General features: G+C 54.4%; 45 protein-coding genes (2 of these 45 only partly in view). 23 read left to right on the top strand and 22 right to left on the bottom strand.

What is annotated here, in order from left to right; genetic code table 11:
- The 4 genes in view from maiA to HBA55_RS01575 are tightly spaced (at most 28 nt apart) and all read right to left on the bottom strand, a layout consistent with a single transcriptional unit that may run on beyond the window.
- Positions 1-356, bottom strand: partial view of a maleylacetoacetate isomerase gene (gene maiA, locus HBA55_RS01590; protein WP_166986077.1) — the 5' portion only. The gene continues 292 nt to the left of window position 1, outside the view; only the first 356 of its 648 coding nucleotides appear in the window; it begins with the start codon at positions 354-356; its stop codon lies beyond the left edge, outside the window.
- Between the two features lie 22 nt (positions 357-378).
- Complete coding sequence (locus HBA55_RS01585) at positions 379-1068, bottom strand: fumarylacetoacetate hydrolase family protein (protein WP_166986073.1); 690 nt, start codon at positions 1066-1068, stop codon at positions 379-381.
- A 28-nt stretch (positions 1069-1096) separates the two neighbouring features.
- Positions 1097-2137, bottom strand: a complete 1041-nt coding sequence (locus HBA55_RS01580) for a cupin domain-containing protein (RefSeq protein WP_166986070.1) — start codon at positions 2135-2137, stop codon at positions 1097-1099.
- A gap of 14 nt (positions 2138-2151) precedes the next feature.
- Complete coding sequence (locus HBA55_RS01575; RefSeq protein WP_166986067.1) at positions 2152-3339, bottom strand: FAD-dependent monooxygenase; 1188 nt, start codon at positions 3337-3339, stop codon at positions 2152-2154.
- A 141-nt stretch (positions 3340-3480) separates the two neighbouring features.
- Here HBA55_RS01575 and HBA55_RS01570 point away from each other — a divergent pair, with 141 nt between their 5' ends.
- From HBA55_RS01570 to HBA55_RS01545, 6 genes are all read left to right on the top strand, one after another.
- On the top strand, positions 3481-4374 hold the full coding sequence (locus HBA55_RS01570; RefSeq protein ID WP_166986064.1) for a helix-turn-helix domain-containing protein: 894 nt from the start codon (positions 3481-3483) through the stop codon (positions 4372-4374).
- A gap of 242 nt (positions 4375-4616) precedes the next feature.
- Positions 4617-6005, top strand: coding sequence for an aminotransferase class III-fold pyridoxal phosphate-dependent enzyme (locus HBA55_RS01565; RefSeq protein WP_166986061.1), 1389 nt, complete (start codon positions 4617-4619; stop codon positions 6003-6005).
- Positions 6006-6164: 159 nt separating this feature from the next.
- The gene (locus HBA55_RS37975; protein ID WP_166986058.1) at positions 6165-7607 is read left to right on the top strand and encodes a 2-oxo acid dehydrogenase subunit E2; all 1443 of its coding nucleotides are present in this window, start codon (positions 6165-6167) and stop codon (positions 7605-7607) included.
- A gap of 10 nt (positions 7608-7617) precedes the next feature.
- Positions 7618-9015, top strand: coding sequence for a dihydrolipoyl dehydrogenase (lpdA, locus tag HBA55_RS01555; RefSeq protein ID WP_166986055.1), 1398 nt, complete (start codon positions 7618-7620; stop codon positions 9013-9015).
- Positions 9016-9060: 45 nt separating this feature from the next.
- Positions 9061-10026, top strand: coding sequence for a thiamine pyrophosphate-dependent dehydrogenase E1 component subunit alpha (locus tag HBA55_RS01550; RefSeq protein ID WP_338109345.1), 966 nt, complete (start codon positions 9061-9063; stop codon positions 10024-10026).
- Positions 10027-10052: 26 nt separating this feature from the next.
- Positions 10053-11057, top strand: a complete 1005-nt coding sequence (locus HBA55_RS01545; protein ID WP_166986052.1) for an alpha-ketoacid dehydrogenase subunit beta — start codon at positions 10053-10055, stop codon at positions 11055-11057.
- 22 nt (positions 11058-11079) lie between these two features.
- On the opposite strand, the gene HBA55_RS01540 is transcribed toward HBA55_RS01545, so the two are convergent.
- From HBA55_RS01540 to HBA55_RS01510, 7 genes are all read right to left on the bottom strand, one after another.
- Complete coding sequence (locus HBA55_RS01540; RefSeq protein WP_240945851.1) at positions 11080-12336, bottom strand: MFS transporter; 1257 nt, start codon at positions 12334-12336, stop codon at positions 11080-11082.
- A 100-nt stretch (positions 12337-12436) separates the two neighbouring features.
- Positions 12437-13345, bottom strand: a complete 909-nt coding sequence (locus HBA55_RS01535) for a sialate O-acetylesterase (protein WP_166986046.1) — start codon at positions 13343-13345, stop codon at positions 12437-12439.
- 9 nt (positions 13346-13354) lie between these two features.
- On the bottom strand, positions 13355-13978 hold the full coding sequence (locus tag HBA55_RS01530) for a GDSL-type esterase/lipase family protein (protein ID WP_166986043.1): 624 nt from the start codon (positions 13976-13978) through the stop codon (positions 13355-13357).
- 85 nt (positions 13979-14063) lie between these two features.
- Positions 14064-16808 carry an MGH1-like glycoside hydrolase domain-containing protein gene (locus HBA55_RS01525; protein WP_166986040.1) on the bottom strand — a complete coding sequence of 915 codons (2745 nt, stop codon included), beginning with the start codon at positions 16806-16808 and terminating at the stop codon, positions 14064-14066.
- Between the two features lie 57 nt (positions 16809-16865).
- Positions 16866-17792: an SMP-30/gluconolactonase/LRE family protein gene (locus HBA55_RS01520; RefSeq protein ID WP_166986037.1), complete on the bottom strand. Its 927-nt coding sequence runs from the start codon at positions 17790-17792 to the stop codon at positions 16866-16868.
- Positions 17793-17802: 10 nt separating this feature from the next.
- Positions 17803-19002, bottom strand: coding sequence for a mandelate racemase/muconate lactonizing enzyme family protein (locus tag HBA55_RS01515; protein ID WP_166986034.1), 1200 nt, complete (start codon positions 19000-19002; stop codon positions 17803-17805).
- Positions 19003-19028: 26 nt separating this feature from the next.
- Positions 19029-19769, bottom strand: coding sequence for an SDR family NAD(P)-dependent oxidoreductase (locus HBA55_RS01510; RefSeq protein ID WP_166986031.1), 741 nt, complete (start codon positions 19767-19769; stop codon positions 19029-19031).
- A 301-nt stretch (positions 19770-20070) separates the two neighbouring features.
- Here HBA55_RS01510 and HBA55_RS01505 point away from each other — a divergent pair, with 301 nt between their 5' ends.
- The 4 genes from HBA55_RS01505 (at position 20071) to HBA55_RS01490 (ending at position 28205) form a co-directional block, all read left to right on the top strand.
- Positions 20071-20919 (top strand): helix-turn-helix domain-containing protein, encoded by an 849-nt coding sequence (locus tag HBA55_RS01505; RefSeq protein ID WP_166986028.1) that lies wholly within the window; start codon positions 20071-20073, stop codon positions 20917-20919.
- Positions 20920-21029: 110 nt separating this feature from the next.
- The gene (locus HBA55_RS01500; RefSeq protein ID WP_166986025.1) at positions 21030-22649 is read left to right on the top strand and encodes an alpha-glucosidase family protein; all 1620 of its coding nucleotides are present in this window, start codon (positions 21030-21032) and stop codon (positions 22647-22649) included.
- A gap of 14 nt (positions 22650-22663) precedes the next feature.
- Positions 22664-25354: an alpha-amylase family glycosyl hydrolase gene (locus tag HBA55_RS01495; protein WP_166986022.1), complete on the top strand. Its 2691-nt coding sequence runs from the start codon at positions 22664-22666 to the stop codon at positions 25352-25354.
- A gap of 190 nt (positions 25355-25544) precedes the next feature.
- The gene (locus tag HBA55_RS01490; protein WP_166986019.1) at positions 25545-28205 is read left to right on the top strand and encodes a TonB-dependent receptor; all 2661 of its coding nucleotides are present in this window, start codon (positions 25545-25547) and stop codon (positions 28203-28205) included.
- Positions 28206-28285: 80 nt separating this feature from the next.
- On the opposite strand, the gene HBA55_RS01485 is transcribed toward HBA55_RS01490, so the two are convergent.
- The 11 genes from HBA55_RS01485 to HBA55_RS01435 all read right to left on the bottom strand — a co-directional run bounded on the left by HBA55_RS01485 (position 28286) and on the right by HBA55_RS01435 (position 43103).
- On the bottom strand, positions 28286-30985 hold the full coding sequence (locus tag HBA55_RS01485) for an MGH1-like glycoside hydrolase domain-containing protein (protein WP_166986016.1): 2700 nt from the start codon (positions 30983-30985) through the stop codon (positions 28286-28288).
- 160 nt (positions 30986-31145) lie between these two features.
- A complete protein-coding gene (locus HBA55_RS01480) occupies positions 31146-32213 on the bottom strand; it encodes an ABC transporter ATP-binding protein (protein WP_166986013.1) in 1068 nt (355 codons plus the stop codon).
- A 4-nt stretch (positions 32214-32217) separates the two neighbouring features.
- Complete coding sequence (locus HBA55_RS01475; protein WP_166986010.1) at positions 32218-33498, bottom strand: sugar ABC transporter permease; 1281 nt, start codon at positions 33496-33498, stop codon at positions 32218-32220.
- Entirely contained in the window at positions 33495-34982 is a 1488-nt protein-coding gene (locus HBA55_RS37970; RefSeq protein ID WP_166986007.1) for an ABC transporter permease subunit, read from the bottom strand. Before HBA55_RS37970 ends, HBA55_RS01475 begins: the two co-directional genes overlap by 4 nt.
- A gap of 2 nt (positions 34983-34984) precedes the next feature.
- Positions 34985-36226: a sugar ABC transporter substrate-binding protein gene (locus HBA55_RS01465; RefSeq protein ID WP_166986004.1), complete on the bottom strand. Its 1242-nt coding sequence runs from the start codon at positions 36224-36226 to the stop codon at positions 34985-34987.
- A 187-nt stretch (positions 36227-36413) separates the two neighbouring features.
- Positions 36414-37523 (bottom strand): Gfo/Idh/MocA family protein, encoded by a 1110-nt coding sequence (locus tag HBA55_RS01460; RefSeq protein ID WP_166986001.1) that lies wholly within the window; start codon positions 37521-37523, stop codon positions 36414-36416.
- Between the two features lie 36 nt (positions 37524-37559).
- A complete protein-coding gene (locus HBA55_RS01455; RefSeq protein WP_166985998.1) occupies positions 37560-38621 on the bottom strand; it encodes a Gfo/Idh/MocA family protein in 1062 nt (353 codons plus the stop codon).
- Between the two features lie 214 nt (positions 38622-38835).
- Positions 38836-39666, bottom strand: coding sequence for a substrate-binding periplasmic protein (locus HBA55_RS01450; protein ID WP_166985995.1), 831 nt, complete (start codon positions 39664-39666; stop codon positions 38836-38838).
- Positions 39667-39800: 134 nt separating this feature from the next.
- Positions 39801-40550, bottom strand: a complete 750-nt coding sequence (locus tag HBA55_RS01445; RefSeq protein WP_166985992.1) for an SDR family NAD(P)-dependent oxidoreductase — start codon at positions 40548-40550, stop codon at positions 39801-39803.
- A 5-nt stretch (positions 40551-40555) separates the two neighbouring features.
- Complete coding sequence (gene hisD / locus HBA55_RS01440) at positions 40556-41833, bottom strand: histidinol dehydrogenase (RefSeq protein WP_166985989.1); 1278 nt, start codon at positions 41831-41833, stop codon at positions 40556-40558.
- A gap of 43 nt (positions 41834-41876) precedes the next feature.
- Positions 41877-43103 carry a nucleoside permease gene (locus HBA55_RS01435; protein WP_166985986.1) on the bottom strand — a complete coding sequence of 409 codons (1227 nt, stop codon included), beginning with the start codon at positions 43101-43103 and terminating at the stop codon, positions 41877-41879.
- 228 nt (positions 43104-43331) lie between these two features.
- Between HBA55_RS01435 and HBA55_RS01430 the strand changes: the two genes are divergently transcribed.
- The 13 genes from HBA55_RS01430 to HBA55_RS01370 all read left to right on the top strand — a co-directional run.
- Complete coding sequence (locus HBA55_RS01430; protein ID WP_166985983.1) at positions 43332-43739, top strand: VOC family protein; 408 nt, start codon at positions 43332-43334, stop codon at positions 43737-43739.
- Positions 43740-43975: 236 nt separating this feature from the next.
- Positions 43976-46555, top strand: a complete 2580-nt coding sequence (locus tag HBA55_RS01425; protein ID WP_166985979.1) for a TonB-dependent receptor — start codon at positions 43976-43978, stop codon at positions 46553-46555.
- 96 nt (positions 46556-46651) lie between these two features.
- Positions 46652-47446, top strand: a complete 795-nt coding sequence (locus HBA55_RS01420; RefSeq protein WP_166985976.1) for an HpcH/HpaI aldolase family protein — start codon at positions 46652-46654, stop codon at positions 47444-47446.
- Between the two features lie 6 nt (positions 47447-47452).
- Positions 47453-48472, top strand: a complete 1020-nt coding sequence (locus tag HBA55_RS01415; RefSeq protein ID WP_166985973.1) for a TRAP transporter substrate-binding protein — start codon at positions 47453-47455, stop codon at positions 48470-48472.
- Positions 48473-48488: 16 nt separating this feature from the next.
- Complete coding sequence (locus HBA55_RS01410) at positions 48489-48992, top strand: TRAP transporter small permease (RefSeq protein ID WP_166985970.1); 504 nt, start codon at positions 48489-48491, stop codon at positions 48990-48992.
- Positions 48989-50263, top strand: a complete 1275-nt coding sequence (locus HBA55_RS01405; RefSeq protein WP_166985967.1) for a TRAP transporter large permease — start codon at positions 48989-48991, stop codon at positions 50261-50263. Before HBA55_RS01410 ends, HBA55_RS01405 begins: the two co-directional genes overlap by 4 nt.
- Before the next feature lie 230 nt (positions 50264-50493).
- Positions 50494-52182 carry a GMC family oxidoreductase gene (locus tag HBA55_RS01400; protein WP_166985964.1) on the top strand — a complete coding sequence of 563 codons (1689 nt, stop codon included), beginning with the start codon at positions 50494-50496 and terminating at the stop codon, positions 52180-52182.
- Entirely contained in the window at positions 52179-52880 is a 702-nt protein-coding gene (locus tag HBA55_RS01395; RefSeq protein ID WP_166985961.1) for a gluconate 2-dehydrogenase subunit 3 family protein, read from the top strand. Before HBA55_RS01400 ends, HBA55_RS01395 begins: the two co-directional genes overlap by 4 nt.
- A 6-nt stretch (positions 52881-52886) precedes the next feature.
- Positions 52887-53588, top strand: coding sequence for a 3-keto-disaccharide hydrolase (locus HBA55_RS01390; RefSeq protein ID WP_166985958.1), 702 nt, complete (start codon positions 52887-52889; stop codon positions 53586-53588).
- A gap of 12 nt (positions 53589-53600) precedes the next feature.
- Positions 53601-54689, top strand: a complete 1089-nt coding sequence (locus tag HBA55_RS01385; RefSeq protein ID WP_166985955.1) for a Gfo/Idh/MocA family protein — start codon at positions 53601-53603, stop codon at positions 54687-54689.
- Positions 54686-55807, top strand: a complete 1122-nt coding sequence (locus HBA55_RS01380; RefSeq protein ID WP_166985952.1) for a Gfo/Idh/MocA family protein — start codon at positions 54686-54688, stop codon at positions 55805-55807. The genes HBA55_RS01385 and HBA55_RS01380 overlap by 4 nt, the downstream gene beginning before the upstream one ends.
- A 54-nt stretch (positions 55808-55861) precedes the next feature.
- Positions 55862-56884 carry a LacI family DNA-binding transcriptional regulator gene (locus HBA55_RS01375; RefSeq protein ID WP_166985949.1) on the top strand — a complete coding sequence of 341 codons (1023 nt, stop codon included), beginning with the start codon at positions 55862-55864 and terminating at the stop codon, positions 56882-56884.
- 155 nt (positions 56885-57039) lie between these two features.
- Positions 57040-57671: the 5' portion of a DUF4432 family protein gene (locus HBA55_RS01370; protein ID WP_166985946.1), read on the top strand. 562 nt of this gene lie beyond the right edge of the window; the window shows 632 of its 1194 coding nt (coding positions 1-632); the start codon lies at positions 57040-57042; the stop codon falls past the right edge of the window.

Below are 57671 nucleotides of genomic sequence, written 5' to 3'. Positions count from 1 at the left end.
CGCAGGTATTGCAAAACTCGCAGGTTATTGACGGGATGAATCTCGCAGGCAATCAGTTGCGCCATGGCATTGACCCTGGCTCTGGCCAGAGGGGCCCGCGGAATCAATGGGACATCGGGATGCGTTTCATCCAGATACTGGATGATGGCCAGCGACTGCAGCAGATGCTCTCCATCCGTTTGCAAAACCGGTAACAGCCCCTGTGGGTTCTTGACGAGAAAGTCGGGCTGTTTGTGTTGTCCGCCATCCTTGCGAAAGTGAATGGGGATTGACTCGTAGTCCAGTCCTTTCAGGTTTAACGCAATCCGCACCCGGTAGGATGCGGAGCTGCGCCAGAAGGTATAGAGTTTGTGCATGGGAAGGCCTCCTGGCGTCGACTTACTCGCTGACGCGTGTGGTCAGGGTGCCGAGTCCGGCGATATAGCCTTCCATCAGATCACCGCGCTCTACCGCACCAACACCCGCGGGGGTGCCGGTGTAGATCAGGTCGCCGGGCTGCAATTCAAACAAGGTAGACAACTCGGCAACAATTTCCGGCACATTCCAGATAAGGTCTTTGATATCCGCCTGCTGGCGAATTTCGCCGTTGACCTTGATGGAGATCTCGCCTTCGCGAATATGACCGTTGTCCGCCACAGGATAGATGGCGGTGATGGGTGCGGACAGGTCAAAGGCTTTGCCGGTGTCCCAGGGGCGGCCCTGTTCGCGAGCGGCCAGTTGCAGGTCACGACGGGTGAGATCGTTGCCCACTGCATAGCCGTAGATATGGTCTTCGGCATCTTCCACGTTAATATCTCGACCGCCTTTGCCGATAGCGATGACCAGTTCGATTTCGTGATGGAAGTTTTCCGTTCGTGGCGGGTAGGGCACATCAACACCATTGGCTACCAGGGAGTCAGCGGGTTTGGTAAAGAAAAACGGCGGGTCACGCTGGGGGTCTTTACCCATTTCTCGCGCATGGGCTTCGTAGTTACGACCGACACAGTAAATGCGACGTACGGGGTAAACATCGTCGCTGTTGTGAATGGCGACGGCAGGGCGTTCGCCCAGATCAAAAATGGCAGACATGTGAGACCTCTTTGGTTATCCAATTCAATTAATATTCTTCGTAGATGCCGAGCTTGCGGTGCAGGGGGGCGTCGTCAACGATAAACAAATACGCCGGTTGGCTGTTGGAGCGATTGGCGAGCTTGACCGGGCTGTGGGTGGGCACGGCCATCATATCGTGCTGCTCCCAGTCAAAGCACTGGCCATCGATATCCGCTTGCCCCCGACCCTCAACCACTTTCAGCAGGCCCGATGCGGAACGCCGCGGCAGCAGTACTTCTTCGCCAGGGCGCAGCATCAGTGCCGAGAATCCCAGTACAGGCATGCATTCTTGTCCGGTCTGTGGATTCACATAGGCCAGACGTACCGGTTGACCAAGACTAACCCCGCGACTCATATCGTTTAGGGCTGTTTTGACCTCCTGCCAGGGAAAACGCAACAGTGGGAACTTCGGGTCGCGATTGTCGAGCGCACTGTAGGGCAAAACACCACTGCGACGATACAGTGTCTGAGAACTGTCCGGTCCCGGTCGTACTTCCTGGCTGTCTCCCTCAATGGAGTAGGACGCTTCCAGGTTGTAGATCAGCGGCAGATCCAGCGCGTCCATCCAGACGATGGGGCCGTCGCCTTCGTGGCCGTGTTCGTGCCACAGATGCGGCGGCGTCAGGATCAGGTCGCCGGGCTCCATCGGCAGTTTTTCACCGCGTACTGTGGTAAAACCTCCGTTGCCTTCCACCACCAATCGTACCGCAGAGGGACTGTGTTTATGGTTAGGAGCGGTTTCGCCGGGTTTGATCAATTGCAGGCCCGCGTAGATGGAAGGCGTGACCAGTGCATCTTCGGGATCGTGCCCCGGGTTGCAGAGTACCAGCACCCGGCGCTCGGCTTTTTCAATGGGGGTCAGCTCACCGGCTTCCATCAGTAGTGGCCGAATGGTCTCATAGCTCCAGTGGGCGGGTTGCGTCTTGCGTTCGGGTTTGCCGTAAGGCAAAAAGCCGCGCAAAAAAGGCCACAGGGGGACTAGATCCAGATCACTCAGTTCCTGGATATAACGCTGCGGCAATTCGTCCAGGGTTCCCAGTTCAGTCATGGCGGATTCCTCCGTTACACCAGTTCAACATTCAGGGCATCGTAGGAGTACAGCCAGTGGGTGCGTTCCTTATCGATATTGCGTGCCGCAAATGCCGCCTTCAGTTCATCCTCGCTGGAATGCTGGAATAACTCGGCGTTGGCGGTGGACTCGTTCACGATGCGAGTGGTTCGCTCGATGCGATTGCGTTGATACAAATCCAGTGCATCGCCAATGTTGTCGCACTGGTCCAGGCAACGGGTCAATACGCAGCTGTCCTCAATGGCCATGACTGCACCCTGGGCCAGGTAGGGCAGAGTCGGGTGAGCCGAATCACCTAACAGGGTGACGCGTTTGGTGCTCCAGAAGGGCAGGGCGGCGCGATTATTCAGTGCCCAGCGGTAGCACTGATCTTTATCGGCAGCATCGATGATGGTCTGGATGGTGGGATGCCATCCCTCGTAGTCGGCCTTCAGCTCTTCCCACGGACACTTGATTGTCCAGCCTTCTTCGGTCCAACCCTCATGTGCCACCAGCCCCACGAAATTCAATACTTCGCCGCCGCGCAGGTAATAAATGACGGCGTGGTTGCCAGGGCCGCACCAGACATCAACATTGGCCTCCAGAAAGTTTTCCGGTAGATTTTCGACGGGAATCAGCGCGCGCCAGGCTACCTGACCGGTATAATTTGCGGGCTGATCTCCATGGATTTGTTTGCGAATATTGGACTTGATGCCATCGGCGCCCACCAATACATCGCCGCTGATACGACGACCGTCCGCCAGCAATAAAGTGACTCCGTTTTCGTCTTCCTCAAAACCGGTCGCCTGCGCGTTGAGTTCTATACAATTGGGATCCAGTTCGCGCACCTTGTCCACGAGTATGCTGTGAATATCGGCGCGATGAATCTGCACGTAGGGTGCGCCGAAACGCTGTTCGTGGCTTTCACCCAGTGGCATGCTCTGGATCACCTCGCCGGTGCTGTGTACGCGGAAGTTGTAGGCCTTGGGACGGACAACAACCTTGTCCAACGCCTCTTTTAACCCCAGGTGATACAAAACCTTGACGGCGTTGGCGCTGTTCTGGATGCCTGCACCCACCTCGCCCAGTTCGGGAGCGGCTTCGAAAACTTTAACGGTATAACCGGCGTTGAGCAGGCTGGCGGCGGCGGTCAGACCGCCGATTCCGGCGCCTGCAATCAGAACTTGAGGTTTTGTGGACATGTGATTCTCCCGGGGCGATGAATGGGTTTTAGGTATCTCTGGAGCAAATGATCGAAGATTGGAGCGACGAAAGTAATTCACTAATTTGGCAAAAACTTGTACTTTTAAAGCAGGCTTCAATCGCTGAACCGAGGTTGAACGATGACGCAGACAACAGAAACCACCATTCCCAAGTTCGGACTCTATGGCGAGTCCAGTTTCCGGCCTGATCCCGGCTACGTCCATATCAAGGATTTGCCGGTGGAAGAGCACCGCGAGGGTTGGGACATTCGCCCCCACAGACACGGGGCTATGTTTCAGCTGGTGGCAGTTTACTGTGGCGATTTCGATGTGTTACTGGAAGAGCAGCGTCATTCCCTTCAGGGGCGCTGGGTGGTGTGTGTTCCACCGGGTATTGTTCACGGTTTTCGCTTTCACGCCAATGTGACGGGAGTGGTGTTGACTGTGGCGGAAGCTTTACTGCGGGAGGAGGGTTACCAGTCTGTCAGTCATTTTGATCGGCTGTCATCGGTACCGAGACTGGTACATTTTGAGAACCATGATCTCTTGTTCGACGAGTGGAAGCAGTACCTGCAGCTGATGCAAAAGGAATTTTCCCGTGGTTATCAGGACCACGAGTTAATGTTGAAATGGCTGCTGCGCATGTCGCTCATGACCCTCAAACGCCAATCGCAACATCGCCATGCGGAGGACGCCGCGAGCGGCTCAACTGTGCAGACAGTCAGTCGATTCAAAGACCTGTTGGAAGAGCATTACCTCGAACATTGGTCTGTACAACAATATGCTGAGGCTTTGCACACGTCGGTTTCCAGTCTCAATCGCTTGTGTCAGACGACATTGGGTTCAACCACCAAAAATGTAATTCAGGATCGTCTGTTGTTGGAGGCCAAGCGTCTGCTGCTTTATACCGGCGATTCTCTGGAGACCATCGCCTACCATCTCGGGTTTAAGGACCCGGCCTATTTTTCCCGCTTTTTCAAACGACTGGAGTCGGTTGGCCCCAGAGATTATCGCAAGCAGAATCACTTTTCCTGACGTTAACCTGCCGCCCCGGATTCCTGTCTGTGGCTCTCCTGTTGGGGGAGGGGCACCAGTGTCTGTACGACACCCAATTCCACCACCTTGCTGAACGTGTCCAATCAAGTCACATTGGGCCAAAAGACATTATTGTTCTACAATAATAGTCATAATAAGCCCAAATCATTGTTTTTATGGATTTATTGTAGTACATTAATGGGTATCTTGAACCATGGCCCATAGCAACAGGAATACAAGGCATGAATCTGAGCCACTCTTCTCTCTATCAGCAGGACCAGGACTATCTGGTCCACCCCTGGTCTGTCTGGAGCCAAAATGGCCAGAGCAACAACCTGATCATCGAAAGCGCGGACGGCGCCTATGTCACGGATGTTGAGGGTAATCGCTACCTGGATGCCACCGGCGGCTTGTGGACCGCCAATATCGGCTATGGCCGCGAAGACATGGCTGAGGCCATAGCCGCCCAGGTCAGGAAGCTCAATCACTTTCCGATTTTTGGTGATGTCTCTACGGTACCGTCAGTGGAGTTGTCTCAGCGGCTTGCGGAGTTGGCGCCGGCGTCGGTCAACAAAGTGTTCTACACCACCACCGGTACCGCCTCCAACGACAGCGCCGTGCGTATGGCCCACCACTATTTTGTGATGCGCGGTATGCCGGAGAAAAAGCACATAATTACCCGCGGCGACGGTTACCACGGCATGAGCTACCTGACCGCCTCCATGAGCGGACAACAGCCGGTTCGCGATGGCGCTTTTCAGTATGTTCGTGACACCATTCACTGCGTGACCTCTCCCGATGCTTACCGCCGGCCTGAAGGCCTGAGTCTGGAACAATTCAGCGATTATCTGGTGGAAGAGTTTGAACAGAAAGTTCTTGCAGTGGGCCCGGAAAAAATCGCCTGCTTTGTTAACGAGCCAGTGGTGGGTGCCGGTGGTGTGCATGTCCCTCCACCTGGATACACCCAACGTGTTTACGCACTGTGCAAAAAGTACGACATCCTGTTTATCGCCGACGAAGTGATTACCGCCTTCGGTCGCTTGGGTGGAATGTTTGCTGCGCCGGAAGTGTTTGATGTGGTGCCGGACCTGACCTGTTGTGCCAAGGGCATTACCTCGGGATACGTGCCACTGGGAGCGGTTATGGTTGCTGACCATGTCTTCGAAACCATTGCCCAGTGCGGCAATAATTCCCCGTTCGCCCACGGTTTTACCTATACCGGCCACGCGGTGGCCTGTGCGGCAGCAATCAAGAATCTGGATATTTTGCGCGATGAAAAAATCCCGCAAAGGATTCAGGAGCTTGGCCCTTATTTTGTGGAGCGCATCGAGAGTCTGAAAGATGAACCATTGGTGGGTGACGCGCGCGGCAAGGGGTTTATGATCGCGGTGGAGTATGTGCAGAACAAACAGGACAAAAATCTGTTGCCGGCAGAAGCGAAATTCGCCGAGCGCATGTCGCGGGAAATTCGCAAAACCGGCGTATTGGTGCGACCACTGAAAAATTTTGCTCTGATTTCACCGCCGCTGACGTTAACGCGCGAAGAGATCGACACCATTGTCGAATCGCTGCGGCAGGCGGGGCGCAAAGTGGCCGACGAACTCGTCAGAGACGGTTTTCAAATTGGCTAGTGCCCATCCAGAAACACTGCTTTACCGGTAATTGGTGGATTACGGCTACGCCTAATCCACCCTACACAGCGACGTGTATTGGTGTGGAAGATATGAAAACCGTTAATGGCATTCCACTTGGTTAAAGGTTTCTAAATAAACTGATCAACAGGTAACAACGTGAGCGATATTAAATTACTCGAAGTGCCCAAATGGGGCCTCTCTATGCAGGAAGGTACGGTTAACGCCTGGTTGATCGCCGAAGGCGACAGCTTTGCCGCCGGCGATGAAATCTGTGAAATCGAAACCAGCAAAATTGCCAATGTGGTGGAAGCGCCCTTCGACGGCACCCTGCGCAAGATTCTGGCACAGCCCGGTGAGACGCTGCCGGTGGGCGCGCCGATTGCGGTTTCGGCCGAAGGTGATACCGATGAGGTTGCGATTTCTACCTTCTTGAACGAACTTGCGGGTGGGCAGGGTGCTAACGAGGCGCCCAATGAAGTACTGGTTGCGGGCGCTGCCGCGGCCCCGACATCCGCCGCCGCGACGCTTGAACCAATCTCATCGGCTTCGGCTGTGACCAGTGGGGGCACGGAGATTCCGTCGGCATTAACCTCCGGCGCCGACGACAGCGCGATCAAGGCCACGCTGCACGGTCGCAAGTTTGCGCAACAACATGGGGTTAACCTTAACCAGGTCACGGCGACAGGGCGTGGCGGTCGTGTGACCCGCACCGATGTGGAAAACGCTATCCTGGCCGCCGGCGGTTCACTGGGAACCCAGGGCATGGATGACGCCTCGGTCGCGGCCACGCCCCTGGCGCGCCGACTGGCGCAACAGCAGGGTGTCAATCTCGGTGATTGCAACAACAGTGGCTCCGCCGGAAAGGTAACCAAGGCCGATGTGTTGGCCTTGAGTCAGGCGTCGGCGAATGCCAATGCTGAGGTTATTCCCATGACCGCCATGCGTCGCACCATCGCCCAACGTCTGCAGGCGGCCAAACAGGAGATGCCCCACTTCCGCGTGGTGGTGGATGTGGAGCTGGATAATCTGTTGGCGTTGCGCAAAAAAATCAATGGCATTAATAGTGGCGCGAAGTTGTCGGTCAATGATTTTGTGATCAAGGCCTGTGCCAGCGCGCTGAGTAAGGTACCGGAGGTCAATGTTCAGTTTGATGAAGGCAGCCAGTCGATTCTGCGTTTTACTGATGCGGACATTTCAGTGGCGGTGGCCATGCCGGATGGTCTGATTACACCTATTGTCAAACAGGCAAACCGCAAAGGGCTGAGTGAGATCTCCAATGACATGCGTCACCTGGCCACCAAGGCCAAGGCCAAAACCTTGCAACCGGACGAATTTCAGGGCGGCACCTTTACCATTTCCAATCTCGGTATGTTCGGTGTTAAACAATTCGACGCCATCGTCAACCCGCCCCAATGCGCGATTCTGGCGGTCGGTGCGGGTGAAGAGCGCCCGGTGATCAAGGGTGGCGAGCTGAGCAAGGCGACGGTCATGACTCTGTCACTGTCTTCGGATCATCGAGTCATCGACGGTTCTGTAGCGGCGAGCTTTATGCAGGAGTTGAAAAACTTTCTCGAACATCCGGCGTTGATGATCGCCTAGGAGACGGCCAGTGAACAATAAATTTGATGTAGTGGTCGTAGGCGGAGGTCCCGGTGGTTATGTGGCGGCGATTCGCGCAGCGCAATTGGGTTTAAAAACAGCGCTGGTGGAAAAGCAGCACCTGGGTGGTATCTGCCTGAACTGGGGGTGTATTCCCACCAAGGCGTTACTTAAGGGCGCCGAGGTGGCTCACACTTTGGCGCACGCGGCAGACTTCGGCTTTGAACTCAGCCAGATTCAGTTTGATATTCAAAAACTGGTGAAACACAGTCGCGACGTTTCAGCTCGATTGCGAGACGGTATCGGTTTTCTGTTAAAGAAAAATAAGGTCACTGTGTTTGAGGGTTTTGCCCGTCTGACCGACGTGGGCAAGCTGAGTGTTTCAGGTGAACAGGGTGAAACAGCACTGAGTGCGAGTCACATTATTCTGGCCACCGGCGCTCGCCCGCGGAGTCTGCCCGGTATCAGCCCAGATGGAAAACGAGTGTGGAGCTATTTCGAGGCCATGGTGCCTGAAAGTCTGCCCAAGTCACTGCTGGTGATTGGATCTGGTGCCATTGGCGTCGAATTTGCCAGCTTATACCGCAGTCTCGGTTCCGAAGTCACTTTGGTGGAGGTTCAGGAGCAGGTGATGCCGGTGGAAGATGCAGAAGTATCAGCATTGGCTGAACGCCGTTTTCGACAGCAGGGCATGGACGTTCGAACCGCAACCAAAGTGACTGAGCTGAATCGACACGATGACAGCGTGACCTGCACGTTGGAAAGCAACCAAGGTGAGAGCGAGACGATTGCGGTCGAGCGTGTGATTCTTGCAGCGGGCATACAGGGCAATATTGAGGATATCGGTCTGGAGTCTCTTGGCGTCGCCACCGAGGGTAGTTTTATCCGCACCGACGACTGGTGTCAGACCAACGTGGTGGGTCTCTACGCCATCGGCGATGTCGCCGGTCCTCCCTGTCTGGCGCACAAAGCCAGTCATGAGGCGATCATCTGTGTAGAAAAACTGGCCGGTGTCAGCGGTGTTCATCCGTTGGATAAGAACCGTGTACCGGGCTGCACCTATTGCACACCCCAGGTGGCCAGTGTGGGCATGACCGAGGCCGATGCGAAAGCGGCGGGCAGGGCTGTCAAAGTGGGGCGTTTTAATTTACAGGGCAACGGTAAGGCCCTGGCCATCGTCGACAGTGAGGGCTTTGTGAAAACGCTGTTCGATGCTGATACCGGTGAACTGTTAGGGGCCCATATGATCGGCCCTGAAGTCACCGAGCAGATTCAGGGCTTCGGCATTGCCCAGACTCTGGAGGCCACGGAAGCGGAATTGATTCATACGGTATTTGCCCATCCGACTTTGTCGGAAGCCATGCACGAATCAGTGCTCGATGCGATGAACCGGGCGATTCATCAATAAGAAATTTAGTGATAGCGCTGACCAGTCAAGACAGTGGAGAACGACGTGAATCTGGATAAACAACAACTGTTGCAGGCATATCGAATTATGCGCCGCATCAGAGAATTTGAAACCCGAATTTCCTATGAATTTGCCGCTGGCACTGTGCCGGGCATGACCCATTTGTATATCGGTCAGGAAGCCGTTGCTGCGGGTATTTGCCTGACACTGAGCGATGAGGATTATATTGCCTCGACCCATCGCGGTCACGGTCACTGCATTGCCAAAGGCTGTGATATTGCCGGTATGGCGCTGGAATTGTTTCGCAAAGAGGGTGGCCTGTGTAAAGGCAAGGGCGGCTCCATGCATATCGCCGATGTCAGCAAGGGCATGCTCGGGGCCAATGCGATTGTTGGCGGTGCCTCACCGCTGGCCTGTGGCGCGGCACTGACGGCCAAGACCCGTGGCAAGAACAATGTGGCGGTGGCCTTTGCCGGAGATGGCGCCACCAATCAGGGCACCACCTTTGAAGCCATGAACATGGCCGTGGTACTGAAATTGCCGGTGATCTTTGCCATCGAAAGCAACGGTTATGGCGAACACACTGGCAGCGGTTACGCCCAGGGCAATGATTTGACTGAGCGCTCAGCCGCGTTTGGCATGGCCGCCGTAAAAGTGGATGGCACTGATTTTTTTGCCGTGTATCAAGCCATGCAGGAAGCTATCGCAAGGGCCAATCGCGGAGAAGGTCCTACGGCGATTGAGTGTGTGGCCATGCGCTGGCACGGCCATTTTGAGGGCGATCCTCAGCATTATCGCCCCAAGGATGAAGTTAAACGACTGCGCGACACCGCTGACCCGTTGAAGATTTTTCGAGACAAGGTGTTGGCCAAGGGCGATCTCGTTGCAGCGGACCTGGATCAGCTCGACGAAGAAATTCTCACCGAGGTGACCAACGCGGTGGATGCGGCACTGGAGGCGCCTCAGCCAGCGCCCGAAGAGTTGCTGACTGATGTTTATGTGTCTTACTGAAACAAGGGCTTACAGGAGAATCCGCAATGCCGCTTAAGAGTTTTCGCGAAGCCATCAATGAAGCGTTATGCCAGGAAATGGCCAATGATCCGTCGGTGATCCTGATCGGTGAGGATATTGCCGGAGGCAACGGCGGCGTCGAGGGCGCTGCCGGGTCTTCCGGAGGTATGCTCGGCGTCACCAAGGGGCTGTATCACGACTATGGACCCGAGCGTGTTATCGATACGCCAATTTCTGAAAGCGCCATCGTCGGCGCAGCTGCCGGAGCGGCCATGACCGGCCTGCGCCCAGTGGCCGAGCTGATGTTTATGGACTTCTTTGGCGTTTGTTTTGACCAGATCTATAACCAGGCGGCCAAGTTCCGCTATATGTTTGGGGGCAACTGCACCACGCCCATGGTGGTGCGCGGCATGGTAGGTGCCGGCTTTGGTTCCGCGGCCCAGCACTCTCAGGCACTGTGGCCCATTTTCTCCCATATTCCCGGACTCAAAGTAGTGTTGCCATCCTCCCCCCACGATGCCAAAGGGTTAATGATCCAAGCCATCCGCGATGACGATCCGGTGATCTTTTTGGAACATAAGGTGCTATACGATACCAAGGGCGAAGTGCCGGAAGAGCCCTACGCCATTCCATTCGGCGAAGCCAATATCACCCGCGAAGGCGACGACGTCACTATTGTGGCCTTTGGACGCATGGTGAACTTTGCCAACGAAGTGGCGGACAAACTGACCGGAAACATTTCCGTGGAAGTCCTCGATCCTCGAACCACATCGCCGCTGGATACCGAAGTGATTCTGGAAAGCGTCAAGCACACCGGTCGACTGGTGGTTGTCGATGAAGCCAATCCGATCTGCAATATGGCTTCTGAGGTGATCAGCCTGGTGGCGACAGAAGCACTGCAATATCTGAAGGCAAGGCCTATTAAGATTTCCGCCCCACACACACCGGTACCGGCGGCACCGAATCTGGAGACGTTGTATATCCCCTCGAAGGAGACCATAGAAAAAGCAGTAGCTAATCTGATGGAATGATTTGTCGTAGAGTGGATTTGTGCTAATCCACTCTACTCAAGTGTTGGTCAGAAACCGCAGCGCGGTTTGAACTTATGCGCAGTACCGCCAGTATGATCAAGACGATGACACCCGTCACAGCGGTAACCGCGGGAAAACCCCAGCTTTGGGCCAGTGCCCCTATCCCCACGGCCCCTAACGCCGGTGCGCCCATGGCCAGCATACTCCACAGGCTCAATACTCTGCCCCGGTAGTCCTCATCCACCGTTAACTGGGCCAGCGCCTGGCTGCTGATACCGGCAATGGTGCTGAGCATGCTGAGAACAAAAATAAGCCCACATAAGGCATAGAGCCCCTGCAGCCACTGGATAGAAAACAGGCATAGCGCTGCCAGGGTGAGGGCGATACCCACCATACGAAACAGGACTCGCTCATGGCCACTTTGCCGGGTCACCAACAGTCCGCCGAGAATCGAACCGGTGCCTGCGGCCGCCGTCAGGGTGGCGAGGGTTTCAGCGGTGCCGTTAAGCAACTGCCCGGAAAACGCCGGTAACAGCTCCAGCAGGGTGCGTCCCAACAGGGCGTTGAGCAGGGTCAGGCTGAGAATCAGTCGAATCACGCGGTTGGAGGCCGCGTAGACAAAACCTTGCTTCAAATCGCTGAACATACCAGCTGAGGACTTATGGCTGCCTCCACGAACGCCGGTAATCAACAGCAGTGGTATCGCGGCGACAACGCACAACAGGGTGGCCGAAAAAAAGGCGGACGGCACGGACAACACCGCCACCAGCCAGGCACCCAGGGCCGGCCCCAGAACCCGTGAGGTATTAAACACAATGGCGGCATAGCCGATGGCGTTGGGCAAGGCTTCGCGTTTGACCAGCTTGGGTACCAGCGCCAGCCGGATCGGTGTATGGGCGGAGCTGGCCACGCCCAGGCAGGCGGACAGGGCGATCAGCGACCACAAATTCAGCATGTCCATTGCACTGGCAAGGCTTGCAAGCGCGGCCACCAGTGACTGGGCACCGACGGTAACCACCAGGCCTTTGCGTGGATTGATACGATCGGAAATGATGCCGAAGAAGGGCGAGAAGAAGATGATGGGCAGCAGCAGGGAGCCCGCCACCACACCGACCCAAAACGCCGAGTGGGTGAACTCCCAGGCGTTCCAGCCGAACAAAAAGCGCACCAGCCAGCCCGCCAGGGTGGAAAAACACATGGAGATAAAATAGCGGCGGAATTGGGGTTCGGCAAAAGCGGATCGGTTGGTGGTGGGTTTGTGCGTTGTTGAGCTGGTCAATGCTTGGGGCCTGGAGTGATAATCGGCCGCTATTATACCCCATTCTGGAACCGGCAACTCCGTTGGCGGGCTCGGCGTTGATATCAGTTCCGAGAATACTCTATAGGCAGGCATCCTGCAGGCTGGTTATTTTGTGAGCAAAGTCTGTTCCCATTCTCAAATAACCCTCACTGTTGTAATGCCAATCGTCTCCTTCCAAATAGCCAATTTCCTCCGTGACCACAGAAATATCCGAGCACCGGTCCTGCTCGACGAATTGATGCTGAGCGGCTTGAACGGCTTTGGAATACTGCATCACGGTTTTGGTCTCGCCGGCTTTGGCATCGGTAATTTGCCCGATGACTACTGGCAAATTACTGTCCTGTAATGCTGACCTGAACAGACCGATAATGGTCTTGAGGTTTTCCAGGTAGGCATCAGAAGCCGCCTTATTATCATATGCGTCCGCTTCGCCTTGCATCCATACCATGCCGGACGGGATCAATCGGTCCTTGACGCCGTCTCCGTCGATATCGTGGTCTGACAATGCTGTCTTGACGGTGCGCAGGAAATAATTGTACTGGTTGGTATTGTGGCTGTTGGGGTCCCAGGAGCCGTAGCCGGATACTCCGTCAACAAGCGATGTGCCCCCCATAGCGTATTTAATGATAGCGATTTTGGTGTCGGGCTTGCGGCGGAGCATTTCATAGCCGAAGCTGATTTCCGGTCCGAATCGATCGGAGAGCTTGTTTTCTTTGCCATCGAAGGAAAAGTTCAATCCAAACCCCGGCTGCAGCGGTTGCCATATTCCATCGCCGCCCTCGGGATTATTGTCCGTGGCGGGGTGGCCGTTAAAGATCAAGATGTTATTACTGGCAAAGCGGTACTTGTCCGGAAGTTTGTCGTTAAATCCAAATCCGACCATATTGGATTGTCCCCCCAGAAAATACAGCTGGTAAGTATCCGCAGACATGATCTGGGAAAACAGGAGGGCTGCTAGCGGAAAAAGAACTCTTACCAATGACGACATGATTTTCTCCTATAATATTCCGTTTTCTGACTCAAGTTTGCCCAGACCTTCCCGCAGTGCACGAACCCACTTCAGGTAGCCGTATCTACTGAGGTGTATCCCATCGTAATGGCACGCTTCACATAATTGACCACGGCCATCAAGCAGGTATCTTGCGGAGTTATAGAAGACAGCATTGTCGAACTTTTCTGCCAGATTTTGCAGCATCCGGTTGAGCTGCTCGATGGATTGGTTGCTTTTGGTACCCCAGCGTTTGGCATATTCAGCTTCGTCCACTGGCAATACAGAGGATATGAGTATGCTCGCAGACGACGGCAGCTTCTCCAGTAGAGCTTTGTAGTTTTCCGCAATGCTTTCAATATTACCCGGTAAATCATTGGTGCCAAGAGCAACGACAATGGTCTTGTCGTCAAGATTGCTGTATAGATGAACGCGGTCTTTCTCTATAGCCACTTTGTTGCCCGCAATGCCCAAATTGATCGCCTGGAATTGAGACTCCACGTTCAGGGAATTGGTAATGCTGTCACCGATAAAGACCAGACCTGCTCCGGGGTTCATGGTCTCCATTTTCTGAACCAGATACTCACGTTGGACTTTCATGTAGTAATCGTGTCCGGTTAAAGATACTTCCATATCGTTCGTTCCAGCCAGAGAATACCCGGTCACTGCCAAGGTTGCCGCAAGTGCAAGACTCTTTCCTTTCTTCATAAAATACCCATTATTCCCTGCCAGTTGGCAGGATATTTATCTTGAGTTCCCCTATGGACGACTCGAAAGACAGATCGATCTGCAGGGAACCGGGATTGATTTCCTTGTAATCTATCGCCTTACCGTTCCACTGCACGCAGTATTCTTTTGAAGGCTGTAGATTGACAATGACGGTAACGGTTTTTAAGGCCGTTGTTAATCTAAGGTTTCCTTCGAAGGAGCTGAAGTCGTCAGAAAAACTCTGCGCTTCGATCCAGATATCCATACCTGTCGATATCCTGCCCGGGCAGTGGTAGGCACTGAACCAGGACACGACAGGTGAAGACAGGGCGCCAAATTGATGCCAGCCGGCGCCACGACCGGATTGAATAAGGAAATGTTCAAAGCAGTAGTAAGAGGCTTCCACTTCCGCCTTCCACAGATCCAGAGCGGTTCTGGCGATTTGGTAGGCGAAATCACCCTGGCCGAGATCCAGTGCCGTTTTCCAGATAAACCACTGATGTGGCATCCAGACGGCCCCATTCCAGTAGCCGTCAGTGCGGTAGTAGGGGGCCGATTGATCGACAGTGGAAAGGCCAATACGGGTCCAGAAATGTTTAGGATCCGCCAGTCTATCCAGGAACAGCGCTGCTTGCTCCGAAGTACAGGCTCCAGCAAAGAGCGGCATTACGCCATCGAGGCCCATATTGAAGTTAACCCCGTTCTCGTCTCGCAGAAACTCTTTCGGTGCCCCTTTATCGTCGTGCACTACATAGCTGAAATAGCCGGCCTCCTTATCCCAGGCATGTTGTTGCAGGGCGTTGGTCAAGACCTCGATATCCTCCGTATAGCCACCCACGTCTTCAGCAATATCCAAGGACTCGGCGGCTGACAACATGATTTTGGCCGCACGAATGACATGGGCCGTCAAGGCGGCACAAGCGACCTTGGAGTCCAGATCATTGTGTATGGTATGAAGTTGCGCCGGATAGTCGTCCCAACCGCCGGAATCCCAACGAAATATATTCCAGGTTCTGATCAGGTTGGATGCCATGTCGCGAGTTGTTGAGCTACCCCAGCGCCCGGCGAGAAACAAATAGTACTGTCGCAGCCTGGGGTAGATCGATGCCAACATGGCTCGATCCTGGGTTCGGTTCCACAATTCGTGAAACTGGTAGATCTGTGTCGGAATCAGTGTGCCGTGATTGATAAACGCTGCGTGCTCATCGCCGGCGTTGGTGAGAGCGGTTTCCAGATTGTCCAGCGACAGGGCGGTATCGTATTCAAGCAGAGCCAGGCCGATAAAACCGGCGTCCCAGGTGTACAGGGTTTCCCACCACTTGCCAGGGCAAAAATAACGAACAAACTGCTTGCGGGTGTAGATGGGGTAAATAACATTTAGCAGTTCCGTGGCGGCCATCCGCTCCTGGCTAAAGCGGTAGGTTTCACCAGAGGGAAGAGAGTCCAGGTGCACAACTTTCCGGCGCGCGATGCTATATACAGACTCAAGTGCATCCGATGACTGCTGTTCGAACTGGGTCAGCGCCGTTTCTACCTCTTCCCGGGTACCGGAACAGGTAATGGCATAGTGAATGCGTTGGGTATGGGGCTTGACTTCGATCGGGCCTAGAAAAACGTCGGTATAATGTCTGGTACCTTCGGTATCAATATAACCGGTGTAATTGTTGGGCACCACATTGCGCATGGTGGTGTCGAGATGGTCGGTGAGAAACTCTCGCAGCCAGACGTCGGGGTGGTCCCAGGCAATTCCGTAATAGTTGTCGCTGTCCGCATATTTAAGTATCAGGCTGTTATTACCAATTCTTTCGGAAATCTCAGGTGTGTGAGACCACTGGTGCGGTGTAAATTCCACCTTGTCGGCCTCATCGGCCGGGGTAATGGCAAAGCCGTCCAGCTCGATGGGCGCTGTACCCAGGGAGGTCAGTATCACTTCATGCTCGCCGGCTGACAAATCGCCAACATTGAGAGCCACTTGCCCCATACCGTCACCGGCGATGTAGTCTTCAGATAATGAGAGTTCGGTTTCCGCCATACCTTGTACCGAGAAGGCTGCCGGATTGTTATCGGGTAGCCGGAAACGAAAAAGCAAGGCCGCGTCACTGATGCTGTTTTCCAGACGGATTCGGAACATCACTCGATCACCGGTATCACGTCCGAAACCGCAGCCAATGGCATTGCCATTCACCAGACCATTGTCGCGAATCTCGCCGCGGAAAAAGCCGTCCTCCACCAAACTGTCGGTGGGGCGGGCGACGGCATAATTCAGGTCCTGATAGTCGAGAGCATCGATCCATACTCCGCCTTCAGGTACGGAAACTCTTGCTAATTCAATGATATTGTCAACCTGGTGAACACCATTCGGATCTGTCCCCCGTGGAGGGAAGTTCATGTTTGCCACCAGATGCATCTTCAGATTCTGAAACAGTTCGGTGTTGTTGACGAACTGGCAGCGAATAAGGCGCGCGTTTTTTTCCAGCGCTGTGTAAGACACATCACAGTACACCTGATCCTTCCACTCGATTTCATAACGGAACGCGTAGTGACTCAGGTCCGCGGCGGCTTCCCAGGCATGGTGGCCGGAGGCATAGCGTTCGTTGGGTACAATCATCGACTGACGGAAATAGCCTGGCATCACTGACAGGTCGAATCTCAGTCCTTGCTGCGGATCGGACAGATGCGAAGTGCCGGCATAGCAGGGAGAATAAGGTCCCCAGTCCGGCAGTTGCAGGTCGTGGCATTTTGTGGATGTGGGCATGGGGTTTCCCTCTAAAATAGGATGACGGGTACTTCAAGGCCCATCACATCTGCAATCTTAATCATTGAGCTGCTCCAGGTTCAGAGCAGCAAACTGCTTGTGTGCTGTAAAAAGCGGCGCCGGAAGTCCCTGGGTCTGTACACGGTAAACGAACAGGTTGCCGGCTTCAGGCTGTGCTGCCAGTTCCTCACTTCTCAGTCCGTAGCGAGCCGTCGTGACGAACAGCAGGTCGTAATTCGGACCACCAAAGGTGATACAGGTGGGTTGTTGAACCGGAACCTGCAATTGATAAATGCTCTTACCGTCGGAGTCATAGCAGCTGACCCGACCACCGTTCCACTCTGCGTTCCATAGATTTCCGCAGGCATCGACATCGGAACCATCAGGAAATATGTCTGGATTGGTTCGAGCAAATATCTCGGCTTCTGACAGGCGGCCGTTGATTGAGTCGTACCTATAACGTTGTATGGTACAAGACGGCGAGTCGGCGAAATACAGGTATCGAGAGTCTGGTGACCAGCAGATACTGTTAGTCACCTCAATTCCGGACAAATGAGACTTCAGCTTGCCGTCGCTGTCCAGAGAATACAATTGCCCTGAGTGCCTGTGTTCATCAGATTCCGCCATAGAGCCGACCCAGAACCTTCCCTGACGATCAACACGGCCGTCATTCAGTCTCACACCACCATTGATAGGGAGAAACCGATCAATCCAGTGCACAATATTGGATGCTTCCACAGGCCGATAAAGCGCCAGGCCGGTTTCAAACGCCACCAGTAATGTCCCTGGTATGTCGGTGAGGCCAAAGGACGCCACTCGCTCTGGTGTGGAAAATTCGGACAGTCGCCGATTTTCCCACAGGAGCCGGTAAAGTTTACGCTCCTGAATATCCGTCCACCAGAGCGAATGATCTCTTTCATCCCAGATAACACACTCACCCAGTGTATTACTGACAGGGATCGTTTCGACTAATTCGGATTGCATGGTTCCGCCATCATTCGCTGATTCGCAATACGGCATCGGGCCGGTCAAAAACCTCCCGTTTCAACGCGGTGCCCAGACCCGGGCCCTCCGGTGGGGCGATGGTGCCGTCAATCACCGCCGGCAGGGTTTCCATGACTTCTGTGTACCAGCCCGTATATAGGGCTCGGACTGACTCCTGTATCACCGCATTGGGGGCGTTGACGGAGAGATGGCAGGAGGCCGTCAGTACTACCGGGCCGGTACAGTCGTGCGGTGCAATCGGCAACTGATAGGTTTCGGCCATGGTGGCGATTTTCTTGGCTTCAGAAATCCCGCCTACCCAGCCGATATCCGGCATCACAAAGTCAACCGCACGCTTTTCCAGAAGGTCTTTGTAACCCCAGCGGGTGGCAATGGTTTCGCTGGCGGTGACCGGAATGCTGGTGCGATTGCGAAACTCTTCTACGACGGAGAAACTGTCCATTTTTACCGGGTCTTCAATCCAGAAGGGGTCGTAGGGTTCCAGTGCTTTTGAAATCTTAATGGCTGTGGGCAAGTTCCAGAGAGAATGGCATTCCACCATGATATCCATTTTGTCACCCACCGCCTTGCGGATTTTCTCAAACGGTTCCAGCGCGGTTTTCAAATCCTGTGAGCTAATGTACTGACCATTGGATGCTTCAGCTGCGTAATCAAAGGGCCAGATTTTCATGGCGGTAATGCCTTGTTCCAGCAAACTGATCGCAAGTTCATCGGCGCGCTCCAGAAAGGCTGCCAGATCTTCGTAAGGCCCCTCGGCTTTACCCGCGGGTATGCCGAAGTTACTCGCCTTTTGTCCTTCTGCGGAGCGAATATAACTATAACCGGCACAGGTATTGTAGGTCCTGATGCGGTCGCGGAATCTTCCCCCCAACAACTGGTAGATGGGCTGGTTTGTGGACTTGCCCCAGATATCCCATAAAGCGATATCGATCGCCGAGTTGCCTCGCATTTCAACACCACTGCTGCGAAAACCGAGGTATCCGTACAGCTCTCTCCAGTGTTTGTCGATTTGCAAAGGGTCTTTCCCAATAAGATAGGGGGCTGCGGTTTCGTGTATGTAAGCTTCTACCGCAGAGGGGCCGGAAAATGTTTCTCCCAGGCCGGTGACGCCTTCGTCAGTGTGAACCAATACCCAACAGAGGTTACCGAATTCCTTTAAGCGAAGTGTTTCTACCTTGGTGATTTTCATTGTGAGCAGCTCCTGAATTTGCGCGACTAGTTCGCACTTCCGCCGATGTTGACACCGAGACCACCATCAACACGTATCGCCTGACCGTTAATAAAACGGCATTTGTCGCCGCACAAGAAAGCAATCAATTCCGCCACCTCCTCGGGTTTTCCGATTCGACCTGTCAAATGAGTCGCGTTGAGTTCATCCATCATTGCCTGAGGGTTTGAGGCCTGCTCCATGGCTGTATGCAACATAGGGGTGTCAATGGTGCCCGGGCATACGGCCACACAGCGGATATCGGGGGAAAAGTCGATGGCAATAGAGCGCGTCAACCCCAGAATGGCGGCTTTGCTGGTGGCATAGGCAGCGACGTTGGGTTGGGCAACAAACGATTGTACACTGGCGACATTGACAACGATGCCACCCGGCGGCATCAAGGGGATGGTATGTTTGGCACAGAGAAAGGGTGCCTTGACATTAATTCCGAGCACCTTGTCCCATTCTTCCTCGCTCAGGTCGGTCACGGATCCATAGGACAGGACACCTGCGTTGTTGATCAGACAGTCAATCGGACCATATTCATTGCTGATATTAGCAAAGCAGTTTTCTATTTCCTCAGGTTGCAACAGATCGCACTGAATAAAATCGGCGCCATTTGCCACAAGTTCAGGTGAGGAGGCAAGGCCAATCACAACCACCTTGAAACCGTCTCGGACTAAGGTCTTAACGGTCTCCAAACCAATACCGGATGTACCACCGGTAATCACCGCAAACTTCTCTCTCATAACAAACTCTCTAGTGGATACTTGCGGCGTATTTCGCAAGCCGGTGACACAGAGAATAGAGCTCGCGCCGCGAGCAAACTATGCAGAACTTGACCTATGATGGCTCAAAATTGCCCCAAAGCGATTCCTGGCCAATGTTCACCCGATGCAGAATATTACGGTGGCCCTGCGAGGGTAGGACTGCTGGAAAACTTGAAAATATTGTCTTTGATTACTATGCTCTTACCGAATTCAGGTTAATAAACGGCTGAATAATAGCTGATTGTTATTAGCAATAACTGCAGATGTTTGCTCCAGGAATATGAAACCTTTCCTTGAAATCGTCAACGGTGAACCCACCGGTCGGTCATATCAGTATTATCACTTGTCGCTGAGCGGCAAACCCAGCTATTGGCATTTTCATGCCGAGTTTGAACTGACTTACATCGTTGAGGGCCATGGCATTCGAGCTGTCGGAGATCACCTAGGCCACTTGAAGTGCGGTGACCTGATGCTGTTGGGTGAAAACCTTCCCCATGATTTCAACATCACCGATGATGGCAGCGATGTGATTTTGATGACGGTTCGTTTTCCCAAAAGCATCATCCAGGGCTTTCCCGAGCTGGAGAAAATAGGAGGCATGTTAAAGGCGGCAAAATTCGGAACGCTGTTTAGTGATGTGGATGTGGCTACCGTCGAAAAGCTGATGAGTTTCAAACGCTTAAGCCACTCGCAACGCTTGATTACCCTGCTGGATGTCCTTAACGACCTGTCAGAAATACCCGAGGACGCCCTGGAGAGCCTGTCCAGCGTGGAGTTCAGCGACGATATGCTAGGCGAAAAAACCCATAGCCGCCTTCGGGACGTTATTGAGTTTGTCAACAACAATATCCGTCGTCCGATTGAGCTGAAAGAGGTGGCAGAATTCACCTGTATGACAGTGCCATCCTTTTGTCGATGGTTTAAGCGCTCGCTGGGTTGCAGCTTTGTGACCTATCTTAATCGCCGCCGCATAGAGGAGGCTTGTCGGATGCTGTTGGTGACCGAGTTGCCCGTTTCTGAAGTGGCCAGCAGCTGTGGCTTTGAGAGCTTCAGTAACTTCAATCGCTGTTTCAGTAAACACAAACATATGACGCCGAGTGAATACCGAAAGCAAACCACTCCGGCGTGATGATTCGTCGGTTAATATCGGAATGGCTTGTGGTAATTCTCGAATAGTTCGAAATTTCTGCCCTTTTTATAATCACATACTGTTGAAACCGTACCCAGGGGCAGTACCAGATGCAGAAAGTTCAAAGCGACCAGTGGTGGCGAGGCGCAACCATCTATCAGATCTATCCTCGCAGTTTTAGCGATTCCAATAATGATGGTGTCGGGGATCTGCGCGGCATAACCCGAAAGCTGGACTACATTGCCGAACTCGGCGTCGACGGCATCTGGATCTCGCCATTCTTTACCTCTCCCATGCATGATTTTGGTTACGATGTCTCTGATTACTGTGATGTCGATCCCATATTCGGCAGCCTGGAAGACTTTGATGATTTGGTGGCCAAGGCGCACCAGTTGGACCTGAGGGTGATCATCGATCAGGTGTACTCCCACACGTCGAGCGAACATCCCTGGTTTCAGGAAAGTCGCACCAGTAAAACGGGTACCAAATCCGATTGGTACGTTTGGGCAGACGCGAAGCCCGACGGAACGCCCCCCACCAACTGGCAGTCGAACTTCAGTGGCCCAGCCTGGACTTGGGACAACCGTCGCAAGCAGTATTATTTACACAACTTTTTGTCCACTCAGCCCGATCTGAATTTACACAATCCTGAGGTGCAGGACGCCATTCTGGATGTTGCCCGTTTTTGGTTGAATCGGGGCGTCGATGGTTTCAGGCTTGACGCCATCAATCACGCTATGCACGACGAATCGCTGCGCGATAATCCCGCCGTCGAAAATACTGACCTTTTGGCGAGCCGGCCATTTATGATGCAGGAACAAAGGTACAACCTGTCTCATCCCGGGGTACCGGAATTTCTAAAAAAGGTTCGCGAAACAACCAACAGTTATGGTGATATTTTTACCGTTGCTGAGGTCGGCGGCATGAATCCCGTGCCAGTGATGAAGAGTTATACCAAAGGCAGTGATGCACTTAGTTCAGCCTATAGCTTTGAATTCCTGGGGTTACCTGAACCGATCGCGGGGGCCGTCAAGTCTCTGTTACAGCTGTGGCCGGGTGAACCTGATGAGGGTTGGCCTTCGTGGGCGTTTTCCAACCACGATGTACCCAGGGTCGCCAGCCGCTGGGGTAAGGGAGAAAAGACAGCAGAACAATCCAAACTCTATCTGCTGTTATTGAGTTGCCTGCGCGGAAATCTGTTCATTTACCAGGGCGAAGAATTGGGTCTTCCACAGGGAGAGGTTCCCTTCGAGGCACTTCAGGATCCGGAGGCTATTGCCAACTGGCCGGATACCCTGGGTCGGGATGGCTCAAGAACCCCCTTTCCCTGGAATTCATCCACTCTCAACGCCGGTTTTTCCGAGTCGTCCACCTGGCTGCCGGTGGATGCCGCGCAGCGGGCAATGTCTGTGGAAACGCAATTGGATCAGTCAAATTCAATTCTCAGCTTCTTTAAACGCAGCATGTCGATAAGGCGGCAATATGAAGCACTTCGTAGGGGTGCTTTAGAGCTGGTGGAGGCTCCCGAACAGTTGTTGGCGTTTGTGCGCAAGACTGAACAGCAGCAATTGCTGTGTGTGTTTAACTTGTCCGGCGAATCTATTGAATGGGAACCCCGTGAATTGGAAAAAGGCCGCAGATTGCATTCGTTGGGGGTCAACGAATCGATGGAGACAATACCCAGGGTGTTACCCCCCCAATCGGGCTATATTTCTTTACTTGAAGACTGAGAGGAAGACTGCAAGTGGTTATCAAGAAAATAAAAAAGAGCCTGAACCGGGCAACAGCATTTTGTGTCTTCACAACCATTACTATGGGTTGTAGCGAACAGCCTGCGGTGCCTTCAACCGCGGGCCAAAACACCAGCTCCATTGAAGAACTCTGCGCCACCGGTCCGCAACGCGGTGAGCTGGCCCTGCACGTTCCATCTCCGGACTGGCAGGATCAAGTGATCTATATGTTGATGATCGACCGTTTTAATGATGGTGACCCCGACAACAATGATTTTGGGGCCGGCGAGTACAACCGCTACCAGGGAAATTATTTCAACGGTGGAGATTTCGCAGGGCTCATCGATAAGCTGGATTACTTGAAGGATCTGGGGGCGACGGCACTCTGGATCACGCCGCCGGTCGCCAACCAGTGGTGGAGTCGGGAGTATCAGGCTGCCGGTTGGCACGGATACTGGGCGACCCATTTTATGGAGGTTGATCAACATTTTGGCACCATCGAAGACTACAAGCGACTTTCCCATGAATTGCACTGTAAAGACATGTATCTGATACAGGACATGGTGGTGAATCACGTCGGCAACTTCTACAACTACGATGGTGATTACGATCCCAAGGATACAGCCAAAAACTTCTTTCTGCTCGAAGAGGGACATCCCACCCAGGAGGCGCCGGCTCAGTACCCTTTCAACATGATCAATCGGTTGAATCCTGAACACGCCAAAGCGGACATCTATCATTGGACTCCGCCGATCAGCGACTATGCCGATCGTCATCAGGAGCTCTACTACGGTTTGGGTACCATCTCCGATATCAATACGGAGAACCCCCTGGTGATCGACACCTTCAAGAAAACCTACAACTATTGGATTGAAGAGGTAGGCATCGATGGTTTCCGTATGGATACGGTGATGATGGTTCCAGTGCAGTTTTTTCAGAAATTTCTGCACGATGATGACGGCATTTATTCCCGCGCCAAGTCTCTGGGCAAGGACCACTTTTTGACATTTGGGGAGGTGGTGGCTTCCAATCCACCTTTTGAAGTATCCGGTGAAGAGAAGGTAATCGGATATCTGGGAACTGAGGCCGAGCCTGCGCTGAACTCAATGTTGGGTTATCCCCTCTATTTTGAACTCAAGCAGGTGCTTTCAGAAGGGCGTCCCACCCATGAACTGGCGTTCCGGTTGGATACCTTTATGAAGGCTTATCCGGATCCTTATGTGATCCCCAACTTTGTGGATAATCACGATACCCAGCGTTTTCTTAACGGCGGCAGCAAGGCTGCGTTCAAGCAAGCGCTGGCGGTGTTGATGACGATACCGGGAATTCCCATCATCTTGCAGGGTACCGAGCAGGGGTTAAAGGAGACCCGGCAGACTATGTTTGGCCCGGCCTATGGTTCCAGGGAGGACAATTTTAAGCCCGAATCAGAATATTTCCGCTATTTGAAATCACTCACTTCTCTGCGTAAAGAGAATAAGGTATTCACCCGGGGCACTATGACTCAGATAGCCTCGACATCCGTCGGTAAGGGTATTTTCGCCTATCAGCGGGAGTATCAGGGGGAATCGGTGTTGGTGCTGTTGAATAGTGCTGAACACAGTATTTTGGTGAAAGATCTGGATGCCGGGTTTGCCGGCGATACACAGCTGAAAACCCTGTTCAGCGAAAAGTTTGACGAGAGCGTCGTGACAGCAGGTGATGGTACTGTTTCCTTGAAGTTACCGGGAAGAGCTCTGGTGGTGGTCAGCGATAAGGGATCGCAGTTTGTAAGGGCTGAAGCAGACAATAAACAGGAGAATTTTTCAGTTACTGTGGATTCGGTACTTACCAACGACAGTTATTCCAGTGATATTCCCCTGTACGGTTCGGTCAGCGTCCCTGGCAGCAAATTAAAGCTGGTTATCAATGGAAATCTGGACGACGCCAAGGAGTTTTCCGCAGACGCGAAAGGTCACTGGAAGACATCGATTCCTGTCAGGAATTTTGGCGAGTCATCAAATCACTTTCAGATATATGCACCGGAATATCGATATCTGACCGCCATTCAGAGCTATGTGGCTAAAATCAGTGAACCTACATACACCAAGCAGCTGAAAGACGGCACAGCCGATGCTAAAGGCCCCAACGGGCGTTATACACCGCCCCAGCACAAAGACGCCAGGCATCAGCTGGAGATCGAAACGGTGAGTCTGAGGGGAGGTGGCGCCAATCTGGAACTCAATCTGGTGATGAAAAATCTCACCGATATCTGGTTGCCGCCCAATGGCTTTGACAACGTGGCGTTTAGTATCTTTGTGGATATTCCGGCGAAACAGGGTGCCTCCAAGTTGCCGTTGATCAATGCTGAAATGCCTGCCGGCGGAAACTGGGATTTGGGGCATTTTGTTACTGGTTGGAACAATTTCATCTTCTCCTCCGATGGCGCCACCATCGACCACCGCGGAGATATCGTGAGTGGTGCGCCGGATGTCGGCGTTGACAAGGAGCTCCGTAGAATCAGTATCCGCTACAGCGGAGAAAAAATCGGTGTGAAAGATTGGGCCGGCGTCAAGTTTTATATCACCACATGGGATGTGAACGGAGAGGCAACCTACGCGCCAATTTTGCCAGAACCGTCTTCCTGGGGATTTTCAGGGGCGGAAACCAATGCCGCCAAGATTATGGATGAGGTTCTGATAACAGTCCCTACAAGGGGAGGCTAAAGTTAAGCTAAAAGGGTTAATTGCCGAACCTGCGGAAGGCAATATCGGCAAAGTTCGGGGCAATTCCCGCGTAGCCCCGGACAGGCAATCTTCATAACATAATTTACGAACATTGAAGAATCTACAGACGTAACAAAACCTTTCAAATTTGGCAAATAAAACTTATAAGAAGTATCGAAGGAGAAGCTCAATGAAGAACGCATTCAAACCTGCTGCATTGGCAATGGCTGTCGCTGCGGTAATCAGTGCGAGTTCTCAGACCTACGCATCTGGTGATGAAGTCCTGCTGGAAGAGATAATCGTGACAGCGAAGCTCAAAAAGAGTCTGGTGAATTCTGTGGAACAGAAGCGGTTTGCTGACACAGTGATCGAAGCGATCTCGATGGAAGACATTGGTGTGTTGCCGGGTAAATCCATTGCAGAGAGCCTGATTGCACTTCCTGGTGTGGCCGGTGCACGGAACGATGACGGTTCTATCTCCAAGCTGTCTATCCGTGGCGCTCAGGATCTGGCTTTGTCTACCCTTAACGGCCGCGAGCTGGTCTCCGGCTCCGCGTCTCGTACTGTCAATTTCGGCCTGTACCCCAGCACCGTGGTTTCGCAGGCTCAGGTACACAAATCTTCCAAGGCCAGCCTGATTGAAGGCGGTCTGTCGGGGGTAGTCAATATGGACACCCTCAAACCATTTGACTTTGAAGAAACCCGGGTAGTGATCACTGGACAGGCCTCCGACGCCCAAGGGGCTGATGACGTTCCCATGGCCGACGCCGAAGGCGCTCGTGGCAGTCTCACTTACATCGATCAATTGAGCGACAGCCTGGGTGTGGTGGCTTCTCTGTCCTACGCGAACGAACCGGTGGCCCGTGAGGGCAGCTTGTCACCGTTCAGTTGGGGCACCTATGGACCGGGTCAGGATTTGGATGGCGATGGGGAAATCGGGGACGAACATCTCCCCTGGGGCTTTATTGCCAGACACCAGGGTGGTGAAGAAGAACGCATGGGTGTCTTCTTTGATGTCCAGTGGATCGCCTCAGACAATGTGGAAACCAATTTCGATATCTTGTATTCCGACAAAAGCATCGAGGGGGAGGCTCAGCATACTCAGTACGGCGGTTTTATGTGGAACTCAGCCGAACGTTTCAGCAATCTGGATTTTGTCGGTGATGATTTGGCTGCGGCTACCATTGATCTCAATCCTTGGGCTGTGCCTAATGCTGTGGCGGCCAACGGTCAGGAATACAGCATCGACGAAGAAGTCGTTGCCGGTGGCTACAATATAAAATGGAATCTCGAACAGTGGACACTTGTGGGTGATCTGAGTTACTCCAAAGCGGAGCAGCATTACACCTGGAACAGCTTCAATCTGAATATGGATCAAGCCAGTGAACTGGTTTTTGATTACCAGGCTTATGGCGATTCTCCCTCGTTGGCGGTATCGGGTTCGGACATTACCGATCCCACTTTATGGAGTCCAACCGGGTGGTTTACATTAGGGGTCAGTGAGGGCATTACAGACGACGAAATGATCGCTCTGCGCCTTGATGGAGAACACCATCTGGATATGGAGTTCGGCAATTTCCAGTTAAAAACCTTGAAAGTCGGAACACGTTACTATGACCGGGAAAAGAGTCTGGATGTGATTTCTTCGGAGGCATCCTACGTCAGCGGCCATCCTTTCAGTCCCAATAACGATGGTTCTCTGGATGTGAGTCCGTTGGACAGTTCCTATGTAGCCGGCATTATGAGTGCTGATAACGCGCCGGACATGATTATGTGGGACTTTGATCGTATCGTGGATCGCCTGGGTGGTTATCGGCGTGTGGACAGCGTGGCCAATCTCAATCGTGAGAGAACAGCATCATGGGAGGTACAGGAGGATTCGCTGTCCTTCTACGTACAGTTGGACTTCAGTGGAGAATGGTTTTTTCCCTATAGTGGCAACATCGGTTTACGCTATATTGACACAGACAGTCAGTCACCCGGTTGGGTGGATTTCTCCGATGGTAATCCGGCCGTGGCAACCAGTGCGGGCAACAGCTATACCGAAGTGCTGCCCAGCCTTAACCTGAGTTTTGATCTTACCGACGAGCAGGTGTTGCGTCTGGGATGGGCCAAGGTTCTCAACCGCCCCAATATCGACGACATGCGTTCTTCTTCAGCGGTGTTTTATAACTCGTTGGCCGATCGCTATGAGGGTTCCGGTGGTAATCCGGAACTCGATCCCACCATCGCTGAGCAAGCCAGTTTGTCCTATGAATGGTATCCGCAAGAGGGCACCTCGCTGGTGCTGGCCGCTCACTATTCGGACCTGGAGTCCTTTGTGGCTGAATTTACCCGCCAGACCACTTTCAACGGTCAGGCCGCACAAGTCGCCGGTGTGGGTAACGGTGAGGGCGGTTATATCCGCGGACTGGAAGTGACTCTGCTCAAGAGCTTTGATCAATTGCCGGCACCCTTTAATGGCCTGGGCGTCAGTGCCAACTATTCCTACACTGAAACCAACGTGGACCCATCACCTGACGATCCGTTTGGTTTGATCGGGCTGTCCAGGGATGTCGCTAATGCATCAGTGTGGTGGGCGGGTGAACACCTGGAAGCGCGTCTGGGTGCGGATTACCGAAGCGAATATGAAGACATTGATGGCTTTGGTAACTTCCTGACGGTCAATGACGTCACTATCGTCAGCACCAGTGTGGCCTATAACTTTAATAAAGATTTGAGGGTCAATCTCTTCGTTAATAACCTGACGGACGAAGAACGCAACAAGTATACCGGTGGTGTACCTCAGCGTACGGAAAGCATTATGAATTTCGGCAGAATCATTGGGTTGGGTGTGCATTACAACCTGTGACAGCTTAACGGTCTCCAACATCCATCGTTAAGTGCTTGAGCCCCGATCTTCGGGGCTTTTTTTTGGATACCTGAAGGTAATCAAGAATCGACTTCCAAGATCCCTTGCCCGTCTGCAAAGGGAATATCAATCTCCAGAGAACCGGGATTGCGCTGTTGGTAGGAAAGGGGTTCTCCGTTCCAGCGCACTGCGTATCGCTGTCCCTCCTGCATATTGACGATCACCGTGGCGTTTCGCTTCCTGCCGTTTTTCTTCAGTTGTCCGACAAACTTTCGGTTGTCGTTGCTAAATACCTGCTTCTCCACCCAGACATCAAACCCTGTGGTCAGCTGTCCGGCGCAGTGATAGGCGTAGAACCAGTTGACAACCGGTGAGGACAAACCGCTGAATTGATGCCAGCCGGCACCGCGACCTGACTCAATAATAAAATGCTCGAAGCAATAGTAAGAGGTCTCAACTTCCCGCTGCCACAGATCCAGCGCAGTGCGGGCAATCCCGTAGGCAAAATCTCCCTGTCCCAGATCGAGTGCCGTTTTCCACATAAACCACTGATGCGGCATCCACACAGCGCCGTTCCAGTAGCCGTCCTTGCGATAGTAGGGGGCCGACTGATCCATGGTTGACAGACCGATGGGGGTCCAGAATCGATCCGGATCAGCAAGGCGTTTGAGCAATAACTTTTCCTGCTCAGGGGTGCATACTCCGGCCATGAGCGGCATGACGCCATCCAAGCCCATATTGTAATTGCAGCCACTGCTATGGAGCAGAGGGGCATCGGCCTTACCGGATTCATCATGGACGACGTAACTGAAGTACCCTGCCTTTTCATCCCAGGCAAAATCCTGCAGGGCAGCAGAGAACGTTTCGATATCTGCCTGATAGAGTATTTGATCTTCTTTAATGCCCAAGGCCTCTGCGGCGCTCAGCAGTATTTTGGCGCTTCTAATGACGTGGGCGGTAATAGCCGAGCAAGTGATTCGAGATTCAATGCCGCTCTCAAGTGTGTGCAACTGCGCTGGATAATCATCCCAACCTCCGGATTCCCAGAAGTACTCCCAGGTGCGAATCAGGTTGGAGCCAAGCGCTCGTGTCGTCGAACCCTGGCTGTGTCCGGCCAGGAATCGGTAATATTGGCGCAGGCTCGGGTAGAAGCGCTTAAGAGTGTTCAGATCCTGGGTTTGATTCCAGATTTCCTGGAACAGATACATCTGGGTGGGAACCGGACTGCCGTGGTAGACAAAGGCGGCGTGCTTATCCCCTGCTTCCGTGAGGTAGGCATTGAGGTTGTCAATGGCCCGTTCAACGTCATAGTGCCGCAACGCCAGACCAATAAACCCCGAATCCCAGGTATAGAGACTGTCCCACCACTTGCCGGGGGTGCTGTGGCGAATAAACTGACGCTTCGTATAGACCGGATAAACCACGTTTAACATTTCGGTCGCCGCCATGCGCGCCTGGCTGAATTGATAACGCTTTCCGGATGGTAAGCAAGGGGGAGAAATGACTCTTTGACGAGCGGCTTCGCAGGCGGCGTCAAGCTCCTGTTTGGTTCGTTGGAAGAACTCCGACAATTGCTCTTCAACCTGCTCCTGAGTTCCTGAGCAGACAAAGGCAAACTGGGTGTTACTGCTTTGGGGAGGTGCTGATATGGGCCGAATAAAGACATCGGTGAAGTGGCCTTCTCCGGGACCGTCCTTGATTTCTGTATAGTTATTGGGAACCAGAAGTCTCATGCAGGTGTCGAGTTCATGGTTCAGAATCTGCCGTAGCCAAAAGTCCGGATGATGCCAGGCCAGCCCGTAGACTGTGGCAGAATCCGCGTACTTCAATATCAGACTGTTGGGTTGGGGGCCGCTAAGTATTTGTGGTACCGGGGACCATTGGTGGGTTTCGAATTCCACCCGTTGATGACTCTCCGTCAACGAAAACCCGTCCAGTTTTATTGCCGCATCAGTCAACGCCGTGATCCGCAGGTTGTGCTCTCCGGCGGGGATCATATGGGTCGGTATGCGTAATTGGCAGAGTCCCCGTTGATCGGGGGAGTTACCATCGAGCGTAAGCTCCATTTGTACGGCACCCTCCAGCAGCAAGCGTGTCGGGCCAGAGCCGTCCAGTGCATAGCGAAGAGTGACTACAGGGTGTTGAAGCCCATGTTCCAGCTCGAATGAAAAAGTGACCCAGTCGCCGGGCTCACCACCAAAACCGCAGCCGATACCGGTGCCGTTTACCAAACCGTGGTCACGGATCTCCGCTCGCATCAGACCGTCGGTTACCAGCCCGTCGTCGTGGCGAGGAGTGGCAAATCCGAGGTCCACATAGTCAAGCGCGTCGATCCAGACACCGCCGTCGGGCAGGTCGACCTTTGCCAACCGAATGGGTTCGTCGGATTCCACCCCCAGGGTAGGGAAGTTCATATTGGCGACAAGATGCAACTTCAGATCTTGCGGGGTATCGGTATTATTGACGAAGTCACAGCGCACCAGTCGGGCGCTGTCACTCAAGGCGGAAAACGATACATCACAAAGGACCTGGTCTTTCCATTCGATCTCGTAGCGATAACTGTAGTAACTTAAATCCGATGCCGCTTCCCAGGCGTGATGACCCGACGCCCACTTTTCATTGGGTACCAGCATCTGGCGGCGGTAATGACCCGGCATTACCGACAGGTCGAACCGCAGGCCGGAGCAAACGTCTGCAATATGCGCGATTCCCGCGTAGTGTTTGGAATAGGGCCCCCAGTCGGGCAGGCGAAGGTCGTGACTTTTCTGATATTTTGGCATGGTCTTTCTAAACTCTTTTGACGAGTGACCATGGTAAGAGACAATACGGTGATGAGCTTCTCCGATATTGGCTCTTGTAACGCAAAATTTATCAATGGAATTTTGCGTTACATTTGGGTGGTGTGGTTGCAGGTGTTGTTACAGGTGTAGCCGCGCCGGATTATTGAGGGAAAAGCACCGTAGCAGGCTCCGTCAGTGAAATATGCACATAAGATGTATCCACTGTCGTTGATGTAAACCCCTCGTCAATCTGCTGATGGCGTAAGGCGGTCACTTCCTGCCCCGCCGCGTTTAAGTGGTAGATGGTCTGATCACCAAGCCGCTCTACGCCTCTGACGTCGCAACGCAGGCCGCCCTGGCTGACCACATTGACGTTTTCCGGGCGAATGCCAAAGGTATAGTTTCCGCATTGGGTGTCTTTCAGGTGATCCGGCAGCTCAAAGCACAGATCACCGGCCTTGAACTTCTGGTTCTCAACTTTCCCTTGAATCAGATTCATAGCCGGAGTTCCCAGAAAAGACGCTACAAACGGGTTGTTGGGATTGTGATAGGCCTCCAGTGGGGGGGCGTGTTGTTGAAGTATACCTCCGTGCATAATGGCGATGCGGTCGGCCAGGGTCATGGCCTCCACCTGGTCGTGGGTGACGTAAACGGTGGTGGTGCCGTGCAGCTCGTGCAGGCGACGCAGTTCGATGCGCATTTGATTGCGCAGTTTGGCATCGAGATTGGATAGTGGTTCGTCCATCAATAACACCTTGGGCCGACGTACCAGGGCGCGTCCGATGGCAACCCGCTGCCGTTGTCCGCCGGACAAAGCCTTGGGCTTGCGATCAAGCAGTTGGGTCAGGTCCAGCATTTCTGCGGCTTCGCCCACACGATTGGCGATTTCCCTGGAGTCCAGGCGCTCGCCCTGTTTTGCCATACGCAAACCAAAAGAGAGGTTGTCCTCAATCGTCATGTGTGGGTAGAGCGCATAGGACTGAAACACCATACCCAATTCCCGCGCGCCGGGAGGCAGGTCATTCACCTTGGTACCACCGATCAGAATATCCCCGTTGCTGACGGTCTCCAATCCAGCCAGCATGCGCAGCGTGGTTGATTTACCGCAGCCGGAGGGACCAAGCAGTACCAGAAACTCACCTTCTTCAACTCGCAAGTCCAGGCGTTCAACCGCTACATAGCCATTGGGATAGGTTTTGTTGACTGCTTTGAATTCTACTTCTCTCATAGTCTCAGCCCTTTACCGCACCGGCACTCAAGCCTTGTACCAGTGATTTTTGAAATAACATAAACAGGATAACGACCGGCGTGCTCACCAGGATACTGGCCGCTGCGAAGTCGCCCCAGCGCTGGCCGGTGGACGGAATCATTGAGGCCAGGCCGACGGGCAGAGTAAATTGATCGTTGGATGTATTAAATACCAGAGCCAACAGGAATTCGTTCCAGGCACTGAGAAACGAAAACAGGGCGGTAATCGCGACTGCCGGCAACGATAGCGGCAGCACGATTTTGAAAAAGATCTGCAGCTGTGTGCAACCGTCCAGCATAGCAGCTTCTTCGAGTTCCCGAGGTACCGTGTCGAAAAATCCCTTAAGCATCCACACACACAACGGCAGTGTGGTAACTGAATAAGCGATAATCAGACCGATACTGGTATTGAGCAGACCCAGGGTTTTCATCACCATAAAATAGGGCACCAGAATAATGATGCCGGGAAACATCTGGATCAGCATAAAGGCAAACATGGACTGTTTCTTGCCACTGAAGTCAAAGCGACTAAAGGCGTAGCCGGCCGGCACCGCCAGACTCAGACCCAGCAATGTGGTACCGAGACTGACGATCAACGAGTTCTTGGTCCACACCCAAAAGGTGGGTGATCCCAGGATAACTTCGAAGTGCTCCAGGGTAAAAGCGTCTCCTATCTCACCCCCGAGAACGTTGCCGGGTGACACCGCCACGTCGAAAATCCACACCAGTGGAATAATCACCAAGGCTACCGCGTGAATCAATAAGGTGTGAGAGCCGACCGCTTCCAACGTCACTTCCAGTCGCTTGTTCCTGGCCAGCCCGGCCTCAGCTCGGTCGGCCGAGATGCCGGAGCACCAGTCCGCGATTGAAGCGGAGGTCAGCCATGAGACGGTCAGAGCTGCGGGCAGAATCAGCCAGCCGCGAGACCAGTAGTCGTAGACGGAAAGATCGCTGTTCCAAAGGGATACGAGCCCCAGCACCAACCCAATGGCTGCAAACCCCAGAGCCGCCCATCTCTGCCAACTGGCAGTACCATCGGGGAGCAACAGGCGGGTGATCATCAGAGACCCCACGCCAAGTCCGGTAAGGTAAATGCCGGTCGTGTCACTCCTCAATAATTCTCCGCCCAGAACGATCAAATTCATCAACACAGCGCATAACAGCCAGCGTTGCAACATCTGAATTTCAATCGGCACATACCACTGTTGCGCAATGTTGGGGTTGCTCACGTCAATCATTCCGTTTGTCAGTAGTCTGCTGTTCATGCCACGGCCTCCGTTGCTTTGGTTTTCTTCACATAGACCCAGGAGAAGGCCACCAGCATCAAGAAGATAATCACTGACCAGGCGGCGGCGACACCGTAGCGACCGTAATCAAAGGCGACGTCATAGACATAGGTGATCAGAATATCGGTGGCGCCCGGCTGGCCAAAGTCCACACTCGGGTTGCCACGTGTGATCAGGTAAATCACGGTAAACATATTGAAAGACCAGATAAAGCCCAACAGACTCAACGGGGTTATGGTGCTTTTCAGGTTGGGCAGAGTCAGGTGTATAAACTGGTCCCATTTACTGACGCCATCGAGGTCCGCGGCCTCATACATGTCTCCGGGAATTGCCATCAGAGCACCACTGAGGGACATCATCATAAAGGGAATGCCCAGCCAGATATTGACCAGAATAACCAGGACTTGGGCGGAGGTGACCTGAGACAACAGCTCGATTTCGGTTCCGAGAATGTTATTAAAAAGGCCGTCTGTTTGCAGGATTCCCTTCCAGGCCAGAATGGAGATGTAGGCGGGGATTGCCCAGGGCATGAGCAGAATGGTCCGGTAAAACAGCTTTCCTTTCAGGTGCGCTTTTGTCAACACCAGTGCCAGCATCAATCCAAACCCGACATGTGCCGTCACATTGGCAACCGACCAGATAATGGTGAACAGGGTTACTCTTCCAAATCCGGGGCTGGTAAACACTTCGACGAAGTTGGTCAGACCAATAAAGCTCTCTTGTCCCAGCCGGGACTGATGGGCATCGGTAAAGGATAACCAAATGCCGTAAACAATGGGGTAAAAGCTTAATACCGCCAGGGCGATCAACGCTGGAGCCACGTAGGCGTGGGCGACGTTGGCGCTGGCTTTTCCGCTGCGCATATCCTGTCGGCGCAAATAAATAAACAGTGCCAGCAGACAAATAACGATTGAGGTCAGGATGCTCAGAACAGGCCGTGTATCCGGAGGAGCTGGCAGTTGGTCCGGTATGTCGGTGCGAGTTTTGATTGGCGACAGGCTGTCTTGGCCGCTCAATAGCTGTCCGCTGTAGTCAACGGCAACCACGGCAATCCAATAGTCAGTATTAGGGATTAATCCGGTCAGCTGGCATGACCAGCGTTTGGCGGCGGGACTGATGACGGGGCTGCCGAATGGATCCCGGTGGGTCGGCAAGCCGTCCTCCCAGCAATCCTCGTAGGCTGCTCCTTCGGGTACTCTCTCCAGCCTGGAGGTGTCCGCCACCTGTACCTGGGAGTGCAGCAAGGCGTCTGTTAACGTACGAAAAGGTTGTTCAGAAAACCAGACCTCGTATCGATCTACATCGCGAGCGTCTGTGACTGATACCTCGATTTGAATGGTTCGGTACTTCTGCGCTTCTGAGACAACTCTTACCTCAGTCAAGGTTCCGGCATTGACGCTCAAAGACAGCAGAAAAAACAACAGACCTGCGATAACCGGCGGCAGGGGAGCAATTCGAGTCACGGTCATCTCTCCAGGTTGGACGCAAGGTTATCGTTGGCTGCCGACAACGCGGCAGCAGGGTTCATCTTGCCGGTGTAGACCAGTTCGATGGCTGTGTTCAACGGTTCATAGGCCAGGGACATTGCTTGGGTGGTCGGTGCCGGTGTGGCGACTTCCGTCTGGCGAATAAATCCACTCAGATTCAGATCACCGGTAATGGCCGGGTCGTCCTTGAGACTAACGCTGGTGGGGGGCGTGTAGGTTTGCAGTGCAAAGGTACGTTGCACTGTATCTGAGGCCAACCACTTGGCAAGGCGGGCGGTGGCAACTTTGTTGGGGCTCTGCTTTGAAATGGACCAGCCGATATAGGCGAGCAATGGCGACATGCGCTTGCCGGATTGAGGTACGGTGGGCAGTAGCGCCTGCCCGAGGTTAAGGCCGGCGTCGGTATAGGATTTCCAGTTCCAGGGGCCATCGATGGTCATAGCGGCCTTGCCCTGTTGGAATTGGGTTTTTACCGCTTCGACGTCAAAGCCGGTGCCGGGCGCTACCACACCGTGTTTGAGTTCAAGATCCAGAACCCATTGCAGAGCTTCGGCGGAGCCGACTGAATTGAGCGTAGGGTTGCCATCGCCATCAAACAGCCAGCCGCCAAACCCGGTCTGGAAGGCGATCCACCAGTAGTAAACCCGGATGGGAACCGCCAGGCCCCTGACCTCGCCTTTCGTCAGTAATTGCGCCACCTTTAACATGTCATCGATGCTCCAATCGTCCTGCGGATAGGGAAGGCCGTGAGCATCGAAAATATCTTTGTTATAGATCAGTGAGAGGCTGGCCTGGCTGACAGGAAGGCTGTAAAGAGCATGGTTGTAGCGCATGGCGTTCATGGCGCGAACGTCGATGCGGGAGCGCTCCATCGGTGTCAGGTGAGGACGCAGATCTTCCAGCAGTGGCGCACCATTGACTCTGACCTGACCGATTTTGCCCAGGTCACGGCTGTTTAAGCGTACCAGGTCCGGCGCCTCACCTCCCTGGGAGGCAGTAATAAACTGCTGCAGCATTTGCAGGTAGGGAACGCGAACAGGGTTTACGTCGATGTCTTGGTTGTTCTGCTCAAAAGCCTCTATGGCTCGGAAAAACAATTGCTCTTCTTCGGAGTCGGCAATGTAGGTGTACCAGACTTCTACAGGGGTTTTGTCTGCAAAGGCATTGCCTCCGAAGACGAACAAACAGGCCACCAGCAATGGGATATGCCACTTTATCATTGTTATCAGTACCTCCCTTACAAAGGGGTTCGCTATCAGAATACTCAAGGTTCAGAGTAGAGGGATTTCCAATCGCAAACTATGCAGAACTTGACCATTGATGTTCCAATCTTGTCATTCACTTTTGTCTACCGTCCCCACCGGCCAGGTTGGTAACCTTGCGCGGCCGGCAGGCGCACGGCTTGGGTCAGAGCCCGTAACGGGTACTGACACCGGCGGGGTCGACGGGTTTTCCAGTAGCCGCTGACTCCATAGCGGCAAAACAGAGCGACAGTCCGGCCAGGCTTGACCGCGGGTGTGCGGTAGGTTGCTCACCGTTTTCGATGGCACACAGAAAATCCGCCATACTGCCGATCAGTGCATGGGGAAACCAGTCGCGTTCCACTTCAATGACGGTGGAGCCAGATTCGGTCACCACTTGCAGGCTGTCTCCGCCGAGGGAATGGCCGGCAATTTCCACTTTGCCTCTGGAACCGTTGACATGGAAGTAGCCAGAGTCCTCCTGTCGCGCACTGGCCCGCATATTGACAGTGACCTGCAAAGATCCGTAATCGATAATCACTGATGCCATGGTTGGTACCTCTACCAGTTGTCCTTCGCGCTTGCCGGTAATGGCGTAAACGCTCTTGGCATCGTGCTCGGGGAACAACCCGGCGATCAGATCGAACCAATGAATGGCGAAGTCATAGAGTACGAGATTGGGGTCTTTGCCCAAGACATGGTTTGCTACCAATTCGTCGTGGGCCCAATAGGCAGAAAAATCCGCAGAGGCCACCTCGCCAATATGACCGCCTTCAATCACTGTCCGCAATGCACGGAAGTGTGGCGCCCAGCGGCCATTTTGGTTGACCGCCAGAGTGACTCCCTGGCTCTCGGCCACTTGCGCCAGTTCAACGCCCTCGCTGAGCTTCTCGACAAAGGGTTTTTGGCTAAGAACATGCTTGCCCGCCAATAGCGCCTGGCGAACAAACTCCGGGCGAATATCCAGGTGCAACGCCAGGTCCACTACGGTGATATCATCGCGCTTGAGTACCTCTTGAAAATCTGTGGTGATATCCGCATTGGGAAAGTGTTCGTCGCGGGCGTTGCAGGCTGCCGCTTCGTCCTTGTCGCAGATCAGGGCAACATTCCAACCCGCTTGCCGGTAGGAGTACAGTTGGATTCTGCCAATGGCACCGCAGCCAACCAGTGCGATACAGTGTTGATCAGATGCCGGCATACGGACTGGCGGCACCAGAATATTCATGTTGCTCTGCTCGTTTGATGACGCCGCTGCAGAGTCGTAAGGATTTGTCATAACTTCACCTGTAGTGATAGAGAGTAAGCAGTTTGTTCAAAGCCGTACCGGCCGACCTTCTTTGACACTGGCGACGGCCGCATCGGCAATACGTTGCGCACCCAGGGAGATTTCCGGGCCGCAAGGGCCATCTACCTGATGACCTTGGTCCAGGCTGTCATGGAGATAAGTGAAGATATCGTTCTTGGTAAACTCGTCGACAGGTATGGCGGTTGCTTCCGGGTTGGCTCGGGTTTGAATCATCACGGTATCGGCATAGTCACGACTCATGATGGTGCCCTCGGTTCCCACAACCACAAATCCACAGAAGGGTTGTGGCTGGTTTATCCAGGGGTCGGTAAATGTGCCCCAGCGAGTTTGAAAGCAGGACAGCCCACTGGCGTATTTCGCCACCACAACACTTTGCATATCCACCCGGTATTGGGTCGGAACATGAGTGACGGCGCTGACCTCTGTGGGGAGTTCACCGTCTCGCATCCAGGTGGCGAGGGTGACGCCGTATCCCAGGTAGTCGAGCATCGAACCGCCCCCTGCATCGGGATTGAACCACCAGGTGTCTTCGACATTAACCGGGTTTTCCACTTCCTTCTTAGCGTGCACGTGGTATTGGGGGCCACGATTGCCGTCGTAGTAATGGACTTCGATCACGTCACCAATCAGGCCTTCGGCAATCATACGTCGGCTGGTGCGATGTGGCGGGTACCAGGCCAGAGGCCAATTGATGGCAAGTTGCACGCCGTAGTTCTCAGCGGCGTCAATACAGCGCTGCGCATCCTCTGCGGATACCGCGAAGGGCTTCTCCAGCAGGATATGAATTCCACGCTGCGCCAGGCGTTCGGCCCAATCCGCGTGTTGCGCGGTTGGGGAGCAGACTATCGCCAGATCGGGTCGAGTCGCATCCAACAGTTGTTGCCAGTCGGTATATTGCAGTTGCGGGAGGATTTCCAAATCGTCACAGACCTCTGCCATACGTTCCGGTTGGGTGTCATAAACACCTACCACTTCATAAACATCGGATGCCTGTGCCTTGCCGAGCAAGTCACCGATGTGCATATGGTCAAAACAGATACCGACGACTCGGCGTGGACTATTGCTCATAACACAGTCTCCTTTAATCCAGTTTAGCAATTGAATGAGGAGGTTTCGGAACCTTCCATTTGAAGAAATGGTAGACAGTTCTCGGTGTGACAACTATGCGATATTTACCTCAGTGAGCATCGATTTTGACTTTGTATGAGGCAAATTACCTCATTGATGAGGCCGAAATTGTCTTGCTTCCAATGGCTATAAGCGGGCTGTTTTTTAGTGCGGATTACTGCCAGTAGCGGGTGTCGATATGCTGTATTTCCCGGGTCATCAGGGGATTTTCAAACAGGATGGCGCGGCGCTGCTCCAACGCCAGTTCTTTCAATGGAAAGTGTTGGGGATGGGATTGATACAATGTCATGTAACTGCCGTCCTCATAGGCACTGGCGAAGCCGGCAAGGAGAAGTTCGTGCAGTTTGAGGTTGTCTCGGTGTACAAAAAAGAAAAAGTCGTACCTGGGTATGTCCAGATAAAAATCGCTAACGAGGTCGATGTCTTCAAAATGTGCCTGGTACATTGATACAAATGATCGAGCTTCGTTGGCACCGAGTGGAATGTAGTCGATGCGGCCGGAGGCCAACATTTTGAAGATGGAATTTATATTGCTGACAGATGTTACCGGCAGGCCGTTACTCGCTAGGATGGTGGTTATCGGCCAACCGAGGCCAAGCCCCGCCGTTAATGGTTGCAGGTCCGAGATACTGTGAATGTGTTTGAATTTTTGCCGATCGTGACCGCGGATGACCAGTACCCGCTTCCCTAAGATGCCGCGGGTCAGTGGTATGGGAATCAGGGTGATTTCCTTGGGCATGACGTCGCTGATGCCCAGCCAGGAAACATCAATTTTTCCGCTGACCAACTGTTGTCGGGCACGGGAATCCGTCATTTCGGTTTTCGATTTCTGCAACTTGAAGGCCCCGCCGGACCGTTGCAGAACCAACTCCAGGACGGCGTAGGCAAACTGAGATTCTTCGTTTCGACCTTCCAGGTCTGCATAGGTGATGGTTACCGAAGATGCAAGAGCGACTTCCTGCCACAGGCAACAGCAGCCTAACATCGCACAAAAAAACCTGCGATATCGGTATCCAAATGAGACAAACCTCCTTGCAGTGATCTTCATTTTTCACCTCAAGTGGCGGGCCCACGAAAGTGGGCCGACCTGTCAGTACCGCATCGGGATTAACACCTTTGTTACATCAGTGGCCGTCCCCCATCAACGGGAATTACACAGCCGGTGTTAAAAGTCATGGTTGAGGCCAGTGCCACCACGGCATCGGCGACATCCTGCGCTTGGGCAATGCGCTTTAACGGCGTGTGATCTATCTGCTGTTGCAGATACACCGGGTCGGCGCGCCGGGCATAGTCGCCATCCACCCAACCAGGTGCCACTGCCACTACTCGAATGTCTGGGGCCAGTGCCCGCGCCAGCGACATGGTCATGGAATTGACCGCCGCCTTGGAGGCGCAGTAAGCGACATTGCTGCCCACTGCCGTAGTGCCGGCAATGGAGGAAATGTTCACCACCAATCCGTCGCCGCTCTCTTGCAGTAGCGGTCTGAATGCGCGCACGCAGGCAAAAGCTCCGCGCACATTGGTCGCAAAAATCTGATCGATAACGTCGTCACCCAATCCGTCGAGATCGTCGTGGGCAACCACTTGAGTCATGCCGGCGTTGTTCACCAGTATGTCCAGATGCCCGATGTCGCGACTCAGGTTGTCTGACAGTGTTTTCAGCGCGGCGCTGTCCAATACCGGGGCGTGCATGGCAATATGTCCCTGGCCCGGCAGCTGTTCACACAAATGACGAGCCCGTTCGCTACTGCTGTTGTACCCCGCAATAATGCGAACGCCCCGGGCCGCCAGAGCCTGGCAAATGGCGTCGCCTATGCCTCCGGCCGCACCGGTCACCAGCGCGACCTTACCTTGTAATGACAGGGCCATATCAATCAATCCTTACGGTAGCGTTTGACTCGCAGATCCGCCTGGGCTCCATGGCCGGCAAAGCCTTCCAGCGCACACAGACGGGAGCAGTATTCGCCAATTTCCACGGTGGCCTCTTCAGAAACGCGCTGGTAGGTGCAGGTCTTGATGAATTTGCCGACCCAGAGCCCGCCGGTATAGCGCGCTGCCTTGCCCGTGGGCAAGGTGTGATTGGTGCCGATGACTTTGTCGCCATAGGCGACGTTGGTTTCCGGGCCCAGGAACAAGGCGCCGTAGTTGCGCATATTGTCGAGAAAATAGCGTGGATCTTTGGTAATGATCTCCACATGTTCAAAGGCCATGTCGTTGGTGACCTGCAACATTTCTTCGTCGCTGTCGCAGAGAATGATCTGCCCATAATCCTGCCAGGATTTACCGGCGATTTCCGCGGTGGCCAGAGTCTGCAATTGGCGTTCGATTTCCGTCGGCAATGCTTCCGCCAGTTCTGCGCAGGTTGTTACCAATACCGAGGGAGAGTTGTATCCGTGTTCCGCCTGTCCCAACAGATCCGTCGCTGCCATTTCCACATCACAGGTTTCATCGGCGACCACCACGGTTTCGGTAGGGCCGGCAAACAGATCGATTCCGACACGGCCGAACAGTTGGCGCTTGGCTTCTGCGACAAACGCATTACCAGGACCCACAATCATATTCACCGGAGCGATACTTTCGGTGCCGATGGCAACCGCGCCGATGGCCTGCACACCGCCAAAGCAGTAGATCTCATCCGCGCCGGCCAGATGCATGGCTGCCACCACTGCGGCGTTGGGTTCACCATCAAACGGCGGCGAACAGGCGATCACCCTGGGTACGCCGGCGACCTTGGCGGTGACCACGCCCATATGGGCCGAAGCCACCAGGGGGTACTTGCCGCCGGGCACATAACAAGCAACAGAGTCCACGGGAATATTTTTGTGGCCGAGGAACACACCGGGCAGGGTTTCCACTTCTATGTTTTGCAGGGCGTTTTTCTGGGCTTCGGCAAAACGTCTGACTTGTGCCTGGGCGAAGCGGATGTCTTCCAGTTCGCGTTCACTGAGCCGCGCCACGCAGGCGTCGATCTGTTCTTTCGTCAGGCGGAAAGACTCGGGGTTCCAGCCATCAAATTGCTGCGACAGGTCCCGCACCGCGGCGTCGCCTTCGGTTTCAATTCGACTGAGTATGCCCTCGACAGTTTCTCGCACCTGCGCGTTGTTCTGTCGGCTGGTTTCCACGGAAATTCCGGGTTTAACAATAGTTGCCACTGATTTTCTCCCTCACTGAAAAATAAAACACAATTGAATTGGATCAGGTCTGTTCGCCTGCCGGCCTGAGGCCTTGTTGTTCTGTCTCTGTGGTTGAATCCTTAAACAGCAATGCGAAAACGCAGAGCACCAGCAGCGCCATCACGGCCGGTGCCAGCCAGATCTGCTCCCAGAGTCGCTGTTCTGTGGTGAAGCTGCTGACGATCCAGCCGGACGCATAGGCGCCGATAAACATACCGACACCGTAGGTGCAAAACGTCAGCAAGGCCTGGGCAGAACCGCGTAATTGCCGAGGTGCCACCCGGTCGGTGTAGATTTGCCCGCTGACAAAAAAGAAGTCGTAGCAGATTCCGTGCAAGAGGATACCGAGGTAGATGGACCAATTGACGCCCTCACCGGAAAAACCATAGGCAAACAAGCCGTAACGAATCACCCAGGCGCCCATGCCGATCATCAACATGGCCTTGATGCCCAGGCGTCGGAACATCAGCGGCATCAGCAGCATAAACAGCACCTCGGACACCTGGCCCAGGGTCATTTTGCCGGCGGCGTTTTCGATACCCAGATCGTTGAGATACAGATTGGTGAAGTTGTAGTAGAACGCCAGGGGGATACAGATCAACAGCGAGCACACAAACACCAGCAGCAGCGAACGATCATTGAGCAGCGCCAGCGCGTCGAGCCCCAGCAGTTGACGCCAATTGGCGGCAGGGGTGTCAGCAGAGGTACGCACCTGATCGGGCAAGGTAAAGCAGTAAATCCCCAGGATCAGGGAGCTGACCGCGGCCAGGACAAAGGGTGTCGCGGTTTCTTCTATGGCGAGAAACCCCACCAGGATACCGGCGGCGATCCAGCCGAGGGTGCCAAACACCCGAATCTTGGGGAATTCCCGCTCCCCGTCGGCCAGCCCCTGGAAGCAGACGGTATTGGCCAGTGCCAGCGTCGGCATATAGAGCAGCGCATAGGCCATCAGCAGCATATAGAGGGTGTCGAAGCTGCGGGTTTGCGCCAGGTACCAGAGCAGCACCGCGCCGAGCAGATGCAGGATAGCCAGCAGTCGGGCCGGGGGCAGCCAGCGATCCCCCAGCGCACCCACCAATAGAGGCGACACCATGGCGGCAATGGCGGTGGTGCCATAGGCCATCCCTATCTCTGTGCCGCCGACACCCAGGCCACGGCCTAGAAAAGAGCCAAGTGTGACAAACCAAGCCCCCCAAATAAAAAACTGAAGAAACATCATGCCGGAAAGTCGGATATGGAGGGGGCTCATAGGGCTCTCCTGATTGGCTAGGTCTGATTCATTGCTGATTCAAAATGATGTAATAATGATAGTTAATGCATCAAAAAGAATCAAATAATCTTTATGCGCTTCTATTGGGGGTGGCCAAGGGGTGGTTAAATGGTTGGTTTCTCTCTAAATTTATCCGGAAAACAACTTTTACATCAAAAAAGATCAAAAAATGATTCCAAATAAATCATTTTGTGGCATTATGAGGGTATGGCAACGTCGCCAGCGGATATCACAGGGGCAGAACACATGATCGGTGGCTTGGATCACATCAATATCGAAACCGAAAACCTGCAGCAAAGCATCACCTTCTATAGAGATGTGCTGGGTTTGGTGGAGGGGTGGAGGCCCCCATTTGATTCCGTAGGTGCCTGGTTGTACGCCCACGACAAGCCGGTGGTGCATCTGGTGGAGCGCCAGGGTGACCAGCGGGAGGCCACAGGCCGCATCCATCACTTTGCGCTTTCCGCCAGCGGTATTGCCGACTATGAACGGCGTTTTAACGAGGGCGACATCAAGTTCAAAAAGGTGGATGTTCCCGGTACTGCCATACAACAGCTGTTCGCTGTTGGTCCGGATCAGGTGTGCGTGGAACTTCAGTTTAATGATGGTCAGTGATTGAGGATTGGCGTTTCGCCTATCCCAAAATGATGCATATTGACTCAAAATAAATCATGGCGTAGGCTTTTACCCATAGAGCCATCTTAGCAATGGTTCGCGGGGCTGCCGCCAAACAGCCGCGTTGCGCAGGAGGTGCTGACATAACCAAAGCGAACACAAAGTAGATGCTGAAAATAACGAAATTCACAAAGTGATTTACTCGAATATTTGTGTCTCTGTTGGAGGAGTCAAAGATGTCTAACAATAATCAAAATGCAGTGCCTGCCAGCGCCCTGATCCGCAAACTGTCATTGGGTGCGGCCGCGATATTTGCACTGTCCCCGCTGTCTGCCGCCATTGCAGCTGACAGCCAAGCTGAGCTCATGAAAGAACTGGACGATGTCTCAACCGCGCTGGAAGAGGTGATCGTTACTGGTACCACCGGGCGTGGTATTACCGTACTGGAGTCGTCCGTGGCCGTAACCCAGGTCAGTGCCGAGGATCTGGCTCGTCAGGCCCCCTTCGGTCTGGCGGATTCCGTAAAATCCGTGCCCGGTCTCTACGCCCAGGACTCCGGTGGCCAGACGTCCAACAGTGTTGGTGTACGCGGCTTGCCCGCCAGCCAGCACTTTGAATTTATTAGCGTCCAGGAAGATGGCCTTCCGGTTTCCTACGACCGCTACACTGTTGATGCCGTGCAACGCTACGATATTGGCATCGAGCGTTTTGAGGCCACCCGGGGCGGGACTTCCGGCGTATTGGCTCCGAACGGCGCTGGTGCCATCATTAATTACATCACCAAAAAGGGCACCGATGATCCCGAAGGTACCCTCAAGCTGACCGCCACTGACTATGAAAACGTCCGCGCTGACTTCTTCTGGGGCGGCCCTCTGGCCGAAGACTGGAAGCTGGCCGTGAGTGGTTACTGGCAGGCCGGTGGCACGCCTCGCGATACCGGCTTTACCGCCGAGCGCGGTGGTCAGATTCGCTTGAACCTAACCCGCGAACTGGAGAACGGTGAGCTTAACCTGTCGTACAAACATATCTCGGAGAGCAACTCCTTTGTGCTGCCGCTGCCGCTGTATCGTGATCAAAGTGGTGACCTGAAAGAAATTCCCGGATTTGATCTCAACCACGGTAATACCACCAGCTTCGAGAACAGCCGTACCCGTATCCTGTTTGCCGATGGTTCCAGCGTGGAAGCCAACGCCCAGGATGGTGCCGACACCGAAGCCGATGTGTTGACCGTCAGTCTCGATCTGGAGCTGGATGAAAACTGGTCGTTCCGTCACGCCAGCCGCGTGACCGACCTGAACCGCAGTTTCAACGGTATCTGGACCGGTTCCGCCGGTGCCAACAGCCTGATGGACGCTGAGAACTACTTGGCAGATGGTATGGATTTTGGTGCCGGATACGGCAGTGTGGGTGACTTTTATGCCGCCAATGCCGGCACCCAGCGCTGTTTCCAGTATGTGTCTTCCAAGCAGCTTGTCTGTGAGGGCGATGCGGCCATGGACACTATCGGCGGTAATGGTCTGGTGCAGATTCTCAACGCGCTGAACGAGCCCATCGAGCGCAAGCAGATCATGAGCGATACCCGCTTTACCTTTACCACCGACAACAACAGCCTGTCGTTCGGATTGTTGTACGCGGATATCCGTCACAAGCGAGCGTTGCAAACCAGCTTTTTCCTGAGCGAAGTGAGTGACAGTGACGCCGATGTACTGGATATCGTTGCGGTGGATGGCAATGGCAACGTGCAGGCTTATTTGAGCGATGGCGGTGTGGTCAAGCATGGTCACTGGCGCGGCAACGATGACATGCAGCTGACGTCCTACTCGTTTTACGTCAACGACGAATATCAGGTCAATGATGATCTGCGTTTGGATGCCGGTCTGCGCTATGAAAACGCCGAGTACAAGGGGATTGGTTTGACCGGCCTGGGTAATCGCTATGCGGTAGCCGGCGCCTTTGATGCCAATGGCAATGATGTGGACAACATTCTTGCCAACAACTACGCCACCCGCCAGTTCGGTAGTGGTGTTACTGACACGCATTCGTCGGACTACTCCGAACTGGCCTGGACCCTGGGTTTTAACTATGTGATCAACGAAGGCTTGGCAGTATACGGTCGTTACGCCGAGGGCTTCCAAACCCCTCGTGCCGATCGCCTGGGTGACATTCGCAATAACGGCCTGGATACGCCGGTCAGTGAACTGAGTTTTGTGGAGCTGGGTATCCGCTACCAGGGGGATGTAATCAACACCTCGGCAACCTTGTTCCAGACCAACTTTGACAACCTGCTGACCGGCGGACTGGGCTTTGACGCCTCCGGTTCCCAGCGCTTGTTCACCGCGGAGCTGGAAGTGACCGGTGTTGAATTTGACCTGGGCTGGAGCCCCACCGATTGGATTACTCTTGAAGCGCAAGGTGTCTTCCAGAGCGCTGAGCTGGGTGCCATCTCCAACCCGTCGATCCAGAGCTGGAAGGGCAACACCCCGGCACGTACACCGGACACCCAGGTTCGCGTGTCACCCACGTTCCACGTCACCGACGAACTGGATGTGTTTATGACCTACCACTACCTGGGCAAACGCTACGGGGCCAACGACAATATCGTCGAGTTTGACGCCTGTGGCTCCCTGGACGTGGGGGGTTCCTTCCTGATCAGCGATGCTCTGACACTGCAGATCAAAGGTAAGAACATCACCAACGAGGTCTGCTATAACGAGGGTAACCCTCGCGCCACCAGCACCGAAAACGCCCTGGCCTATGGTTTTGCGCGACCCATCGCCGGTGCCACCTGGATGGCCTCCATCAGTTACGATTTCTGATTCGGTCAGTTATCGCCCTTTGGCTGCCGTCCGATCGGCGGCAGCCACTTTTTCCGAATTGTTTTCAATTTTCACACTGACAAGGTGGCCGTGACTATGTCTTTAAATACGGTTGGGTCTATAAATACGGTAAAAACGCGGCTGAAGAGGGGCGACAAAACCGCCGGCGCGTTTTTGCAACTGACCAGTAATATTTCCGCCGAAATCATGGCTCGGGCCGGCTTCGACTGGTTGATGATTGATATGGAACACGCCCCCGGTGACTACGCCAATTTGCTGCTGCAGCAACAGGCCATGCAGGGCACCGGTGTGATTCCGTTTGTACGTGCCGCCGCCAACGATGCGGTGGCGATCAAAAAAATACTCGATACCGGCACACAAGGTGTGTTGATTCCCCACGTGAATAATCGCGCCGAAGCCGAGCACGCCGTGGCCGCCTGTAAGTATCCGCCGCTGGGGATTCGCGGCGCCGCAGGCAGCCCCCGCGCTGCTGGTTACGGGCAAAATGTGCAGCAGTATCTGGCACAGGCCAACGACGATATCGCCGTAGTGGTGGCGGTGGAAACCCCCGAAGCGGTGGACAATATTGATGCCATCGTCGAGGTTCCGGATCTAGACGGCATTTTTATTGGTCCCATGGATCTGGCCACCAGTATGGGTTTCCCCGGTGAGCCGGGCCGACCGGAAGTCAAGCAGGCCATTGAATGTATTGAAGCGGCAGTGCTGGCGTCAGACAAATTTCTTGGCACAGTCACCAGCCATTGGGAACAGGCCGAGCGGCTCTATCAGCGGGGTTACCAATGGTTGGTGTTGATGCAGGATACCACCGCCCTGGCCGCCATGGGGGCCGAGGTGATGGCCAGATTTCATCAGCTGTACGGAGCACGGTAAAAGCTTATGAGCGGAATTCAAAATCTGCTGTTGGCCGTGTTGTTGTGCACCTGCGCCCTGACCGGCTTTTTGCAACTCAGCAACGCCGTAGACCAGGATCGGGTCATTATTCGCATCGGTCACGACAGTAAAGAAAGTTCGCCGGTGCATCAGGCGATGTTGTTGTTTGAGCAAGAGGTGGAAGCCAACTCTGACGGCAAGGTGCAAGTCCAGATTTATCCCGCCAGACAGTTGGGCGACGTGCGCGAAACCACCGAAATGGTACAGCAGGGTAACCTGCAGATGACCTTCGGAGCTTCGGTATTGCTCACCTCCATCGTGCCGGAATTCAATGTTCTGGATCTCTTTTATTTATTCCGGGATCTGGAGCATGCACACCGGGCATTGGACCATGAAGATGTGGGTCAGGTGCTGTTGCAGGCCATGGAAGACAAGGGTTTTCACGGTCTGGGGTTTATGGAAGTGGGCTTTCGCAGTCTGACCAGCAACGAGCGGCCGGTTCAGCAATTTGAAGACCTGCAGGGCTTGAAAATTCGAGCCAACAGCAATCCGGCCCAGATACAGGCGTGGGAAGCGGTGAATACCCTGCCGACGCCACTGTCCTGGGGAGAGATCTTTACTTCACTGCAGCAAGGATTGATCAACTCTCAGGAATGCTCCACCTATTCCATTTTCGCAGAGCGTTTTTACGAGGCGCAACGATATTTGTCGCTGTCCGAACACACCTATACCAACTACACCTGGTTTGCCAACAAGGTGTTCTGGGACGGGCTCAGCGCCGCGCATCAGCAGCTGGTGAGTGAGGCCGCCCGCAAGACTATCGATTACCAGCGGCAACTGGCCGGCGACCAGAACCGTTCGATTGTGGAGGAACTGCAACGTCAGGGCATGAGTGTCAACGTAGTGGCCGCCCCGGTTCGCGCACAGATGAAAGAAGCCATGAACGGCGCCGTCTTCGCCATGCTGCGCGAGCGCACCGGTGCTGAACTGTTCGATGACATTGTGGCAAACATCAACGCTCTCTAGGGAGCAGGAGGTAACCATGAAACGATTATTCTGGTCCCTGGAAGCAAGGTTTGAACCGACTCTGATCGTGGTACTGATTTCCGCCATGACGACACTGATTTGCCTGCAGATTCTGTTGCGGTTGTTCGATGCGTCTATGCCCCAGGCCGAGGAAATTGCCCGATACCTGTTTGTGTGGGCCATGTATCTGTGCATCAGTTACGCCATTCGCGACGAACGTCATATCCGCATTCTGTTTTTGGTGGACCACCTGCCCGAAAATCTGCGCATGCTGGCTTTTAACTGTGCCGATCTGATTTTCCTGGGGTATTTCGTCACCATTGTTTATGTCGGTCGCGGAGTGATTGAGCGCAGTCTGGAACTGGGGCAGATTGCACCGGCCACCGAAGTGCCGGTGGCCGTTCTCTACAGTTCGGTGGTGGTCTGTTCCGTGCTGGGTGTGGTGCGCCTGATCGTGCGGTTGCGTGAACGCATCCGCACGATCGACAATAACCGCTGTATTGAAGGGGTGGAAGCATGACCGCCGGTATTCTGTTTGGCAGTTTTTTTGTTCTGTTGTTATTGAGCGTGCCAGTCGGCATCGCACTGGGGGTGGCGGGCATGCTGGCCATTACTCAGCTGCCGTTCCTGAACCTGGAGTTTCTGGTACAGGGACTGGTGTCGGGTCTGGATTCTTTTCCCTTGCTGGCGGTGGTGCTGTTTACACTGGCGGGAAATCTGATGAGTCAGGGCGGGGTGTCGCGACGGTTGCTGCACCTGGCGGAAGTGTTTCTGGGGCGTTATACCGGTGGTCTGGGGATTGTCACCATTGTCGCCTGCATGTTTTTTGCCGCCGTTTCCGGCACCGGTTCCGCCACTGTGGCGGCGATTGGTCTGACCATGATTCCGAGTATGGCCCGCCGTGGCTACGACCGCAATTTCGCCGCGGCGGTTGTGGCCACCTCCGGTGGTATCGGCATTATTATCCCGCCCAGTGTGGTGATGATTGTGTACGCCATCACTGCCGAAGTTTCGGTCACGGATATGTTTCTTGCCGGTGTGGTGCCGGGGATTGTGGTGGGGTTGGTGCTGATCGGCTATTGCTATCTGCAATCCCGTCGTCGCGGCTACGCTGGTGATGAACGTCGATATACCGCCGCCGAGCGCTGGCAGGCTATCCGCGATGCCGGTTGGGCACTGGTGGTGCCGGTGATTATTCTCGGTGGCATCTACTCCGGGATTTTCACCCCCACCGAATCGGCTGCCATTGGCGTGGCCTATGCGCTGTTTTTCGGTCTGCACGTGTACCGGGAACTGACGCCCGGCAAAGTCTTCGACATCATTCTGGAGTCGTCACTGCTGGCCGGTACGGTGCTGGTGATTGTGGGCTCCTCCGTTGCGTTTGGACGGATACTGACCCTGGAGCAGATACCCACGCAAATTGCCCAGTTTATTCTGGGGCTGACGGAAAATGCCGTGTTGATCCTGCTGGCGATCAATGTGTTGTTGTTGATCGTGGGCACCTTTATGGAAACCCTGGCGGCGGTGGTTATTCTGACGCCGATTCTGCTACCCATCGCCACTGCCCTGGGTCTGAGTCCGGTGCACTTCGGTATTGTCATGATCGTTAACCTGGCGATTGGCTTTGTCACGCCACCACTGGGTGCCAATCTGTTTATGGCCGCGCAGGTGGGTGGCGTCAGAGTAGAGCAACTGTCGCGCGCGGTGGTCGGTTGGATCGGCGCCATGCTGGTGGCGTTATTGCTGATCACCTTTATACCGGCGATCTCGATGTCGTTAGTGAATCTGTAGTTGCTGATTGTCGGATTACGGCTTCGCCTAATCCAACCTACGGGTCTTCGGAAGCCGATCTTCACGTAACCGGTATTCGGAATCCCCAAGAGCCGATTTTTACGTAGGTCGGATTAGGCGAAGCCGTAATCCGACGCTAGGCTCGACTAACACGCGAATAGCAACAATTGAACAACGGACAAGGACTATATTGATAACAACAGGGGGACAAAATCCCCGGGATATAATGCATGAAGAGTAACTACGATGTGATTGTTGTGGGTTCGGGCGCCGGCGGTGCCATGAGCGCCTATATGCTCACCCACGCCGGCTACCGGGTGTTGATGCTGGAGGCGGGGCGCGACTACGATCCCGCCAGTGAAACCCCCATGTTCCAGATGGAACGCGACGCCCCCCTGCGTGGCGCCGCAACGCCGGATCGCCCCAAGGGCTACTATATGGCCACTCACAACGGCGGTTGGGAGATCGAGGGCCAGCCCTATACTCACGCCGACGGCGAGCAATTCAACTGGTTTCGTACCCGCATGCTGGGAGGCCGCACCAATCATTGGGCGCGCTGGTCTCCCCGCTACGGGCCCTACGACTTCAAACCCAAAAGCCGAGATGGCCTGGGGGTGGACTGGCCCTTTGCCTACGAAGACATCGCTGACTGGTACGATAAAACCGAGCGACTGATCGGCGTTTACGGTCGCAACGACGGCTTGGAAAATCACCCGGATTCCGCCCCTGATGCCATCCAGCCGGCACCCGCGCCACGGGCTTATGAGTTGTTTATGAAAGCGGCCTGTGACGAGCTGGGCATTCCCTGCGTACCGGTTAATCGCGCTGTATTGACCCGCCCACTGGATGATCGCGCCGCTTGTTTTTACGCCACCCATTGTATGCGCGGTTGTTCCATCGGTGCTGCCTTTCAGACCACCACGTCACTGCTGCCCATGGCGAAAAAAACCGGCAAGCTGAACATCAAAACCGGCGCCATGGTGCGCGAGGTGTTAACCGACAGTAGCGGCAGGCCCAACGGCGTCGAGTTTATTGATCAAGCCACCAATACACATCACCAGGTGCACGCGCGTGTGGTGGTGCTGGCAGCCAGTGCCTGCGAAACCGCGCGCCTGATGCTCAATTCCACCTCTGAAAATCACCCTGATGGTCTGGCAAACACCAGTGGGCAGGTGGGACGCAACCTGCTCGACAATCCTCAGTCCAAACCGGTGGTGGCCTATTTCCCGGCGCTGGACGGTCGCCCCAACTACGACGAATTTGGTGCGGCGTCGGCTCACTTACACATTCCCTGGTGGTTGTATCAGGAGCAGGCTCGCGGCGAACTGGATTTTCAACGCGGGTACCAGTTGATCTTTTTTGGAGGTCGTCAACCTCCCGGTATGGGGTTGGGGGGTGTAGCGGATTTGGCCGACGGTTACGGTCGCGACCTGAAGCAACAAGTGCGCTCGCAGTTTGGCAGTACCATGACGTTTATCGCCCAAGGCGAGATGATTCCCTCGGACGATTGCTACTGCGAAATCGATCCCAACGTCAAAGATCGGTGGGGCATTCCGGTACTCAAGTATCACTGGAAGTGGTCGGACCAGGAACAACGCCAGGCCCGTCATATGCGTCAGACCATTCTCACTCTGGTAGAGCGTTTACAGGGGCAAATCGTAACCCTGCCCGAAGAAGACGATTTTCTGTCGCCGGGCGGTACCTGCATTCACGAAGTGGGCACGGCGCGCATGGGTGATGACCCGACGCTGTCGGTTACTAACCAGTACGGTCAGTGTTGGGATGCGGACAATCTGTTTTTGATGGACGGTTCGGTGTTCGCCTCCGAGGCCCACAAGAATCCGACACTGACCATCCTGATGCTGGCCATGAGAAACTCTGAGTATCTCGCGCAGCAGTTGAGCAAGGGGGAGCTATGAGCGACAGGTATCAGCCCAAGGTAAATCGCCGCACCACGTTAAAATGGATGGCCTCGGTGATGGGTGCATCTCTGATGACCTATGGATGTACACCGGCCGTGACACCGACATCACGCCGCGCCGATCTGGGCGTGGCCAAGGCGATCAGCGGCGGAGGTTATGGTCAGGACGCCAGCATGATTCACCCGCTGGTGCCCTGGTCAAAAACGATGAGCAAGGCACAGATGCAAATTACTGCCAGGGTATGCGACCTGATTCTGCCCCGGGACGAGCACTCGCCGGCGGCCAGCGACGTGGGAGTGCCCGACTTTATTGACGAGTGGGTCAGTGCGCCTTATCCGCAGCAGCAACAGGACCGGGAAATTGTACTGGAGGGATTGTTGTGGCTGGAGCAGCAGGCGCTGGATCAATTTCAGCGCTCTTTTGTTGATCTGGATAGGGGAGAGGCCGCGTCTATTCTCGACACCATCGCCTACGCCGATAAAGTCGCGCACAGGTTGCAGCCCCAGACCAGATTCTTTGCCCGCCTGCGTTGGTTGGCGCTCGGGGCTTTCTATACCACCGAGGAGGGCATTCGGGATCTGAACTTTGTTGGCAACCAGCCGATCGCCGGCGATTATCCCGGCGCGAGTCCCGAAGCGCTTGATCATATTAACCAGGTGCTGACCGGTATGGGTCTGCCACAGCAACAGGTGTAAAGATTTATGTTGTTAACAAGCAAACGTCTGAAAATCCTTTTATTGGTCATTATGAGCGGGCTGTTAAGTGCCTGTCTCTCATCCGCTCAAAACCCTGTCAGCAGCAAATGGCAGCCATTGTTTGACGGTCGCACCCTCAATGGCTGGCAGGCCATGGAAGGCAAGTCGCTGAAAAATGTGTGGGCGGCGCAAGACGGTACGCTGGCGCTGGTGACTGACCAGCGCAGCGCGGGCGACATCATGACCGAGCAGAAATACACCGACTTTGAGCTCTACCTGGAATGGAAGCTCGACAAAGGTGGCAACAGTGGGATCCTCTATCGGGTAGCCGACGATCGCGATTTGGCCTGGAAAACCGGCATGGAGTATCAATTGCTGGATGATGCCAACTATCCCCGTGCCGCGGACAAGCCCCACTGGCTGGCAGGTTCGGTATTCGATCTCTATGCACCCAATACAGCGGTGGTAAAAGCCGCGGGGGAGTACAACAGCACTCGCATTGTCGTTCTCGGTAATCGTGTGGAACACTGGCTTAACGGTCACCGCATTGTCGCCTATAACCTGGACTCTGCTGACTGGCGTCAACGTCTGGAACGCAGTAAATTCAACAAACTGCCCGGCTTTGGCCGCCAGCCCGAGGGGCATATCGTATTGCAAAATCATGGCGATCCCGTGTGGTATCGCAATATCCGAATTCGCGAACTTTAAGGGTAGGCGTTAATGAATACATCCAGACTGAAAGTGGTTGGGCTCTGCTTCGATCATATGCACATTGGCGATCAGTTGGCGTTGGCCATGAAGTCGCCGGCCTACCAAGTGGTGGGGGTGTACGACACCCGGGTCGAGCGCATGAACGAGGTGTGTGACGATATCGGTGTTGACCCCGCCCTGCGATACGATGACTGGAGCACGCTGCTGGAAGACACACAGCCGGACCTGGCCATCGTCTGTTCTCCCACCGCTGAGCACGCCCTCTGGAGTGAACGTCTGGCGGAGCGGGGTGTACATATTCTGCTGGAGAAACCCTTTGCGGTTTCCACCACCGATGCTGAGCGAGCCATCGAAGCGGCACGTGCTGGCGGGGTACAGTTGGCCATTAATTGGCCTCTGGCCTGGTACGCTTCCCATCGCACCAGCAAACGGCTGATTGATGACGGCGCCATCGGCGAGGTGATCGAGGTGCATTACTACGATGGCAATCGCGGTCCTCAATACCACCTTCACGCCAAAAAAGAAGTGGAAGAGCCAGTGAATATCCAGGACAGCTGGTGGTTCAAGGCCGACGCCGGCGGCGGTTCGTTGCTTGACTACCTGGGTTACGGCGCCACCCTGGCGACCTGGTTTCGTGATGGTGAACTGCCCACTGAAGTGCAGGCGGTATCTCATGTGCCCGACGGCTTTGAGGTGGATCTGCAAAGCGTGGTCGTGGCCCGCTATCACAGCGGCCTCTCTACGCTGCAAACCCGCTGGGGAACCTTCACCGATCCCTGGGTGACCCAGCCGCAGCCGTTTTGTGGATTTGTGATTGTGGGCACCGAGGGCACCATCTGCAGCCGTGACTATGCGCAGAGCGTCAGCCTGCAGACCCGTGAACAGCCAGAAGTACGGGATGTTCCTGTAGATGATTTCAGCCACTGTGAAGATGTCTTTGCCCTGCTGGAACAGGTACTGGCAGAGGGCGGTGATCTGCAGGGACCCTGCGGATCGAATATTTCCCTGGGAGGGCAGCGCATTGTTGATGCCGCCGCCCACAGCGCCAGAGAGCGGCGACCGATTGCTGTTGCAAATAATGAGGGAGATCCATCATGAGCAACCCCTATGGTGAGCAGTCCAAGAGTGAAGGCAAGCTTCTGGATTTACGGGTTGAACCTTTGCCTATGCCGCGTTCACAAGATCACCGTATTGCGTTGGTGGGCTGTGGTGCGATCGGAAAAACCCAACTGCAGGCCTATCGCGACGCTGGTTGGAATGTGGTGGTGTTGTGCAGTGCCACGCTGGCCTCTGCCGAGGCGGCGCGGGATGAATTTTTTCCCCAGGCTGCTGTTACCACTGACTATGACAGTGTGTTGAAGGATCCAAAAGTGACCGTCGTGGACCTCGCCCTGCACCTGAATATTCGACCGGATTATGTGCGGCGGGCACTGTTGGCGGGCAAACATGTGCTCAGCCAAAAACCCTTTGTGGAAAACCTGGAGCAGGGTGTCGAGTTGGCGCGTCTGGCCGAGCAGCAGGGTGTTACTCTGGCGGTTAACCAGAATGGGCGTTGGGCCGGTCACTTTCGGGCGCTGCGTAAACTGGTGTCGCAGGATCAGATTGGTGAGCTCTGCGCGGCCGACTTTACCGTCTACTGGGGGCATGACGAAATCTTCTGCGATCATGTCCTGGGGCAGGACCCCGACCTGATTCTCTATGATTTCGCCATCCACTGGTTTGATCTGATCGCCTTCCTGTTTGCCGATCGCAAGGTTCGCAGCGTATACGCCATCACCGGCTCGCGGGACGGTCAGCTGGTTAAGGCGCCGACGCTGGTGTCGGTGCTGATTGACTTCGGCTCGGTGCAGGCCACCATTAACCTGCGTGCCAGCAGCCGCTACACCGATACCAGTGGCTTTGAGGTTGTCGGCTCCCGGGGGCGCATCCATTTTGCGGGAACCTCACTGGGTGGCGAGCGGGTAGAGGTGGTTAATGATCAGGGCACCGGTTCGGTCGCGGTGGATTCCGACTGGTTTCCCGGCGCGTTGAAGGGCAGTATGGCCGACCTGCTGTGTGCCATCGAAGATCAGCGCGCGCCGCTGGCAAGCGCCGAATCCAGTCTAAAGGGCCTGGCACTGTGCTTTGCCGCCCTGGAATCCGCGGCCACCGGCCGACCAGTTGATCCCGCTGAGGTGAGTACCCGTTTTGTGCCTCATAATGGAGCGGGTGACTGAGGCAAAGCCTCAATGCTAGAATTCCGGCAAGGACATCATCAGCCGGGCGAAAATATGAAGATCACTTTAGACGATGTAGCCAAGGAAGCGGGCGTCAGCCGTGCCACCGTAGACCGGGTGCTGAACAAGCGGGGCAACGTCAAGGAAGCCACGGTTGATCGAGTCTTTCGCGCGCTTTACAGCACCCGCTACCTGATCGAGCCGGAAGACACCGAAAAGCCCCCCAGCAGCTACATCTTCGATTTTGTCTTCCCGGTCGCCAAAACCAAGTACTTTGAAACCTTTGCCGAAGAGATCAAGAACTTCGGCAAGATTTTCGCCAGCATGAAGGCCGAAGTACGCGTGCACACAGTGGTGGGTTTTGATCCGCAGGTACTGGCCGACAAACTGCTGGAGGTGGGCGAAAACACCGACGGCATTGCGTTTGTGGCCCTGGATCACCCGATTGTCCGGGATGCCGTCCGCAACCTCAGTGACCAGGGCATCGGCGTCATCAGTCTGGTATCGGATATCTCCTCTCAGGAGCGCCTGGCCTATGTCGGTATCGATAATCGCTCCGCCGGGCGCACCGCCGGATTGTTGATGGGGCGTTTTCTTACCGCTTCTGAGCGCAAAAAGGTCGCCGTGTTTGTGGGCAGCCACAGCTACCGCGGCCACGAGGAACGGGAAGCCGGCTTTAAGAGCATGATTCGCGAGCGCTTTCCCCGTTTTCGGGTGCTGGAAATGCCCGAAGTGCTGGATGATGACGCCAAGAGCCTGGAGCATGCACGGGAACTGTTGGCGGAAGAAAAGGATCTGGCCTGCATCTACAACGTTGGCGGCGGCACCTTGGGTATCGCCCAGGCGCTGGAGGAGAGTGGTCATCAGGACGATATCGTCTTTGTCGCCCATGAGCTCAATGACGCCACCCGCCGCCTGCTGGTCAACGGCACTCTGGATGCCGTGATCAACCAGGACATCAAGCAGGAAGTGTACAGCGCCGTGGATATTCTGCTGAACTACAAACTTGGCGATGAGCTGATGCTGGGGGTGCAACAGCCCAAGGTTGAGATATACCTGTCTGAGAACATCTATTAGCAATCATAGTGGAAAGGGGGCGGGCTCTGAGCGGGGCGCGCCTTTTTTTTGCCTCAAAATGACTCAAAATGATGTATTAATGATGTTTAATATTGATAAATACATCATTTTGCTGCATCATGGCTCTATGAATGATGTTAAGTTGAGATGCAGTTGTGGTTCAGCTCTACGGTAAAGACCTTTCTCTAAAGCAGCTGCGGGCTCGTACCGGCAGTCTCGCCCAGTTTGCCGGTGTTCGGCCCTTTACCCTTGAGGCAGGCGCTGAACAAGGAGTGCGCTGCCTGGAGTTTCGCACCGGCACCGGTTTCAGTTTTACGGTGCTGTTGGACCGAGGCATGGATATCGGTGACGCCAACCATCGCGGCGCTTCCCTGGGCTGGCATTCGCCAACCGGTTTTCGGCATCCGAGTTTTAACGAGCCGGAATCCGAAAATGGCTTCGGTGTGATGCGCTCTTTCTCCGGCTTGCTGATGACCTGCGGCCTGGATCATATTCTGGGGGCCGGTGATGAAGATGCCCGGCATTTCAACTACCCCCACCGCGACCGCATAAACATGCCGCTACATGGGCGTGCTGGTTTTATACCGGCCACGCTTGGTGGTTTTGGCCTGGAGGAACGCAAGGGGCCGGATGGCGAAGACGAGCTGATTCTCTGGTGCCAAGGCGAGGTTCGGCAGGCCGCAGTGTTTGGCGAAAATCTGCGTTTGGTGAGACGTATTGAAGCCCGGGTGGGTGAGAGTTCGTTTACCCTCCACGATCGGGTCGACAACCTCGGCTTTTCCCCCAC

Source organism: Pseudomaricurvus alkylphenolicus (assembly GCF_011683955.1).
GTDB classification, from domain to species: Bacteria; Pseudomonadota; Gammaproteobacteria; order Pseudomonadales; family Cellvibrionaceae; genus Pseudomaricurvus; species Pseudomaricurvus alkylphenolicus.
This window is presented reverse-complemented; position numbering and strand designations above follow the sequence as displayed.

Coding starts and splice junctions, on each gene's coding strand:
- HBA55_RS01585 (WP_166986073.1), bottom strand. CDS start 1,068: ATGTCTGCCATTTTTGATCTGGGCGAACGCCCTGCCGTCGCCATTCAC.
- HBA55_RS01580 (WP_166986070.1), bottom strand. CDS start 2,137: ATGACTGAACTGGGAACCCTGGACGAATTGCCGCAGCGTTATATCCAG.
- HBA55_RS01575 (WP_166986067.1), bottom strand. CDS start 3,339: ATGTCCACAAAACCTCAAGTTCTGATTGCAGGCGCCGGAATCGGCGGT.
- HBA55_RS01570 (WP_166986064.1), top strand. CDS start 3,481: ATGACGCAGACAACAGAAACCACCATTCCCAAGTTCGGACTCTATGGC.
- HBA55_RS01565 (WP_166986061.1), top strand. CDS start 4,617: ATGAATCTGAGCCACTCTTCTCTCTATCAGCAGGACCAGGACTATCTG.
- HBA55_RS01545 (WP_166986052.1), top strand. CDS start 10,053: ATGCCGCTTAAGAGTTTTCGCGAAGCCATCAATGAAGCGTTATGCCAG.
- HBA55_RS01535 (WP_166986046.1), bottom strand. CDS start 13,345: ATGTCGTCATTGGTAAGAGTTCTTTTTCCGCTAGCAGCCCTCCTGTTT.
- HBA55_RS01530 (WP_166986043.1), bottom strand. CDS start 13,978: ATGGAAGTATCTTTAACCGGACACGATTACTACATGAAAGTCCAACGT.
- HBA55_RS01525 (WP_166986040.1), bottom strand. CDS start 16,808: ATGCCCACATCCACAAAATGCCACGACCTGCAACTGCCGGACTGGGGA.
- HBA55_RS01520 (WP_166986037.1), bottom strand. CDS start 17,792: ATGCAATCCGAATTAGTCGAAACGATCCCTGTCAGTAATACACTGGGT.
- HBA55_RS01515 (WP_166986034.1), bottom strand. CDS start 19,002: ATGAAAATCACCAAGGTAGAAACACTTCGCTTAAAGGAATTCGGTAAC.
- HBA55_RS01510 (WP_166986031.1), bottom strand. CDS start 19,769: ATGAGAGAGAAGTTTGCGGTGATTACCGGTGGTACATCCGGTATTGGT.
- HBA55_RS01505 (WP_166986028.1), top strand. CDS start 20,071: ATGAAACCTTTCCTTGAAATCGTCAACGGTGAACCCACCGGTCGGTCA.
- HBA55_RS01500 (WP_166986025.1), top strand. CDS start 21,030: ATGCAGAAAGTTCAAAGCGACCAGTGGTGGCGAGGCGCAACCATCTAT.
- HBA55_RS01490 (WP_166986019.1), top strand. CDS start 25,545: ATGAAGAACGCATTCAAACCTGCTGCATTGGCAATGGCTGTCGCTGCG.
- HBA55_RS01485 (WP_166986016.1), bottom strand. CDS start 30,985: ATGCCAAAATATCAGAAAAGTCACGACCTTCGCCTGCCCGACTGGGGG.
- HBA55_RS01480 (WP_166986013.1), bottom strand. CDS start 32,213: ATGAGAGAAGTAGAATTCAAAGCAGTCAACAAAACCTATCCCAATGGC.
- HBA55_RS01475 (WP_166986010.1), bottom strand. CDS start 33,498: ATGAACAGCAGACTACTGACAAACGGAATGATTGACGTGAGCAACCCC.
- HBA55_RS01465 (WP_166986004.1), bottom strand. CDS start 36,226: ATGATAAAGTGGCATATCCCATTGCTGGTGGCCTGTTTGTTCGTCTTC.
- HBA55_RS01460 (WP_166986001.1), bottom strand. CDS start 37,523: ATGACAAATCCTTACGACTCTGCAGCGGCGTCATCAAACGAGCAGAGC.
- HBA55_RS01455 (WP_166985998.1), bottom strand. CDS start 38,621: ATGAGCAATAGTCCACGCCGAGTCGTCGGTATCTGTTTTGACCATATG.
- HBA55_RS01450 (WP_166985995.1), bottom strand. CDS start 39,666: ATGTTAGGCTGCTGTTGCCTGTGGCAGGAAGTCGCTCTTGCATCTTCG.
- HBA55_RS01445 (WP_166985992.1), bottom strand. CDS start 40,550: ATGGCCCTGTCATTACAAGGTAAGGTCGCGCTGGTGACCGGTGCGGCC.
- HBA55_RS01435 (WP_166985986.1), bottom strand. CDS start 43,103: ATGAGCCCCCTCCATATCCGACTTTCCGGCATGATGTTTCTTCAGTTT.
- HBA55_RS01430 (WP_166985983.1), top strand. CDS start 43,332: ATGGCAACGTCGCCAGCGGATATCACAGGGGCAGAACACATGATCGGT.
- HBA55_RS01425 (WP_166985979.1), top strand. CDS start 43,976: ATGTCTAACAATAATCAAAATGCAGTGCCTGCCAGCGCCCTGATCCGC.
- HBA55_RS01420 (WP_166985976.1), top strand. CDS start 46,652: ATGTCTTTAAATACGGTTGGGTCTATAAATACGGTAAAAACGCGGCTG.
- HBA55_RS01415 (WP_166985973.1), top strand. CDS start 47,453: ATGAGCGGAATTCAAAATCTGCTGTTGGCCGTGTTGTTGTGCACCTGC.
- HBA55_RS01410 (WP_166985970.1), top strand. CDS start 48,489: ATGAAACGATTATTCTGGTCCCTGGAAGCAAGGTTTGAACCGACTCTG.
- HBA55_RS01405 (WP_166985967.1), top strand. CDS start 48,989: ATGACCGCCGGTATTCTGTTTGGCAGTTTTTTTGTTCTGTTGTTATTG.
- HBA55_RS01400 (WP_166985964.1), top strand. CDS start 50,494: ATGAAGAGTAACTACGATGTGATTGTTGTGGGTTCGGGCGCCGGCGGT.
- HBA55_RS01395 (WP_166985961.1), top strand. CDS start 52,179: ATGAGCGACAGGTATCAGCCCAAGGTAAATCGCCGCACCACGTTAAAA.
- HBA55_RS01390 (WP_166985958.1), top strand. CDS start 52,887: ATGTTGTTAACAAGCAAACGTCTGAAAATCCTTTTATTGGTCATTATG.
- HBA55_RS01385 (WP_166985955.1), top strand. CDS start 53,601: ATGAATACATCCAGACTGAAAGTGGTTGGGCTCTGCTTCGATCATATG.
- HBA55_RS01380 (WP_166985952.1), top strand. CDS start 54,686: ATGAGCAACCCCTATGGTGAGCAGTCCAAGAGTGAAGGCAAGCTTCTG.
- HBA55_RS01375 (WP_166985949.1), top strand. CDS start 55,862: ATGAAGATCACTTTAGACGATGTAGCCAAGGAAGCGGGCGTCAGCCGT.